The sequence below is a fragment of the Njordella aestuarii genome (assembly GCF_056494165.1).
This window is the reverse complement of record NZ_CM151397.1, coordinates 1,095,757-1,153,427: the sequence shown is the minus strand read 5'-3', so window position 1 is coordinate 1,153,427 and position 57,671 is coordinate 1,095,757. Positions and strand designations below refer to the sequence as shown.

The following is a 57,671-nucleotide window of genomic DNA, read 5'->3' as shown; positions in this document are numbered from 1 at the left end:
TTCAACTGTGCACTAGTGCGTTCTTAGGATTGGTTCTCGCAGCAACCTCAAGTGAGGCCGGCTCAACTTCAAACCAACCTATACTTGCACTCCCAACTCTGGAGCACTCTTAGGTTATCTTCACCAAGTTCGGTTTTCTGCCAAGCTAATCCGCTTGGAGATATTGCCATTTCTTGCAGGACATCATTGCGAATTGCAGACTTTCTGTAGCAAACCATGTCAGTTTATCGATCCTGTAACAAAAGAAAGTCACCTCTTTACTCGTTTCGATAGAATCGTAATCGGGCCGAACGCTCGGATACCAAAGCTTCCAGTATTCTTGAGACGAGCGTCGAACGTCTTCGCGAAACGCTGTTTCTCCTGGTTTCAAATTTAGAGGAATCTGGTAAAGATCAAGTTTTCGGCTAAGCACTCGTAGTGAGTTGACAGCGTATATGTTGGTTAAGCCTTCGGGACCGCCTAATGCGTAGATCAAGCTAGGCACCATGTCAAAGTAACCTTTACGAAAAATCCGCCGTCACGCCGGATAATTCCTCCAAGCGATAGCTGCAACCCTTTAAGAAACACAACTCAACTGTGAACGATGAACCTGAGGAGAAGAGTCGCAATCTTTGGCATTCACTACGGAATGGCTTCGAATGGCTGAGTGCAGCAAAGATCATTTCTAAATATGGTCTCGGCGTAATACTAGGTGCAGTCGGTGGTCTCTATTTGGTCCTGACAACATCCGGAAAATTTCGAATCATCGGCGTCGGATTGCTTTGTTACTCGGCATTGATCGTGCTGATGATCGCATTTCTTACAGGGTACATTGGTCAGGGAATCTATAAGAAGGGAGGGCAGCTGAAATGGGCGTTTGTTTGCTTCTTAATGCCTATTCCGATCGCCTTATACATGGAGTTAACCATGCTTAGCAGACAGGAACCGAAGATCGCTGGGTTTCTGTTCACTGCCATACCGTGCTGGTTGCTTGGGTTGTATCTCGTCGCGTGGTGGGCTCTCGAAAAGCCGAGCGATGACTGATTCTTTAAGCTCGCTGGATCTCCGTTCACTGCAGGGAAACTCGAATGCTACGGGATGTAGTGTTTCAACATTGTGATTCGAACTGGTGCGTGCAGAACGATCAAGGTTGGTTAGGAAGTCACGCTAGTTTTGATCTTTCAGGCTGACAGATGCCGTTTGTATGGAATGTGGAGATTGTAACGTTTGGCACTCGCAGCGGTCTTCCGAGTAATGTTACAAAAACCTGAACGGTTACGTCCTTTGAAGCAGTTTCGAGTGCTATGCTTGTCCAGTTTCGGCCGTTGAAAGTCTGCAAAATCTGGAAGTCAGGCCGAAGATCCCCCGTCACATGTAATCCTACAAAGCAAAAGGTTGAGAATTCCTCAAGAATTCTGTCTCAACTACTTAAGCTGCGATGACAAAAGACGAATCAAAAACTATGAAGTCGGGCGCATGTGAGCTTGAGTATCACAAATCGGCGACGATCGCGCGTGAAGCCATTCAGCATCTCGAGCGGCAAGAGATTCCGCTGACTCCGGAGAACTTTGCGGTTTGGTACCGCTTCGTAGAAAATCAAATTCCACAGTTGCGATGTGATATCGCTCATTCGCTCCTCAAAAACGGAAAAATCAGCACGCTGGAAATGAACCAGTATCAACAGATGCTGAAAGAAACGGATGACGCAAACGAAGAGAATAAGCTTACGAGTTCGCTGAAAGCAGAAATGGAAAATCTGCAAAAGACTGTGAGTCAGCAGTTGAGTGCTAATAGCGAATTTGGAGCATCGATCGAGGGCGCCAAAGCCAATTTGGCTAAGAACGTGACGGCCGAAACGATAGCGGCGACGATTGCGTCGCTGGTAAGCAGCAATGAAGCGATCACTCGGCAGTTAAAGGAAACGCGACGGCAACTAAATGCATCGCACAACCAAGTCGATGGTCTTCGTTCCAGCCTTGTTAAAGCTCAGCGCGTATCGATGACCGATTCGCTGACTTCCGTTGGCAATCGCCGCTTTTGCGATTACATGATCAACAAAGCGATCGAGAACATGGACTTCCAGCCCAACCAGTATCTGATCCTGATCGATCTCGATGACTTCAAAACGATCAACGACACTTACGGTCACAATGTTGGTGATAAGGCATTGATGTTCCTGGCGACTCAGCTTAAGAATCTGGCCAAAGATGCTAACGTTGCACGATACGGTGGCGATGAATTTGCACTAGTCCACTACGATACCGAAGAGTGTGCTTTGCTTGATCTTACCAAACAGATTCAGCAATTCTTTCAGGATCATGTCGTTGTTTTGGGTAACACCGGCAAGGAACTCTCGCTCTCGATTTCAATCGGCGGCTCGTACCTGAACAGCAGCGACAACACCACCAGTTGGTTTGAAAGAACGGATCGATCGCTCTATCGAGCAAAATCGGATGGGAAAAATTGCGTGCGAGTTGCCGACGGCGGAATCAACGTTTAGCACATAGCAAGCAACCTTGAGACCACTTCGAGGCCAGATTAGTCAAAGCTTCGAGGTCGTGTGTTGAGCCAGTAGTATCGCCCAGTCGCCTCCAATGCTCTTTTTCCATCCAGCATGGTCGAAGATCGCTGGCCATCTAGTCGTGCTGCAGCCCCAAGCACTGTGACGCGAATCTCGTACTCTTCTAAGTATTCGGCAAGCGATCTTGCAACGCCCGTTTGAAAACGAGCTTGCGGATAGATCGGTGTGGACAACGTATCAAGCGACCACGCATCTAACGCAACACTATGCCACAAAGTATTTGTGCCAGGCGTTGCTCGCGAGCGTAATTCTTCGGGCAATTTCTTAAGTGCTGGCGTTGCAACCTCTACACGAACACGACTGCTGTGCGGGGCGTAGAGAGCCCAGCTAGGCCAGTGATCATACAAGCCAAAACGTTCGGATATTGGCAATAACATCGCAACCGAAAAGACACAGACCGCGGCGGCAGAAGTCAGGCGTTGTATTTTCGAGGCGGTTCCAGGATCTCCCACATTAGAGACTGGTTTGTAAACGAATAGCAACCAGACCTGCCCGGCAATCTGCAAATTCCAGAGCAAGACACCGAGCTTATGTCCTAAACCCAGGGGGCCAAGAATCACGATTAGCGTCAAATGTAGTGCCACGGCAAGTACTCCTGCCAAACGTCGAGTTCTGTTCCAGCACAACCCAAGGCCGATGAACAACTCTGTGAGAGGAAACAGCAGAACGATTGCGTTCCGAGTCGACGGACTGAATAGTTTCTCATCTAGGAATGCGAGCTTCATTACAGTAGTCAACATCTGCTGACCGACTGTATGAACGAACTGGAAATCGAGCTTTCCTAGGGCGGAATAGATGTAAAGACTAATGAGCAACCACTTGATGAGCTGTAATGCCAAGTTCTTACCACAACACGCAAACGCCAACGTGACAAGAGCCAGTTCATATGCCCAGGGTTGCAGTCGGTGCTGATTCAACACGACGAGGCCTACGATCAAGCAGGTGAGCGAGAAATAGATTGAGGCCGGTATTGATTGGCGGATAGCCATGACGACTAACGCCCCCAAGACTGCAGCGAACAAGACCCAGTCGATCCAGCCAGGCGTGTTTACGAGACCTTCGAAAAAAGGTACCTGAGGAAAGACCTCCTGTGGAGTCCACAGCCGCCACGTGGCGATGAAAAGTGCCAAAGCTGACACTGCCGTCCAACGCCGAAAGTACTCCGACTGGAAATGCTGCAGATCTGCTTTTTCGACTGCTTCAGGCATCAATGAATCCATCTCGGACTTCCGGAACAACGGGATGTTTTGGATTCTACCGAACAGGCTAGTTTGGCATAGCGGCTATCGAACTCAGCGAATCCGCAAAATTTGAAGTAGGCTTCTGGTCAAAAACGAGCCTTCGGCATTTTGTGGTCGCTTGGGGCGACGACAGAAGCGACGATACGAACTAAACTGAGACATTCGATTCCCACCTTTATTCAATGCAAACCCGCGTTGATGTCTTCCACACTTTAATTCTCTGGAGAAACAATGAAGAAACCAATCGTATCATCGCTACTCGTACTAAGCCTGATCTGCAGTTCAGCCTTTGCCGATCAAACCGCACCGCCTGAAGAATCGGGATTAAAGCCAATTTTCAATGGTGAGACGCTGGAAGGTTGGAGTGGTGACGATCGTTTGTGGTCAGTCCGCGACGGAGTCATTCACGGCGAAACTACGAAAGAAAACGCGGCCAATGGAAACACTTTTCTAATTTGGCAAGGAGGTGAGACGAAAGACTTCGAGGTGCGTTTGTCATTCCGCTGCAACGCTGACAATAATTCGGGGATTCAGTATCGTTCCAAGCATATTACAGACAATTCGGCTCCGAACAAATGGGTTGTTCGTGGCTACCAGCATGAGTTGCGTAACGAGTTAGCGTTTCCAAACGTAAGTGGCTTCATTTACGATGAAGGCGGCAAGCGCGGACGAATCTGTATGGTCGGCGAGAAAGCGATCTGGGAAGGGGATGCCAACAAAATCCAAGAGACGTTCATGGATGAAGCTCAGTTCCAATCACTGTTCAAAATCAACGAATGGAACGACGTTGTGATAATCGTCAAAGGCAAACGAATTCAACATTTCATGAATGGGAAACTGATTCTCGACTTCACCGATGATGATCAGCATGCTTTATTAGACGGTGTATTGGCACTACAGTTACATGCTGGTGCGCCGATGTGGGCTGAATTCAAGGACATCCGCTTTAAAAGCCTTGACTAAAACTCTGGTGTCGAGCGTTTGCTAAGCGTTATTGCCCGAATGGCTTGAGCGAATTCTATTCAAGACCACGTATCGTCATATGTGGTTTATCACCCGAAAGGTCCAGCAGGATTGCTTTCGCCTCCGGTGTAATCTTGCAATCGCTCAAGTCCAGTAACATGATTCCAGGGATCTGGCTCAAGCGTTCTGCGTCTTGCTGGTCAATCTTTCGCCCTCGAAGCGAAAGTGTTTCAAAATGCATGTGCGATGGAAACACGGGAAGATCAGCCTCTGGATCTACATTGTCGACGTATAAACTGCTTATCGAAAATCCGTTTTGATTTAAGCTGTCTATCGATGATCCGTCGAGAAAATCTCCTAGGTTCGTGATGTCTAGGTCTGAGTTTGAAAAGTTTATACCCCAGGTTAGCTTTTTCAACCTGGCTAAATCGTCGGCTGAAATCGAAGCTCCTTCTAAGTTGGCGAAATCGATTTGCCAAGCAAAATTTTCTTGCGGTATGGCACCATCAAAGTCGATCTGGAGCAATCGAGACAGTCGGGGGGGAGGGGAAAGTGCTTGGTTTCGTGCAAGCGGAAGCAATCGTGCGCTGACTATGAAAGTTGGAGCTAGCCAGCTCCTTAGGTCGAAATATTGTGTGCTGGCTTTGTCGACAACGCATAGTAGGTTAAGTGACACAAACTTCGAAATATCGAAAGAGGGTATGTTCACGGCATTGAAGACCTTCAGACTTCGAATGCGATTGGTTGGCAGAGTCAGTTTGGTGAGCAGTTCGCCGCTGAGTGAGAGCGATTGTAGTTTGCTCGACTGAGTAACCAAGCGATCAAACTGAGTTTGTGTGAAGGGTGCTCCGCCGCATGCGAGTGTCTCGATGGACAGATTACGCGACAAGGCTTCTAAGGCATCAGGCTCGAATTCGCAGTCGCTGAAAGACAAAGCGACCGGAGTTAGCTTGAGGATGTCGGTCATTAAATTCTTATCCACGTCGCAGTCAACGAATTCTAGTCTCCTTTCCGTCGCTTTGTTGGCAAGGTTCCGCGAAACCGATTCCGGCAATGACTGCAGCCTCAGTGCATTGTATCCGTGAAAGGTTACGTCCGCGCTTGCAAGGTAGCTCCTGTCCAACTGCATTGAAATGCAATCGGTTAGGTCTGCCGTCAGGTCGATGTCACGGGGCGAAGAAGTGACGCTAAGATTTTCGATTTTGGCCTGAATGACTCCCAGCACCGGCGTCTTGTCAAATGTGAGCGCATGAAGCGTTTGTTCCAGATCGGAGGAGAATTTGTAGAGCTTCGGCGCGTTGCTGGCTTTGAGAACTACTTTCGGAGTTTTGTTTAGTTTGGAATTGGGGCGAACATGGATCGTTTTCAGATCAGGCATGTTTCGAAGGCTAATCGTCAGTTCGCTGTCGGAATCCAAGACGAGTGTCAGATTCTCAAGCTCTCGAGCGTTTTCATATGTCATGCTATCGTTAATCGTGATTTCTAGATCTTTGGCGTTCGAAGCCAAAAGCAAATCGAGTTCACGTTGATCTTTACAAGTAGCAGATAGCGATAACGTTTGGAGATTCGGAATGTCAGTTAAAACTGAGAGCGATGCTAGATTGTCGAAAGTGCATTGCTCCAAAGTGAGTCGTTGCAAGTCTGATTGGGATTTGAGAGCGCTGAATGCGTCTTGACCGATCTCGCACTGGATAAACGTGGCTTCGGTCGGATTGATAGCCTGCAAGAATTCCGTGACAGACGCGTCTGACATCCCTTCCACTCGCCACTCAATCGCAAAACGATCGGCTGTACTACTTCGGGGTTTCAGAACGATTTTTCGCAGCCAATCCATCGAGTTTTTGGTAACTGATTTTGTACGGCGCGTGGACACGTTAGCCAATTTTTCATAATCGTCTTGCAGCGTTATTGATCGTTCAGCTTGCTGCTCCTCGTATTTGACAGCTATGGAAAAAACGACAAGTATCAAAGCGCATCCAAGTGCTAAGCGACGCGCTGAAGCAAGTGGACGGATCAGGAACAGCAATGACACGAGTGCAAGAAAGACGCCGATGTTGATCAACAGTGCATTTGCGTGCCAGTGAAGACCGTCAACACTTTCGATGGCAAAGGTCATTGGCCAACCGAAATCATAATGATCCCAGTTGGGCCTTGGGAATATCGCTGTCGTTTCATACGAGTAACCTGGGCCAAAGACGAACGCTCCGATGACGAGCAAAAGTGCAAATCTCCAAAACAGGCGTTGCGCAAAAAGAAATGTGCGACAGACCCATTTGGAACTCCGGCTTCGTTGTCGAATTGGTTTAATGGTAAAGCTACGCAAGCGAAGATTATTGAAGATGAACCATGCTGTCATCGCACTTGTTGAAAGGATCGATACAAAAAAACCAAACTCAAACTCGCTTGACAAGGCATGCTCAAGAATCCAATTCAACGCATTGTTAAGGTCCGTCATTGAAGAAACGGCAAAAATTGCTAGGCCCGAAAGCGGGACGGCTAACAGAAAGCTCAGCAGGCAAAGTGACAAGGTTGCCATGGCGCGACTCCGCGGGTGAACTTTGGACGCGTTTGCGAAAACAAAGATTGCTATGAGAGTTGTAATCGTCGCGCCCGAGACTGCGTTGGCCGTTTGAAGAATCAAATGACTTAGCATGTAACCTCGAATGCCTTCAACGAAGGTCGACATGAGAGCAGCGGCGGCGAAACAGATTCCGAGGTGAAAGAGTCCGATGGAGGCTGATCGCTCGTGGAGATGTCGCGAAGTTCGTAGTCGTTTGCCCAAGCAGATTGAGTAGAGAAAAGCGATCACCAGAGAAGTCAGCAGTTGCGCTAGCCACACTCCGGCCGCCGCCATGTTCCATTGACGTTCAAACGCAAGGTTGAGAGCCAACGTGCCAAGGGCGATGGCTAAAAACGCTGCCACCGACGCACGCGTTTTCTGGGCGCGTAGTCCTAACCACAAACCCAGGAAAGTGGTGGGGACGGATAACAAAAGATTCTTATGAAGGACGAGTGGTTCGCCGTACACAAGCTTGGGGTCAATCGGTTGAAATACCAGAAACGGAAGGGTTGAGGCCACAAGGCAACCGGCGAGTGCAGCAATGTCCGAACGCAGATTGTGAGAGCTTGCCGAACGGTGAGTTGACAAAGTGTCCATGTCAGCCGAAGTCTGTTTAGGAAGAGATTTGTTCTGTTTGGATCGACGAACCCCTTCAGTTTAGCAGGGTTTTTTGCTCGTGCAGACTGTGGGACTGTCAATTTGCCCGCAAGTGCTTGACCAGTAAATGGTTTACGTGTAAAGTATTTAAATGAGAAACGATATGAGTAAACTGCAAGCGGAATTGAAAAAGCGAAACAACTTTGAATCGGTCGAACAGGAAGCGATTCTAAACATCCTGCGAACAAGCGATCAGATTCAAAATTATATCGGGAGGCTCTTGCGCGAGTTTGAGTTAACCAGTTCGCAATATAACGTGCTGCGAATTCTACGAGGCGAAGGTAAACCAATGCCGTGCCTCGAGGTCGCTCAGCGGATGATTCAAGTCGTTCCGGCGATTACGGGTTTGATTGATCGTTTGGAAGCTGCCGGAATGGTTGCGAGACGGCGTTGCGAAAATGATCGACGAGTAGTCTTTATCGAAATAACAGCGGCCGCACAGGAGCTGCTCAGCAAGATCGACGCTCCGTTGGCAGCCTTACACAAAGATCTACTTAAGAAACTGACTAAGGCAGAACTGCAAGATGTCGTTCGTTTGATGGAGAAAGCTCGAGAGGGTTTCCAGTAGCGTCGGTCATTTGGTTTGTGATCAGTTTTCAGTGCACATACATTTTCTGGAGAAGAATCATGGGTTTTAAAGTACAGGGTAAAGTTGCGTTGGTGACTGGATGCAACCGAGGCATCGGGAAATCTATCGTTGAGAAATTATTGGCAAGCGGCGTTTCCAAAGTTTATGCTGCTGTGCGAGACGTCAAGTCGGTTGAGGGCTTGGTAAAAAGTTCGAACGGCAAAGTAGTTGCGATTGAGTTGGATTTGAGCAAGCCGGACACGATAGTAGCCGCAGCGGCCGCTGCCACCGACGTTGAGCTTGTTATCAACAACGCGGGTGTTTTAAAAGAAGCCTCACCTCTTTCTGAATCGGCGGTAGAAGCGCTAGAGTTTGAGCTGCAAGTGAACTTGTTCGGGCTTTTGCATATGGCGCAGCAGTTTGCGCCGATACTTGCGAAGAACGGTGGAGGTGCTTTCGTGCAATTGAACTCGGTCGTATCCGTGAAAAGCTTTGGGAATGTTGCGACCTACTGCGCCTCGAAGGCCGCGTCCTATTCGCTAACGCAGTCACTGCGAGAGGTACTCGGCGAACAAGGAACGCAAGTGCTTAGCGTTCACCCAGGGCCAATTGCAACTGATATGGCGACTGCTGCGGGATTTATTGACATTGCAGAACCGCCATCCTTGGTGGCGGACGGTATCGTGTCTAGTCTGGAAAGCGGTGAATTTCATCTGTTTCCAGATTCGATGGCCAAGAGCATTTGGGCAGGGTACGAAAGCTTTGCCAAGAGTGTTGTCGAAGCGGATATGTCAGAGTCATGACTGACGCGTGCACACAATATAATTGACTTAATGGTGCCAAGGGAGCAATAGAATGATTACGTTAAGAAAAGCCGAGGACCGAGGGCACGGAGACCACGGCTGGTTAAATACCCACTACACATTTTCTTTTTCCGATTACCAAGATCCAGACCACATGGGGTTTCGATCGTTGCGGGTGATGAACGAAGATGTCGTCGCGCCGGGGCAAGGCTTTGGTACGCACCCGCATCGTGATATGGAGATTGTGACTTACGTGCTCGATGGTGCGCTAGAGCATAAAGACTCCATGGGCAACGGCGAAGTGCTGCGGCCAGGTGAATTCCAGCGAATGACAGCCGGAACAGGAATTACTCATAGTGAGTTCAATCCCTCTGCGACAGAACCAGTCCATCTTTACCAAATTTGGCTATTTCCATCGCACAAAGGTTTGGAGCCGAGCTATGAACAGAAACGTTTTGACGTCAGTGAGCGTACGGACCGGTTGCGCTTGGTTGCAAGTCCGGAAGGCGAGGATGGATCGTTGCGGATTCACCAAGATGCCAGAATATACCTCGGTAGCCTGAGTCCAGGAAAAACGGTCGATTACGATCTTGCACCAGGACGTGGCGCATGGCTGCAAGTCTTGCGCGGCTCCGTATTCGCAAACGAAGCAGTGCTCGATCAATCCGATGGAGCGGCCTTTACTGATGTTTCGGCGATCCAGATTACCGCCAGCGGCGAGGCTGAGGTCATGTTGTTCGATTTAGCTTAGACATGACGATCCCTTATAATGCAATTGCCGATCAAGTTACCTTTGCTTGATCGGTTTTTTAAATGATACTGATCAAAGGCACTGCGGGAGGGTGTTATGCGTCAATGGCAGCTTGGAAATGAACCTGGTTGGAAGAACTTTCGCTGCGAGACGGTACCGGATCCAGTGCCGCAAGGGCGTCAGGTGCTGGTTCGCATGCGGGCTGCGAGCCTAAATTATCGCGACACGATTGTGGCAACCAGCAAAGATCGCTTCAGTCCTGGTTTAGTTCCCCTGTCGGACGGGGCAGGCGAAGTGGTAGGAGTCGGGCCTGAAGTGAAGGAATGGAAAGTCGGCGATCACGTTATCGGCACATTCTTCCAGCACTGGCAATCAGGACGCTTTGACATGAAGTACCACCAAGCCGCAATGGGCGGCGCAGTCGACGGTGTCCTGCAAGAGCTAATGACCTTTCCTGAAGAGTCCTTGGTCCAAGCTCCGCAGTCTTACAGTTTCGAAGAGTCCTCAACACTGCCTTGCGCGGGACTAACCGCCTGGAGCTCATTGATGGACCGCGGGCGTTTCGTGCCAGGCGATACGGTGTTAGTTTTAGGAACCGGGGGAGTATCGATATGGGCGTTGCAGATCGCCGTCGCTTCAGGCGGCAAAGTGATCGTGACATCGTCGAGCGATCGGAAGCTTGAGAAAGCAAGAGACTTGGGAGCCTGGGAAACGATCAACTATCAAAGCGACTCCGATTGGGAAAAGACGGTCTACGAGTTAACGGCCGGTCAGGGAGTTGATCATGTTGTAGAAGTCGGTGGCCCAGGGACTCTGGGGAAATCGCTGGCAAGCGTAGCGGCGGGCGGCAGCATTGCATTGATCGGAGTTTTGACCGGATTTTCACCGCCAGATGCTAGTCTATTTCCGCTGCTGAGTAAGAACGTCAATCTGAACGGTATTTACGTCGGCAACCGAGAATCGCTGAAGCAATTCGTACGATTCTTGGATACAACTCAGGTAAAGCCGGTAATCGATACGGTATTTCGATTCGAAGATGCAATTGAAGCTTATGAAAAGATGAAATCGGGACAACATCTAGGCAAGCTTGTTATTGCGATCAATTGACACTTCGTAGCGGCTCGAAATTCGAGCGCACTGGCATCGTGTCACTTGCGGGTAATGACGGCTCTAGAGAACCGTCCTACGGGTGAAGAAAATGTTGCATCGTCGTAAATTGCTCAGGTCAACTGAAATGCTGTGTTAAATTCAGCACGTCATTGATGATAACGAAGACCATGAGCGATAGCAGCGCGAGTACGCCACCTAGCGTCAATTGCATTTGAAGGTTCTCGTCGACGGGGCGACCGCGGATGGCTTCGACGGTTAAGAACATCATATGTCCGCCATCCAGTGCTGGGATCGGCAAGAAGTTGATAATCGCCAAGTTAGCGCTGAGCATGGTTAGGAACAGAAGCAATCGCGATGGACCTGCGGAAGCTTCCATTGATGCGGCATAAAAAATCACGCCAGGCCCGCCCATCATTCGCATTTCCATTTTGCGAGTGACCAACATCCGCAAGAAGTCGACTACGCCGACCATTCGTCGCCAAACTTCGCTAACCCCCAGGCCCAGGGCTGTACCAAACTGAGGCTCTTTGTAAATTGCACTCATTGGAGTAAACATAACACCGCGTTGAACTGCCATCCAATTCGGGTCGTGTTGAATAACCAAATCATTGTTTTTGATTTGTCCACCGCGGTTGATGGAAAGGCGAAGTTTCGTGCCGACAGGCAGGGTTTGGATTACTTCATCCAAATGAATTGCATTGTGGAATCCGTCCAGTGTGCGTGGTTCGTAGAAGCTAGCCTTGACCATTTGCGAGAACAGCGTTTTTAGCTCGCCTTCTTGCTCAACGACTTCGATCTGCTGGATCATGTCGCCAGCTTGCAAGCCAGCGGTGTCAGCAGCAGAGCCAGCTTGAATTTGGCTGATCTCTCTTAAGACGTGAACGACCAATCCCGAACCAGGAAGTTCGTAGCCTGGAACTGCGAGTTGCGCTCCAGCGACATCGGTAAGGTTGAATTCTTCTGGCACTTGCCACTTGAAATCGTAAAGCTCTTCTTCTTCGCTATTGTTGCTCATACGTTTCAACGTCAGCGTTGCTTCCTGACCGGCAAGCTTGGCAACAGCTAAACGCAGTGTTGCGCCATTTTCAATTGGTTCACCATTTAGACTTACGGGGCGATCACCTAAGCCAACATTCGCTGCTTTTGCAGGTGAGTCTTCCGCGATCGCTTTGATGGGACCGACGGCCAGCGAAAAGCCCAGAGTATGGCGTGGTACCGGCTTCCATTCGACCGTTCGCGTCTGGGAGATTTCGCCCTCTTTTGCTGCGGATTTGACGGTCAGAGAGACCGATTGGTCGAACTTTGGATCGAGATACTTTTCCAGTTCGAACAGGGCAGGCGCATTTTGACCAGGGAATTCCGGCAGTTCGACGCCGTCAATGGCGACAATCGTATCGCCCAGGTGCAGGTCTGGAAGGACTGTTTTGCTGTTCGGTTGAGCCGCTTCGAAGGCGGTGAAGGGGTTGAAAGCCTTGTTCGAAGCAACCTTGGTTGTATTGGCCGAAACGACGCCCAGCGAGATGATCTTTCCTTTTTCATCGTGCGCCAAAGTTCCCGAAAATGATTTCTCAATTCGTTCGCCGTTTCGAGAAATGACAATGGGAAACGTCTTGTTAGGGTCGTCGATGCCTTGAATACGAACAGCTTCGGTCATGTCGTTGAACCGCAGCTCTTCTGTTTCAGGGCGATCGTTTGAAACTTGCAAGATACGATCGCCTGGCTGCAGTCCGTTTACCCAGGCTGGATCGCCAGGCGTTGTGTCACCGATAACCGTAGGTGTGTAAGGAACTCCGTACATGAACGCGACGGCGGCGAAGAGTACGCCGAAAATCAGATTCATAATCACGCCGGCGGAAATGATGACCATCCGAGCGTAAACGGGTTTCGCTGGATAAGAGCGAGGGTCGAGGCCGTTGGTGGCGCTGTCTGGATCACCGCCTTCGCTGCGAATGCGCTTCATCTCTTCTTCGGCTTTGCGTGGGTCGTCATCTTGACCTAGCATCTTGACGTAGCCGCCCAGTGGAATTGCACCGACGCCATACTCGGTCTCGCCCCATTTGAAATGCACAAGCTTGGCAGGAAGCTTGATCGGTCCCAATCGGATAGGAACGTCAAAGCCGATGTAGAACTTCTCGCATTTGACACCAAAAAATTTGGCTGCCAGGAAGTGCCCGAGCTCGTGGACGAAGATCACAAAGCCTAAGCCCACGGCGACCAAGCCAATATTATAGAGCCATGATCCCCACTGGGAGAGTTGCGATGGTTCAGGCAACGATGTAACCGCAAGCAGCGATGTCAGTGATTGCAAGTTGTCTTGAAGAGCGATTAACGAATTCATGCACACGAGCCTTCTGTAAGCTGACTCCACCGCAACACTTCGCGGCGAGCCCAGCTGTCAAGTTCCAGGAGTTGGGGTAAGGAAGGAGATTGATCCAAAGTATGGTTATGTAGTACGTCGGCCACTGCGGACGTGATTTGTGTAAATTTTAGCTTGCCATCCAAGAACAACGCTACGGCAGCTTCGTTCGCGGCGTTCAAAACAGCGCCGCTGGTACCGCCGCTCGCCGCCACTTCGAAGCCAAGGCTGAGTGCCGGATAGCGATCCAGGTCTGCCGGAGCCCACTCCAGGTTCATGGTTTGCGACCAGTCGGTTCTACGTGCTGGCCCGGCCTGTCGTTCAGGATAGGTTAACGCGTATTGTATGGGCAATCGCATATCTGGGGGAGACATTTGAGCGATGACCGATCCGTCGACAAATTCCACCATTGAATGGATGATCGATTGAGGATGGATTACGACCGAGATGCGGTCGGCGTCGATACCGAACAACCAGCGAGCTTCGACGATTTCGAGCGCTTTGTTCATCATGGTAGCCGAATCTATTGTGATTTTCGCGCCCATTTTCCAGGTGGGATGGTTCAGGGCATCTTCGACAGTTGCTTCGGACAGCCGATCTTTGGGCCATTCCCGCAGCGAACCACCCGATGCGGTCAAAATGATTCGATCGATTTCGCTCGACCGCTTCGATGACAAGGCTGACTGGAAGATCGCACTGTGCTCACTATCGATGGGGAGCAGTTCTGCACCGCTTTGCTGGCATTTTTTGGTTAAAATTGGGCCAGCGACGACTAAAGCTTCTTTGTTCGCGAGAGCCAACCGCTTTCCGGAATCTGCGGCGGCAAGGCAACTTTCCAAGCCAGCAGAACCGACGATTGCGGCCACCACGATGTCAACCTCTGGGTTGCACGCCAATTCGACCAAAGCGTCGGGGCCAGTCAGTCGCTTGCACGGTTGCACCGAATTAATGGCTGGCGGCCAGCAAGCTTTCGTGGCCGTATCGCCGTCAGTAAGGACTGCGAATTGGGGATTGTTGTCGCAGATGGCCGTTTCGAGCTCAGAATGATTGCGGTGAGCTGAGAGGGCGATCGCGCAGTAGGGCGAACCGAGATGTCGTATTACATCCAGCGTCGCGCGACCAATGCTACCGGTACAGCCGAGAACTGCTACGTTGCGTCGCAATGGGCTCACCGAAATCTTAGTCCTTAAAATCTGAGTTAACTCAACAGCAGACGCAAAAATCGTTTGCCGTAACGCAATCCTAGCTGACTGGCTGATGCAGCACCGCAAAAATGTGAAGCACTCGCCAAAACTTGCGGATTCTAGGGTTATCTCGCGGTTGACTCAACCTCATACGCGTCAGAACGCCGCTTTGTGCACCATAAGTTCCGAAAAAAGCACTTCCGCTCCCTCGAAGGAGCGAAAATGATGCAAGCAGGTCGCCGTTGCAACTCTAAACGGAAAAACTGGTAGAACTGGATCTGGGCTTCTGCAATGTAGCATTACATTCACCGCATGGCTTTGGGGGGCAGTTGAACCGTAACTACGCTGTGGAAGTAGGGTAGATGGCTCTCATGGCCACCAAAACTCCGTGAGTTTAAGCGGGTGTTGGTGACAAATGCTGTCGACCATTCGCCATTCTAAAGCTCAAATAGATGGCCTAATTAATGCACTTGAGATACCTTTGACCGAACAATAATTTGTCTATGTCACCTTCAAAAGACAGTGGTAAAAGTAGGGAAATGTCAGACAAGAACGTAAAACGCTCGAGTGAAAAGAAATCAAACGACAGCAAGAACACAAATTGGGTTGGTTACGCCGCGCTCGTTGCTGTGCTGGTACTGATTGTCGGCACTTTCTTTATGGATCGAACTTATTCGATTTCCTATCCAAACCTGATCGAATTGATTGAGAATACTCGCTACGAAGGACGCGGAACGAGCGAACTGGTCGATGACTTTGAAGGTAAAGTCGTCGTTATCCCGGAAGGACGCCCGCAGCAACGTGAAGTTTTTAGCGAGCTGAGGGAGGTTCAGGTTGGCCGAGAATCGATCAGCGGCAGAGTCAAATATGAGCTTCGCGACGCAGACGGGCAAGTTGTCAACGGCTACAGCAATAAGGTCGTCGACTTCAGGACAACGAACGACGGTAACGATCTAGCCAACGACCGTCTGAAAAAGATGCTTACCGAGGCCAACATCGATTGGAAGATAACCGATCCGCCTAGTGCACTGATTGAGTACTTGCCATTCCTCTTGCCATTTATATTGTTAGTTACCGTTGTTGTGTTCATGATGCGCAAGATGAATGGTATCGGTTCGCCCATGCAATTCGGACGATCGCGCGGCAAGCTTTACGCCGACGATGACATTGGGATAACTTTCAACGATGTAGCAGGAATCGACGAAGCGGTCGAGGAAGTCCGTGAAATCGTCGACTTCCTTCAGCACGCTGAAAAGTATCAGAAGTTAGGCGGTCGTATTCCCAAAGGCGTTCTGTTAGTGGGACCTCCGGGAACAGGCAAGACATTGTTGGCGAAGGCAATTGCGGGTGAAGCGGGCGTCCCGTTCTACTCACTCTCAGGCAGTGATTTTGTTGAGATGTTTGTCGGCGTCGGCGCGGCGCGAGTTCGCGATATGTTTCAACAAGCACAAGCGAAAGCACCTTGCATAATCTTTATCGATGAACTGGATGCACTCGGTAAGAGCCGTGCGGGTAACATGCCTGGCTCCCATGATGAACGAGAGCAGACTTTGAACGCATTGCTGGTCGAAATGGACGGCTTTGATGCGAATACCAATGTAATCGTGGTTGCTGCGACCAATCGTCCTGAAACGCTAGACCCTGCTCTGCTGCGTCCTGGTCGATTCGATCGCAATGTCTTAGTGGACCGTCCAGACAAGCAGGGGCGTCAAGAGATATTGAAGGTCCACGTCAAGAATGTAAAGCTCGGGCCCAACGTAGAACTCAAGCATATCGCTTCGATAACTCCCGGTTTCGTCGGAGCAGATTTGGCGAACTTGGTCAATGAAGCGGCGCTTCTCGCGGCTCGCAAAGGAAAAAGTAACGTCGGGCAAGAGGAGTTTAACGACGGGGTCGAACGCGTGACAGCGGGTCTTGAAAAGAAGAAACGTGTCATGAACGAGGCTGAGAAACGCCGCGTGGCTTATCACGAAGCCGGCCATGCCCTCGTTGCCTATTCTTTACCAGACACAGACCCGGTTCATAAAGTTTCGATCATCCCTCGCGGAGTTGCGGCGCTTGGTTATACGATGCAGCGTCCCGAAGGCGATCGTTACCTGATGACGCAACCTGAACTGGAAGCTCAAATGCAGGTTCTGTTGGCGGGCACTATCACTGAAGAGATTGTCTTTCGCGATATCAGCACCGGTGCGTCGAACGATCTGGAACGAGCAACTTCGATTGCGCGTGCCATGGTTCAGGAGTATGGAATGAGTCGTCTGGGACGCATTAACTACCGGGAATCGAACCGATCGCCGTTTTTGACGGGAGCAAGCGAGAGTTATGGTCGCGATTACTCCGAACAAACTGCGCGGGAAATCGATCAAGAAGTGAAACGATTGATTGACGAAGCGGTCGGTCGAACTCGCGCAATCTTGACAGAGCGCAGGCCTGCTCTTGAGGCATTGTCGCAGCGATTGATCGATGTCGAAGTGGTGGATTCTGAAGACTTGCAGAGAATCATAGACGCTACTTTGCCTGGACCTCGCGTCGTTCCTGGAACTAATAATGGCAAAAGCCCAGAAGCTACTTCGTCGAAAACAGGTCAAGTTATAGAACCGACTCCACACGGCGACGTTACCAACGTACGCACCAGCAGTTGAGGCGTGGCCGGAAATTAGTACGTTTTGGTGGGGAAGATGCGTCTAGCGAATCGAAAAGACGCCGCTGTACATGGCGTCGAAGAAGTCTGGCATGCTGCCCAGGACGTCCAAGCCACCCAGCAATTCCGACTCGGTCAACCAGTGGACTTCCGCCACTTCGGCCGGGTTGGCGACCGGGCAATCGCTAGGATTTCGCTGGATTTGCATCCACTCTAGCTTTGTGCCCCAGCGGGTTATGGAGCTCCAGAGATGCCGATTGACGACGATCGGTAACGCTAACTCTTCCATCATTTCGCGAACAATGGCTTGCTCAAAACTCTCATTGGCTTCAATATGACCACCGGGAAAACAGAGCAAACCTGGCGCACGGACTAACTGGGAACGGCGAATTACGAGATACCGATCGCTTTCAAAGCAGACTCCAACCACGCCGTGCCGCACGCCTTGCGTTTTCGAGTCCCGTGGGGGACGATTTTTCTCCGACGTGCTCACGACTATTTGACTATCTGAAAACGCAATTTAGAAATGAATTCTGATTCAAGCTGGGACGATCTTAACCAATCTCTCGCCATCGAAGTGGTGCGTCGGCTACAAGAGAATGGTTTTGTCGCTTATTTTGCCGGTGGTTGTGTACGCGACCAATTGCTAGCTTTGATCCCATCGGACTACGATGTTGCTACGAATGCCTCGCCCGAGCAGATCATACAGATTTTCGGTCGCCAGAATACCCTCATGATCGGCGCTGCATTCGGAGTCGCTTGCGTTCATCGAAAAATTAATAATCAAATTTTCAACGTCGAGGTTGCGACTTTTCGAAGCGATGGTGAATATCTGGACGGCCGTCGTCCGAGTTCAGTGCGTTTCGCTACACCGCGCGACGATGCGCAACGGCGAGATTTCACCATCAATGGCATCTTCTACGATCCGATCGCCGATCAACTGCATGACTTTGTTGGGGGCGAAGTAGATCTGCGCAACAAAATTGTTCGAGCGATCGGTGACGCCGGAAGTCGTATCGCCGAAGACAAACTGCGAATGATTCGAGCGATACGATTTGCTGCCAAGTATGGTTTTCGTATCGATCCAGCCACGCGACAGGCAGTTTGCGACAATGCAACACAACTTCATGTCGTTTCGGCTGAACGGATTGCAGATGAACTTTCCAAGATCTGTTTGCTAGCGGATGCGAAATGGGCATTAGAGCAACTTTATGAGACGCGGTTGTTAAATTCGGTCTGGCCGCGTCTGGATCGATTTTGGCAAGAAGATCAGGCTGCGATGTCGGCTTGTCTGGACTTGATCGATGCGTCAGCTGAACGCACATTCTCGCTGGCTCTGGCCAGTTGCACACTGCGGATGGCAGAAAGGTCGTCGACTTCGGTCGCTGAAATTGTGCAAGAGCTGGTGATTCATTTAAAGCTGAGCAACGAGATCGCGAAAGAAGTCACCTTTGCTGCAAGTCATGCACGCGATGTCCTCGCAGCCGACAAATTGCTGTGGTCTCAAGTCCAGCCGCTTGCAATCGACCGCAACATTCAGTCTGCAATTGCACTAGCCCGCACGCTTGCAAACGCCGAAAAACTACCAACCGACGGAGTCGAGTATCTTGAACAGAAACGACAACTTTCGAAGGATCAGCTAGATCCCGCATCGCTTATCGACGGCCGTACCCTTCAGGAACTAGGTTATGCTCCCGGGCCTATCTTCAAAACCATCCTCGAGGAAGTCCGCACCATGCAACTGGACGGGATGTTGCGAACGACAAGTGAAGCTCAACTTTGGCTCCAGCAGCATCATTCCATTAAGAATCTGAATCAATAAACGGATGTATGTTTGAAGCCGCGGGTCACAAAGTTTGCTTCCGCTGGTCTTTTGTCAGTATCGTGGATCGTCGCACGATTGAGAATCATCCGGTACAATTCTACGACTTACACATCCTCCGCTTTTGACGATACGCGATGGCGAACAACGAGATTATAAAAGAGATTGAGCGACTACGAAACGAGATTCGTGCGCACGACTATCGCTACTACACTTTAGCGGAACCAACAATCAGTGATACTCAGTATGATGGTTTGATGTCGCAACTGGTAGCGCTGGAGCAAGAGTATCCCGACTTTGCAGATCTCAATAGCCCGTCGCAACGAGTTGGTGAATCGCCCGTACCTCATCTGCAACAAGTTGAACATCGATTGCCGATGCTTTCGATCGAGAATACTTATAGCGAACAAGAACTGCGGAGTTTTGCCAAACGCACAATTGAATTGCTTGAAGGCCAGCCAATCACGTGGGTCGTTGAGTGGAAGATTGACGGTGTCGCCGCATCGATAATCTATGAGGATGGGAAAATGACTCGAGCCGTTACTCGCGGAAACGGAGTTCTGGGCGACGACATTACGCACAACATTAGAACGATTCGATCGCTGCCAACAGTTCTAGAAGCGAGCGCTGTGCCGGCGTATCTCGAGTTTCGCGGCGAGGTTTACATGAACAACGAAGACCTTGTAACGCTTAATCAGAAGCGTGCCGCGACTGGAGAGGCTGCTTTCAAAAATACGCGTAACGTAACCGCGGGTACAGTTCGGCTGCTCGATCCCAAAACTGCGGCTGAACGTAAGCTGCGATTTTTCGCACATGGCATCGGCTTCTGCAGTGAGCTTCCGGCTGCAACGCATCTCGACTTCTTGAAAAAGATTGCTGCCTGGGGAGTTCCTACTACGCCTGAGCCGGTGGAGTTTAACGATCTCGATGACTTGGTCTTGCACTGTGCCGAGCGCATTGAACGCATTCATGAACTCGATTTTGAAGTCGATGGGCTTGTGATCAAAGTCAACAGTTTCGCGCAGCGCGAGGAACTCGGGCAGCGTTCGAAAAGCCCGCGATGGGTGATCGCTTATAAAGTCGAGAAGTACGAAGCGGAAACGCAAGTGGACGACATCACTGTGCAAGTCGGCAAGACGGGTGCGATCACACCGGTCGCTTCGCTTACCCCGGTGCAGTTAGCTGGTACGACAGTTTCACGATGTTCGTTGCATAACTTTGACGAGATTGAACGCAAGGACATTCGTATCGGCGATTGGGTGACGGTCGAAAAAGCGGGCAAAATTATTCCGCATATCGTGCGCGTAGAAAAGCACCGTCGCACGGCCGATCTTCCGTCGTTTCCCAGACCTACAAATTGCCCTTCGTGCGACACGCCTCTGGTGCGGGACGAAGGTGGTGTCTACGTCCGCTGTCCCGCAGTCGATTGTCCCGAGCAGTGGCGTCAACGCTTGCGCTACTTTGCAACGCGAGACTGCATGGATATTGAGGGCTTGGGCGACAAGCTGATCGAACTGCTGGTTAGCAATCGGTTGGTGCTGAGCTTTCAAGATCTGTACGCACTACAACCCGAGACGATCGCTGCCTTGCCAAGGCAAGGTAAAACGTCGGCGAACAACCTAGTAAATCAGATATCGGCCAGCCGCAATCGTCAACTTTCGCAAGTGCTGAATGCGATTTCCATTCGTCATGTTGGCAAACGAACCGCGGAAACACTCGCTAAAAAATTCGGTACCATGGATCGATTGGTCGAAGCGTCCGTTGAAGAATTATCGGCGACGGAAGAAGTTGGCGAGATTATTGCCAACAGCATCTACGACTATTTGCACAGCGACCATGGCCGCAATATCATTGACCAGTTACGACAAAGCGGCTTGACCATGGTTCAAGAAATCGTCGAAAACGAAGTAGCGTTAAACGAAAAGATCCAAGGCCTCACCTTTGTTTTAACGGGCACTCTTTCCAAACCAAGACGCGACGTGCAGCAAGCAATCGAAGCGGTCGGCGGTAAAGTGAGTGGCAGCGTTTCCAAGAATACTGATTTCGTGGTAGCTGGCGAAGATGCTGGCAGTAAACTACAACAAGCTAATAAGCTTAACGTGAAAGTGCTCACTGAGGCGGAACTGGACGAGATGCTTTTATGATCGAACTGACTGGATTCGGAAAAGACTACGGCGAGTTCACGGCCGTCGACTGTATCGATTTAAAGATTGCAGAAGGTGAATTCTTTGGATTCATCGGGCCGAACGGCGCGGGTAAAAGCACGTCGATCCGCTTTCTCGCAACCTTGCTGCGAGCATCTCGCGGCGACGGCAAAATCAACGGCCACAGCGTGACTCGCGATCCCTTGGCAGTGCGACGCAGCATTGGGTATATGCCCGACGATTTCGGCGTTTACGATGGAATGAAGGTCTGGGAATTCTTAGATTTCTTTGCGGTAGCTTACAAAATTCCTCGTTCGCAGCGCAAAAAAATCATTTTGGATGTGCTCGAACTTTTGGATTTAGGCCACAAGCGCGACGACTATGTGAACGGTCTGTCCCGCGGTATGAAACAGCGTTTATGTTTAGCAAAAACATTGGTTCATGATCCTCCAGTGCTGATCTTAGATGAACCTACCAGTGGATTGGATCCGAGAGCTCGTGTAGAAGTCAAGTCGCTGTTGCTTGAGCTTAAGAAAATGGGCAAAACGATCTTGATTAGTAGCCACATTCTCGCAGAGCTTGCAGACACGTGCTCATCGATCGGGATTATCGAACGCGGCAAGCTGCTGGCACATGGTCCGATCGATACCGTTTACAAGCAGATCAAACGCAATCGTATGGTCGATATTCGACTGAACGAGGCGCCGGAGCGCGCTGTAAGTCTGCTTCGTTCCAATCCTGCCCTCCGGTCCTTGACCAATATCGCAGATGGAATCCGTGTTGAATTGGAGACCGATGAAGCTGGTGTGGCCGGTATCCTGCGAAGTCTAGTCGTTGCCAACATCGACGTACGATCTTACCACGATAAGGATCCAACCTTGGAAGACGTCTTCATGATGGTGACCAAGGGGTTGGTGAACTGAAAAAAGGTGGTTGCGAGTCGATTCACCACATGCCTAGCTCACGACCACTCAGCGTTCTTGGTCTATGATGACTGAAGTTATTCGTTGTTTGGCATTGATGATTGAAGGATTGAAAGAAGTTGGATACTTCACCGGAACGGGTTGGAGCTGTAGCGATTCGTCGACGCAATAAGCAAGGCATGTGGCTGCTGGTCGGTTCGCTCGGGATCTTCTTTTTTGCCAGCATGCTTCTGTATGTTATCTACATTGCACTCAGGCTTGGAAGATCACCCAGCCCCGACGAATATTTCTACCTACCACGCACTTTCTGGATCAGCACAGCCTTGCTGTTCGCCATCTCAGGACTGCTTCACTATTCCGTGATTGCAGCTCGCAGGGATCATTTTGTCGATGTGATCATCAGGACTGCTCTCGCGCTGGTAGCCGCTATTGCATTTTTAATCATTCAAACGGAAGCGATGGCGACACTGATTGTTGAAACCAAGTCGATGCGGAATACCAGTATTAGCCCCTATCCGTTTACGCTAATCCTAGCGCTTCTGCATGCTTTGCATGTGTTGGCCGGTTTGGGTGGACTCGTCACGATTTTAATCAAATCGCTGATGTATCGTTACGATCATGAACAATACACGGGGTTGGAAGTGTGTGCCATCTACTGGCATTTCTTGGATGTCGTTTGGATTGTGATGCTCGGGTCGTTTTACTTGGCCAGCGGCATCTACAATCGCGTCTAGCCTTCTGCGGCCACCGACTCCAGTTTCCAATATTTGCGGAACGGCGCAAGCCGTCCGGTGTCGCATTTAGCGGAACGGCTTACGCCGCTGGAGTTGCTGCGTTCGCGCGTTGCGGTGGATCCTTCTTCCGAAGTATCCGACACTGGCGTACGGCTTGGGACGCGACTAGATCGTCTAAGTTTGGTCGGAAGACAGTCAGCAATACCAGTGGCAAGAACCACGCCATCAAAAGACCGCCGCCGTATGCATAACTGAACTGAGCGGCCACCATAATAGCGGCGGAACAGTTGAGCAGCGTTGCCAGACTTTTTTGTGCTGGCCAAAAGGCAAACGAGAATGCCAGGGCGACGAAAGCGACTACGACCGGTATCCGAACATAAGGATGTAATCCCAGCCCCCAGATTCCGTCGAGATCCTGAAGCTTGAACTCAATGGTGCCAAACATCTGACGCAATTGAAGCAAGAAATCTTGGTTCGACGCGCAAGCCAACGCGATAACCAAACCACCTAAGGCAAACAGCACACCAGCGACAAACCGACGCTGGCCTCGTTGCCAGTAGAAACTCAACCAGAGAGGTAGCAAGAACAACGGGTAAAACACTAGCCCGCCTGCCAAACCAAGTATCGCACCCGAGAAAAAGGGACGGCGATACAGTAGCACAGCTAGAACCAATAGAGCTCCAGGAATCGCGTGTTCTACACGTCCTACCATCTGCGATGCATAAGGAAGCAGCAAATAGAGCAGGGCCGCCCCTACGCCTGCTTTGAGATCAGAAAAGTGCCACAAGCCTATCGCCACCATGCCCAGTATCAAAACCGTATTGGAAATGATTAAGAACACTCGCGAAACAGTCAGCAAACGAGCCTGCTTCATGCCACCAGCCGATAATTGCGCGTCGCCTGAATTGTTCGTTTCCAACCGTGCTGCCTGTCGCTGCGCCGCAGTCGTTGCAATATCGGGTAGTGCTTTTAATGGATCAAACCCTGGTCCACGGTTTAACTGTGAGGTTTTGAGTGGGGCGGGTGGACCATTGAATACATTGGCCATCAGAAATGTAAACAGACTGATCCCAATGAAGATCAGCCCCCCCCTGGACAAATTCGCTTCTAAGAATGGTCGACGAAAGAAAGTTGTGTCGAGTAGCATTCTGACAAGCCATAGCAAACAAACGGAAAGGAGCCAGATGTAACCGAAGAGGCGAACTTTTCGTGGCGTCCAGCTCGACTGACTTGGTGCGGGCTGCGTCTGATTAGCAACTACCGCTTCTGCGTTTTCGTCCAGCGTATTAGCGTCAACGACATTTGCAGGAGCCGTATTGTCAAACTGCTGTGGTTGAGTCAGTTGCTGCACAAGGCGTGGTAAGGTCTCGCGATTTATGACCGCTGTCGCACCTTCGATCGGTCCGGCTGTTTGTTCGCGAACCTGTTCAAGCCGATACGATTCGTGGATTAGCATCAGACCTGGTGTTAGTAATAACAAAAGGATGATGTCGAGATTCCGTATGCTCCATAATCGGTGGAACATAAAGAAGATGCCAATGATCAAAAACGACGACATGTAGACCCATGTCGCCGGTTCTGGACGTTGGTAATAAAAGAGAAACTGGCCCATTTTGTTGATCCGAGGTGCGTTGCAGACTGCGAGCAACCACGCTAAACAAATGGGTAGAATATGCGAATGGTGACGTTCTGACCAGTCGCATTAAGCCTAGGAATTCCAACCACCGACGCAAAAAAGCTGCGTAATTGCCCTTTCTGCGGGTTTCAACGATTAAGTCGATGGGCTAACCGTACGGTTAGTGGACTGTTTGGGGAGCTTCAACTTGTAATTCTACTAGTTGGAAGTTGCGGAATTGCACAACCATGGCGGGACCAGTGTGAACTTGTAAAGCGAGTACACCGGCAGCTTTGCCGTTGGTGCTGACGTCAATGACTTCGCTCATAAGGACGCCGTTAATGAAGTGACGCATCTGATTTCCAACTGCGACGATGCGATAAGTGTTCCATTCTTCGGACTTGACATTCTTTTGCAAATCAACTGCATCCCCACAGTTTCCCAATACCAATGGGTCTGAATCGGCCTTCAGCATCGTAATCTGGCCACGGTCAGCGATAATGCCTCGCCCTTTCTCTTCGTAGTTGATGCCCGAATAGCGTGTTTGCGAATCGATGTCCGCTTGATAGCCGCCGACGATAAACTTCTCTTCGTTAAGAACTGTACTGCGGTATTGGACGCCGGAATTTCCGTACTCAATGCGATACTCAAACGTCAAGTCAAAATCGGAGACTTCATGTTCGCTGATCAGGAATGTGTTCTCCTGGATCGAGTTTTCTTTAGTTGTCCGTCCAGTAATGGCGCCGTCTTCAACGCTCCAAAGATCTGTTCGGCCTTTCCAACCTGTGAGGTCCTTGCCATTGAAAAGCTGGACGGCCTCCTCGGCTGCGGATTTTTGTGCAGTCGTCGAGTTGACCGACATGGCAAACGATTGCAAGGCTACGAGGGAACCTAAAACTAGGAAACGAGTAAAACGCATCTTGATATTACCTAAAGGGTAGGAAGTTGGTTGTTGGAAGGAAGGTTATTGTTGGCTGCAAGTTGTCCGCACGCCGCAGCGATATTCTGACCGCCGGAATGACGAATCGTGGTAAAGTAACCGGCAGCCCGCAACTGCTGGGCGATATCCCAAATTCGTGCCTGCTCACTGCGTTGGAGCGTGTCTCCCGACTCTGGTTCGCTCGCAAGCCATGCTTGATTATACGGGATCAAGTTAATCTCGACTTTGAGGCCTTCGCAGAATTTTAGCAGAGCGTCGATGTCTTGTGGGCGGTCGGTAACTCCAGAAAGCATCACGATCTCTAACCAGATTTTGCGGTCTGGATATTCAAAGTTAAGCTCGACAATCGTCTGGCGAATCGCTTCCAAAGAGCCAACGCCTCGCGGAACAATGGTTCGGCGAACTTCTGGATCGCAAGAATGGAGGCTGATCGCTAGCCGAATGCCCGTGAATTTTCTAGCACAGTCGCGCAAGTTTCCTAGCACCCCTGCGGTCGACACGCACAGATGAGCCGGCGAAATGTAAAAGCCATCGTCACGCAGCATCCAGTGGATCGCTTCCTGAACGTTGGTCCAGTTATGCAGCGGTTCTCCCATCCCCATGAAAACGACGTTGCGAAGTTGATATTTCTGAAGCAACGCTTCCTGCCTTGCGATCAGCAATTGTTCCAGTATTTCCGGCGCGTTCAAGTTTCGTAACATGCCCAAACGCCCGGTTGCGCAAAACGAACAACTGACTCCACAACCGACTTGGCTAGACACGCAAGCCGTTGCACGATTCGAGCGCCCCGCCGGAATTAGCACGGTCTCGATCGAATGGCCATCGTGAGTCTTCAGTCGCCATTTAATTGTTCCGTCATTAGGGTCTCGATAGCTCTCCTCGGTTGACAATAGACGCGTCGGAGATTCTGGCAGTTCTGCAGGCGCATTATCGCGTTTGTCCATCAGCCAGAGCGTTCGCATGTCTGACCAATGATGTTCGACAGGTTCCCCGCGTTGTAAAACTTTCCATCGCAAGCGCGAGAGTGCTTTTCGTCGCGGCGTTATCAACAACCAGTCCCACATGGACGAAGTAAACCGGTCACTCGTTTCGCTGGATACTGTGGGGCGGGTCAAACTCACGATCAACGGCTATGGGCTTAATGTGGAAAGGGATTCGACTAGAGTTGGAAGCGACGGATTTAGTTGAGCAAGCGTCTTTCAGAACGCCTGACTTACTGGGAACGTAAGGCTTCTAGTAGTGGCAATTTTACAGCACGGCGAACGGCCAGCATGCCGGCCAAAACGCCGACGGCTAACACGAGCAGCAGCATCAAAAGGGGCCAACCAAGCTCTCCAAGAGTTTGACCACTGAAGGCGGCGAATGCAACCGATAATAATGCTGAAATGGCACCGATTATCGTTCCACCAAGCAACAAGGTGAGGTGTTCTGCAAAAAGAGTTCGAGCAATGCGAGACGACGAAAATCCAATCGCTCGCATCAGTCCGAACTCGCTGCGGCGTTCGACGACCGACCGAATTTGAATGACGGCCAAGCCCAAAGTGCCGAGGATCAAACCGAGAGTGCCAAGCGATTGAAAAGCGCTCAGATAAGTGTTCTGCACGGCCAGCAAATCACGGAGCACGACCGTGGTTGCCCTCGCATCCAAGCCTTCGTTCGCCCAGCCTTTCTCAAGTGCTTGAGCAACGCTGTCGGTTTTATCTTGTGCCGAAGCTACCAAAAAGACGCGTTGACCGGAAATCTCGGGGAACGCTCGTAAAAAGTTAGTGTCACCGATAATCAGATAGCCTTGCAACACCGTGTTTTGTAACAAACCAATCGTCTTGAAGTGAATCTCGCGGTCATCGTACGTGTAACTAAATTCTTCGCCGATCGATGATTTCAAGTGAAGTCCCCACATCGCGGTGTTTTGATCGATCACAACAGGAATTGGGTCGGCCGATGTTCCGGCGGCCCGTGTTTCAAGTAAGCTCCAAATGGATTCATTTACCGGATGTTCTGCCGCCCCTGCCCAAGCAAAACGGGATTCAACTGCGGACTGATCTGGGCGGCGGTCAACGGAAGCGATCCTGGGGTGAATGCCAAGCACCTGGGGCTGGTTGGCTTGGTAGAGATTGCTGCAGCCTGCATCGTCGCCACCACGAAGTCTCATTCCAACGATCTGCACGTCTGTAAGTATGGCCGCCGACTGCCCCAAGGCAGCAGACTGTACGTCCGGATTAGTTAGATCACGAGAAATAGGCATATCCGATTGCGCTATTAAACTGAAGCCGCCGGTGCCTGCCTCGTCGGGTTCGACATGAAATAAGCTCACGGATAACAAAAGAAAGCACGCAACTGCAATCAGGCTTACGGCGAGTACGCTGCGAAGCGAATTGCGTTGCATCGAACTGACCGCGAGCTTGTGAATCGAGAACGAAGGCTTGGACGATTGGTCTGTCGATTTTTTATTTGACTTGACGGTTTGCGGCAGAATAACAAAGTCGTAGAACGCTAACAGCAGAACGATCATGACCAACATTCCAGCCCCCAAGAACGCGCCTGCCTTGGCTGGACCTTGCAAGCCGCCAGCGATATTCGGCAAGACAATCGACCCGATCAGTGCAGCGTACATAACGATACGTCTGAGCCATGCGTATCGTGATTGTCCGACAGCCGACGATGAACTACGATTGCCGCGGAGCAAGTCTACGCTACTCACGCGCGAAAGGTACAGCAACGAAAACCAAATTGTCGCAAGAGCTGAAAACCCACCGACGAAAGTTCCAATCGCAAGCGATAACCAAGTCCAATGAAACTCCAAGAAAGGAACTCCGACTGCCCCTACCCACTGGCTGCGCAAAAGCGCGAGAACTGCCATGCAAAATGCGATGCCTAAAAATAGACCAAGGATGCAGCCGAGTGCGATGACCAATATTGATTCGGTTGTGATCAAGCGACGAATGCCACGCGTGTCCCAGCCTGCAGCTTTCAAGATGCCCCATTGGTTGGCGCGGCTCTCCACCGCCAGACGCATCAGCAGAAAAATCAGCAGCAACGATGAAGCTATGACGAAAAAGCTGAGCGACAAGAACAAAGCATCAAACGGCGTCGAACCACTGGACGCTTTCAGCTGATCTGCTCGCAAAGGCAGCACTCGCCATCCGAGTTCAGGAGCAACGCTTTGCAAACTCTTGGAAAGCTGCAGTTCTAACTCGTCGACGCTGGCAGCCACATCAGGGGCAATTCGCAGGCTAGTAACGCTTCCAAAACGGGAGCCAAACAACTCTTGCGCTCGCTCCAAGGGCAAATATAGTTTGGGAGTCAATCGATAGTCTTGCCAGTATTCGTCGTCTTCGTCACGAACATTTCGATCTAATGGAAACGGCGTGTCCCATTCGGAAATCGAGTCTTGATCTGTAATCCCCGCGACAGTCGGTGTCATCGCTGGATCATTGAAGGGCGTGGGAGCAGCGTCAAATACGGCGTCGCGGTTTCGTCGATACGGGCTTGATGGCTTTGTGACCGGGACTATGCCCACTACTTTAGCGGTAAAAGATAGTTCGACTTCCCGACCGTCTACGTTTTCACTTTGATAGTAATCGATCTTTACGTCGTCACCAACAGCGATGCCCCCGCTCTCGGCCAACCAACTGTTAATCAGGCATTCGTCGGCTTCCAGCGGGAGCGGCAACTCTAGATCCGTCGTTCGCAGTTTCCATGTTTCGACGTCGGGGCCGATAAAATCAGCTGTGACGCCGGAAATAGTGCTGTACGGAACGGAAATCGGTTCTTCGGATCCGTCCGACACAAGTTTGGTGATACCATTTGCCAGGTAAGTGAGTAACGGTTCTGATTTCTCTGCGGGAAGAGAGGACTGGACTTTTGTGACGACCTCATCGGAAAGTAACAAACGCTCGGAACTGAGCTGGTAGTAGTGAAAGACAACCTGTTCCGGCTCCTCTGGCACTATGGCCTTGTGCTCAGAAAGTGTTAGACCAAGGTCTTTTAGCGTAAACGGCAAGGCCTGCAAAAACTCGTCCGATTCGTATTGGGCAGCTTCCCACGTCGGGTCTGATTTGGCGTCAGTGGTTCTCGGGAAGATCACTGCGTTATACTGATTGGGACGCGCCAGGGCTTTTTGAACCGTGCTTGCGTCAACAAAGGCGTTCAGCGAAGTGCGTTGATTGCTTTGGATATCGAATCGAGCAATGCTTTCGTTTGGAAGGATTTCTACGAGTTCCAAATTCGCCAACGCAACTGTTTCGTTGTCGCGTTTTCCCAATGGATTGTCAGAGGAGACTGCCGAGGGCGCGGGGACTTGTAAGGTAATTCGGTCACCCACTGAAGCGCCAAGCTCATCGGCAGCGGCTTGATTGATCGCGATTTGGTCTTCTGCCAAAGCTTGCGGCTTTACACCGGTTCCCATTGTCCAAAAACGATCATTGATACCCAGGGCAAGCACTCCACTGGCGCGTTGAATCGTGTCAGCGGTATTCGTCTCCAGACTTGTAGCTGGAAAAAGAATCGTAGGGATTGGGGATTCTTTTTGTTGAGCAGACGCATCGAGGGTCATGTTGCGATCCAACAGGGAGCCGTCAAAGAAATTTGGAGCAAGCAGCAAATATTCAATACGGCCAATACGGTCCATCGCTAAAAAACGCAGAGACCCACGCAAGCTGTCTCCTACTAAAAGTGCACCAACAATCGTCGCCGTCGCAGCGGCTATACCCAAGGCGATCGGCCATAGCAATCGGGGGTAATGTCGGAGCGATGCGACCGCGAGCTCCAGGATCGACAAAGTGTTTGAACGGTTCATTTGCACAGACTGAAAAGACGAAAACAGCGCAGTCCGTCTATCTTACCAATTTTCTGTTGCTTCGTTCAGGTAATAAGAAGTAGCTAAGGTGTGGATGTGCGATCAAAAATCAATCTTGATTTGAAACAGCAAACATGCTATTCCCCAACGTATTGCGAAAAACTGAACCGCTATGCATCGCTTTGCATGCTGCGGATATTTGAAGTTGAGATGCTTGTGAGTTTATCGTCGTGATAACGCATCGAGTCGTCGGAACCATGGAGGCTCGCTAGAAATGATCCACAAAACTTTGAAGTCGATGGTCGCGCTCGGAATGCTTGCCATCTGCTGTTCGTCCGCCCAGGCTGAAGGCTGGTCTTGGAATCCGATGGTTGGTCTAAAATCATTGACACAACCCAATTGGTTCACGCGATCAGTTTCAAAAACAGGTACTGCTGTTAAGACCACCACAACGAATACTTGGAAGAGTGTGTCGTCGACAACCGCCTCGGCGTGGAACAAGACGACCGATCTACTGGATCCCTTCCCAGACAAAAAGGCGCCAAGCAAGAATACGACGGCCAAGAGTTCTTGGTGGTCGTCCGAAAGCTCGGCAGAATCCCGGCCTGAAACGATCAACGAATACTTAAACCAAGAACGACCGGAATTCTAAGTTCAGGTTGTGGGGTTTAGGCTTAAACTGTCAGCGTTACGATTTTTTGCTCGGCAAGCGCTGCCCGTTGGGCGTGCGGTTAAACGAGATCGACTAATGCAATGCTTACGCGTCGATCATATCGAGCGCGTCGAGGACCGCGGCAGTCGCTTGGGACTTGTTGAGCACGTAAAAGTGCACGCCGGGAATGCCTGCATCTAGCAACTCGCGAACTTGATTTCTTGCGAATTCGACTCCAACATTGAACTGCCAGTCGGTGTCGTCATTTTCGGAAAGCTTGCCGACAAAGGAGTCTGGTAGAGCCGCTTTGCACAGCGAAGTGATACGCTTGATCTGCGCCAAATTCGTCACCGGCATGATGCCTGGAACGATCGGAATGTTAATTCCTGCCGCGCGACAATCGTCGCAAAAACGGAAGTAATCGACGTTCTTGTAGAAAAGTTGCGTAACGATAATCTGAGCGCCCGCGTCGACTTTGCGCTTCAGATTGTCAAGATCTGTCTTTGCATCGACCGCTTCTTGATGGACTTCGGGGTAGCCGGCGACTGCGATGTCCAACTCCTTGAACTCATCGCGAATCAGCGCGACCAATTCATTGGCGTACCGAAGCCCGCCAGCGGTCATTTTGAATTCTGTTTCGCCCTTTGGCGGATCGCCTCTTAACGCCACGATGTATTCGACGCCTGCGTCCATCGCACGTCGAATGTACGCTCGCAAATCATCGACAGTCGAACCAACACAAGTCAAATGCGAAGCAACCGGACGTCCGGTTCGTTGCCTAACCAAGCTAGCTACCTGCAATGTTCGGTCTTGTGTCGAGCCACCCGCACCGTAAGTACAGGTGAAGAAATCGGGACTGTATCGCATCAATTCGTCGACGGCACCCAACATATTGGTGACGCCATCATCGGTCTTAGGAGGAAACAATTCAAAAGACAGACCGCGACGACTACCGTCAAAAAACTTGCTTAAGCTCATATTATTGCACCGAAAAGTACTAAATTTCCTTCGCCCAGTTTAATCGACGACTCGCAACTATTGAACAGCAAACTCTCGGTAAAACACCGCGAATCTGCCTAGCTAGGTTGCACAATGCTTACTCTGGGGATTTTGGGAGATGGTAAATACGCTATGATGACCGCCCCGCCCGAATGACCGCAGCTATCATCAAAATCCCACCAGAAAATTAGCGATGCGACCGATTGTCCAAATCTCGTTAGACCTCACCAACATTGTGGAAGCAATCGAAACGGCTCGTATGGCGATGCGAGCTGGCGTCGATTGGCTGGAAGCAGGCACGCCGTTGATTCTGGCTGAAGGCCTGCATGGTATCCGAGCCTTACGGGCTGAATTTCCGAACGTCCCGATTATCGCCGACCTAAAGACAATGGATGGCGGATATCTCGAAGCAGAGATGATGGCCGGTGCAGGAGCAACGCACGTTGTGGTGATGGCTCGAGCTCATGCAGAAACCATCAAGTGCGTCGTCAAAGCTGGCCGAGATTACGGAGTCCAAGTCATGGGTGACAACATGGTTTGCGAATCGATGGTCGACGGAGCCAGATTCTTGGAAGACTTGGGCTGCGACTTTATCATTCACCATATCGGATATGACGAGCGGCGTGGTATTGCTGCCGACGGCCATCGAATGCCCAGCCCGCTTGATCAGCTGCGTGAAGTTGTGAATGCTGTGGGTGTGCCTGTGCAAGCCGTCGGCGGCCTGTCTCTTGAGCAAGCAATTGCATGTCCAGCTTACGGCGCACCACTAGTGGTGCTTGGCGCACCTTTGACGATCGACGCCGATGCCTTCAAAACGGCGGACGGAGACCTTGAGAGCTCGTTGCGGCTGATCTGTGAAAAAATCCACGCGTATGATGATGTGCCAGTAAACCCAAAACAAGCATAAACTCCTGAGTAATCCAAGATGAAATCGGCTGCTGTCGTAAATTTTGCCCCTGAGAAGGGTTCTGTTGAGATCCGCGAGATTGATCGCCCTGAAATAGGGGACGACGACGTCTTGCTGGAAGTTGCCAATGTCGGTGTCTGCGGAAGCGATCTACACCAATGGACCGCCGACCACAGTTGGCCAGTTAACTATCCGGTGGTCCTAGGCCATGAGTTTGGTGGGCATATTGTCGAACTTGGCAAGAATGTCCAAGGCTGGCGAGAAGGTGACCGAGTTGTTAGTGAAACTGCTGCCATCATCAACCAGCAAAACCCCATGTCACGGCGGGGACTTTATAATCTTGACCCGACACGCAAAGGATTCGGCTATGGCGTAAATGGCGCGATGACGAAATTCGTCCGTGTGCCAGCTCGGATCCTACATCATGTACCCGATCAGCTTCCGTTGGAGCAAGCTTGCCTGACCGAGCCATGTTGTGTGGCTTATAACGCCGTTGTAAAGAACGCTCGGATTGAGCCCGGCGATCGTATTGTAGTTTTAGGGCCAGGAACCATTGGCATCCTGTGTGCCGCGATGGCCAGATTGTGTGGTGCTGAAGTCGCATTGGTTGGGCTGGAGGCAGATCGCCATCGATTACAGATCGCAGAACAATACGGCTGCGAATCGATCATTGGAGACGCTAAGGCGTGGTCGTTGGAGCGAGACGGCCTGGGAGCTGACGGAGTGATCGATGCTGCAGGCGCAAGCGTTACACTCAAAATTGCCCTCGATCTTGTTAGGCCAGCAGGCTGGATCAGTAAAGTTGGCTGGGGACCGCAACCGCTGGGCTTTAATATCGACCCTCTTGTTCAAAAAAATGTTACTTTGCAAGGGAGTTTTTCTCACAACTGGCCAATCTGGGAACGCGTCATCGCGTTGCTCGCTAGCGGCCAACTGGATGTAAGGCCGATTATCGGTGGCGTCTGGCCGATTACTCAATGGCACGAAGCGTTTGAGCAGATGCATAGCGGTGCTGTCGTTAAAAGTGTTCTAACCCCGGTTTAAAGTTATGCCACAACTTTCTGCGTTCCCCAAAGCGTATATGGATGCTCTCTGCAAAGATGGGAGTATGAAGCTGTCCGAGTGGTTTGAAATTGCAAGTCGCCTGGGCGTCGATGGGATTGAGTTCTACGCGGGCTTCATCGAAATGGCAGATCAAACGAAGTGGGCTGGGTTTCGGCAGCAGGTCGAAGACTTGGGCCTTCAAATTCCGATGTTGTGCTGTTCGCCCGACTTTACGCACCCGGATAAGGCATTCCGGCAACGTGAAATTGAAAAGCAAAAGCTGCGTATCGATATGGCCAAAACGTTAGGCTGTAGCTACTGCCGCGTGTTGAGCGGCCAACGTCGGCCCGAATTGACGTCGGCCGAGGGAGTAAAGCTGGCCGCAGAATCGATTTACGAATGCCTGCCGTATGCGCAGGAGCGAGGCATTACACTGAACCTAGAGAATCATTACAAGGATGACTTTTGGGAGTATCCCGAGTTCGCCCAGCGAATTGACGATTTTTGTGCCTTGGTCGACGCGATCGAACATCCAGCTTTTGGCGTGAATTATGATCCCAGCAACGCTTATATCGCTGGGGATGACCCGTTGGAATTGCTTAAGCGAGTTTCGCATCGCGTGGTAACGATGCACGCAAGCGACCGGTATCTAACCGAAGGTACGCTTGAGGACCTGCGCCGCGAAGAAGGCGGATCTGCTGGTTATGCAAAACGGCTGCGGCATGGCGAAATTGGGCAAGGCTTGAATGACTACGATGCGATTTTCACCGAGTTGCGTCGCGTCGGCTTCGATGGCTGGATAAGCATTGAAGACGGCGTCGACGGCTTCGAGCAACTCCAGCGTAGCGTGAATTTCCTACGCAAAAAGATCTCGCAACACTGGTAACAATCCGGTCGTTCACTCAAGTCAACCGTGGGCGACCGGCACGCGCGAAACAACGAGTCCTGACACCTTTTCCGAGTTTACTCAATCCAAAGCAGCACTCCTTTGCCCGGTCCTTTTGGCATCGCCCACGAATTTGGACTGGTAGGTAAATAGAATACTCGTCTATCTATGATCAATGGCTCGTCCACTGGGAATTGTTGACTAGTCTTGTGACTAAGTCCTGCACCAAACGCATTGATGTCAGCCCAATCTTTTGGGCGAATCACGCTCATGATTTTTTCTTGGTTCGCCATAACAGTGATCTGGATTTCATTGGCTGCTCTTTCAATCAACAGCTCAATGGCATAGGTCCCCGCTTGAAAAGGTGCTTTCAACTCGGGATCTGATATCCCCTCGGACTCAATATTTTCCAATGCTAAACAAAGTTGATAGGATCGGCCTTCTGGAAGATACACTTCGGTCTTTTCAGCGCGGTCAAATACACTTTTCTTGTGCACGATCGCATACATGCTAGGATCGCTCACATCCAACTCGCGTGCGATATCGACCAGCCCAGCATACTCTCGTTCGATTAACGATTGCTCTTCTTTCAACTGGAAGTACTTAATCCAGATAGCTACCAACGCGATAAGTAGAAACAGCGATACTAAACTAATGCGCGGACGCCATAACATTTTATTAGACTGATTACCTGTCACCGTTTTGCTGCTTTAATAGCCTCTTCTGCAGCGAATTTTGCTGCACTCCCTAGCCTCAAAGTGTACAAGGGATCGGCTCGAACTTCGTCTATCGGTATCCCAAATGCGATGGCGGCTTCGGATGCGAGCTCGTCCGGTATCCTACATTCAAGCAGCGTTAAAATTTCGTTTGTCGCTGAACTAAACTGCGTGTCGTTAGCAAGAATTTTGAATTCAAGCTGACCCCAGTGCTTCCTAAGAAAATTCGCCGACACTGCTTCTTTCTTCGATACAGCACTGGAGGTTTGAGACTTCGAGCAAGTTGTAATGTTATCCAGCTCCAAGTCAAATTCGACGGAATGTGTAGTTTCTTGACCACTCATAAATCCAGATGACGAGCTTGAATGTCGAAGGTTGCTGCATATAGTCCAGTCTTGCCCGTCAGGCAGGTAAGCTCGCCAAGCAAATTGCGTTGGAGCATCGCAATGCAATTTAACGATTTGAACTTGAGAAGTATCGGAAAGATCCAGTCGGCCATATTTCGAAACGAGGCGTTCGTAGTCGTAGCGAAGCGCCGAGTTCTCAATCGCTTGTTTAAGTAAAACTCCGGCGCTTGCAATTACTACGATCAACAATAAAAGGTTGAGACTCAATTTCAGCTTCATACAATCGCACTATCCACAGTCGCGTTTGCTACAAAGAACCTTTTAGCCAGCTGATCGCAACTTACCGTCGTCGCCTTCGAAGGCGGTGCGGCCTAGGATAACATCGAAGTTTGCGGCAAGCTCGCCAATTTTCGAACCTTCAAATGGCTTGAAATCTACCAACACCGATTTGCGCGAAGCCGGGTCCTTGACTGCTCGGAAAACGCCATCGCCTTCGTTCATCGAATGGCCATTGATTAACATCTGAGTGGTCAAGAGACGGTGGCCGTTCTGATTGATTGCAAAGTGAATGTGCGGCGTACGTCCTGGATACGGAACCGGCTTGATCGTGCGGAAATAGTATTGGCCCTTGGAATCTGTCGTAAAGCGACCAAAGCCCTGAAAGTTAGAATCCTTCTTATCGGCGTTGCCCGTTCCCGAATGAAGGTACGCGCCGTTGTTATCGCACTGCCAGATCTCCACCACCGCGTTGCGGATCGGGCTGCCCGATTTATCAAGAATGCGACCAGTCAGATGCGTTATCTCACCCACCGCCGAGCTGATTGAATCGTTGATGAGCAGGAGATCGTTGTCCGTATCCAGCGGAAGTTTGTCGGGATAGAACGGTCCTTCCGTTAAAGCGACCGTCGTTGTCAACTCTTCAGCAAATGCGCCGCGTACAGTAAGCGCCGTGGCACCAAACGCCATCGCTTGAATCATGTTTCGACGACTGAAAGATGAATAGTACTTCGACATAAGAAAACTCCACGTGAAATGTCCGCCAATTGAATAAGTCAACCGACTAACATTCTAACACAAATCATCCACGCGGTTTTCTAAGCGCATCACGCTTAGTTTGCAGGCTTTTTATTCTTTTCGAGATAGCCTGGCAGGCGGATCCCTAACCGCGAAAGACAAACGAACAGCAGTCCGCTGAAGAATACTTCATCGAGATTGCCGATGAACGGAAGATTGTCAGGAACCTCGATGATCCCTAAAGTCAGATTGGCAAGGAACGCCACGGAAACAATTACGCCCAGGAACGCTAGGCCCACATTACGAGGCGGCTTGTTTGGAGAATACGGCGGATTAATGCCAGCGGGTTTGTATTGCTGCGAAGCCGCGTTTTGCGAATCATTCATTTTAGTGCACCTGGGACTGTAGAACAACAAACAGAGGCGGTGACTGATAGGCCAGTCACCGCCTCAATTGCTTGTCGTTAACTCATAAGCATTTTCGGTGCCTACGATGCAGCCGCCAATTTGACACGAGCTTCTCGCAAGCCTCGACTGAGGATGTCTCGCAATAAAGGCGAGTAATCTTCGTATCGATGCGCATCGGCTGGTCCATCTGCATATTGAAAAATTGCATCGCGAGGCTTAGCCCCCAGCGCAATCAACGTGCTAGATACCGTTCCGTAGTCAGTTCCACGCATTACCATGGAAGGACGACCCGGTGACGATGGCGAACGAGCAAATACACGGCTCGCGACAGCTAGAAACTTAACAGCTGAATCGAGAGTTTGAAGAGTCAGAAGACGCCGAGCCATTTGGACTCGTTCATCTCGAAAATCATTTAAATTTTTGCTCCCGATTATATTCAGGCCAGGTTCCATCTCCACGACCTCATCAGCCGTATCATGATGAATAACCCAACCATTCTCGCGATCAGCAATTACAAGGTTGAACGCCTCGTACGCTGACTTTGTAAGTTCATCGAGAACTCTATCTAACGCCTTGCGAGCTGTTGTAGCACGCAAAGCTTCCCGGCATAAAATTGCTCTGGAAGAGTCTCCGCCCAGCGGTTGAATGCTGTGACGTTGGCAAATTCCTACGAACATTCCATGCTGATTCGCTCCTATCCAAGTGCCTCCCGAACGTTGATCACCAGGACATAAAATTCTTGGCTTCCCGGATTGTATGGAAGGTGGGGTTGAGCGTCTGGTAAAAAACTCCTCTCTATTAGCGGCGACTAGGATGGGACTTTCCGGAACCAATCGATACTGAATGGCCAGCAAGCACATCTTGATGCTCTGCACTTTCTAGTTAAACAGGTCCGCTGCTCGGGCTGGGAGGTAGCTGACTATCCGCCATACCAAGTGCGGTTAGCAGGCCCAAGCATCTCGAAGGACAATTAAACTAGCAATATTGGCGAAAGTCACCCCCTTGACTCGCAAGAAAGTCAGGAAAAGTTCAGTTAAACGCGGAATCTGGGAAAACTTCTCCGAATGTCCCAGTCAAAAACCGAAAATTGCTGGCTAAAATCGCCGAAAAAAGGCCTTTCGGCAAGAATGGCACCAATAAACCCAGATTTAGCGGTTTAAGCTGCCGATCGCATGGTTTCGGCAAAGTGTAAGCGTTGCCCAGTATCTTCCGTCACAAAACGGCGGATCAACTCCATTACCGACCGGCGATTTTGGCAACTCAGCGGGTCGTGAAGTCCCTCGGGCAGAGTCACCAGCGATGCTCCAGGTGACTGGCTCGCGAACTGAGCACTAGCTTCGATTGAAGCCAGTCGATCGCGATCCCCATGAATAAGCAGCGTCGGAAGATCCAATTGCGAGGCTCGCTCAAGCGACTCACGCCCAGCAACTAACAATTCGATGCCCAAGCGAATACTCATCGTTCGATGCAGCAGCGCATCCTCGCGGTAAGCTCGCTGAGCCGCTGGATCATCCGTTAGCCAGTCGACGCGACTCTTCAGACGCATTGGCCAGTCAGGGATCCATTGCGAAAGCCGCCGTCCCACGGCAAGGAAGTCTTCACGTATCGGCTTGCCTTCAGGTACAAGCATCGGGGCAATCAGTACAAACCGATGCGCTCGGGGTCGGATGATTGGAATAAGTTCGCCTTCTTCGGGCTCGCTCAATGTTTGTCCTAACGCAAATCCAACCGCCAAGTTACCACCCATGCTCTGACCGATCAAGCATATCTGAGCATGCTGCCAAACCTGCTGCGCAGCATGGACGGTCGTGCTAATCTCGTCCATCAGCGCGGTGTACGATTCGATGCGCCCACGCTTGCCAGGCGATTTTCCATGGCCGATCAAGTCGACTACCTGAAGTGCGATTCCATGATCTGACAAATACTCGCCTAATGCGGCATACCGGCCGCCGTGATCGCCCAGTCCATGGATCAAGACACATACGTGCTCAACCTTGCGTTTTGCAATGCACGGTATCCATCGATGGCAGAATCGTGACTGCCCGTTGGGCAATTCAATCCAGTCAGCAAGATAAGTACTTCTTTGCGAACTGAAGTCGTACGAGGGGAGAGGCATGGATAAGTGATCAGAGTTTCAATGTTACGGCAACGGTTGAGTCAGCCAGGCTTTCCATGTCCAGCCAGGTGGCTTTGTAAATGGAATGGCAGTCCACCACGGCAGTTTGTCAATATCGACAGCCTCGGCTTCAGGGACTTCGCTCGTCTCGGGTGCTAGTACGGGATCTGGTTCCAGCCAACCGCCTTCGCGGGGCGGAAGCCCAAAGCTTTGATGATAGGCCTTTTGCTGGGCGTCTATCCATTGCTCTGTTTCTTTGACCTTCTTGTTCGGCAGCCAACCTTTCGCACGACTGAGCCGGAGTCTTGCGAGTTCGAAATCTTCTTGGGCCACCGCGGAGACGGCCATGTTATGCCAAGCTGCCTTGTTTTTAGGATGAGTCGATACGACGTTCTGCCAATGGAAGTCAGCCTGCTGCCAGAGCCCGTTGCTCGCCACCGTGTTGCCCTGACGCACTTCCTTAGACCCCCAAGACCAGTATGGGTTTTGCAACGTGACCTCAGTCTCTTCCAAAGTCGGCGCGAATTGAGACCACGTCTGTCGCGACACGCCAGTCAGCAATCGATCGACCGGATCCGCTACAAAAGCCAACTCAGGATATTGCTCTTCGGCCTGCGTGCGATTCAAAGATACAGTTGCCGCGTTGACAAACTTGCCAGAAGGCACTTCGTAAGCTTCCCATGTAACAATCATGTGTTCGGGACGTTCGTTGACTGGTTTATTGCTGTATTGCTGTAGGACAGCCATCGCTGCTCCGGGTGAATTCGGATTCGCAGGCCGCTTGGCTTCCTCTTTTTCCAGTTCAAAATCTGCCATAGTGATGTGGCCTTGAATCATAAGTTCGGCCCCCGACGCCTTGACTGTCTCCAAAGTCGACATTGGGTTTGGCTTCTTTTGATGACTAGCCAATTGTATTGGGCTTGCCGAACCAAGTGGTGGAGATGAGAGAGACTGCGGCGACAACATCGCGATGTGCGTCGACCCCGCCGGCTTTGTGTTTGCGAGAGCCTGCTCCAATCGCGAGCTCAACGCTTCAGGACCAGTAATGGTTACAAAAGCGACCCGTTTCGGCTGTTTTGTGTTGATGATCGAATTCGCTTGCAACTTGGAGGGTTGCCAAGTCGTAATGGGCGCGGTCGTGCTACAGCCGGTGGAATGGATAATCAAGCCACTCAGGAGCACCGGGAGAACGATTCTTGGGAACACGGGGTCTATTGGAACATGTCGTTTAGGCAAGTCTCTATACCTCCTCAGGCTGCGGAGCTTTCGTAGGCGTGGTTGTAGTCGGCGAGCGACACGATACAAATGCCGAGTCGATTGGCGGTTTCAAGCGTTTCTTCTCGGTCGATCAAGATCGTTTTGCCTTGTTCAATCGCAATTGCTCGACCACCAGCGTCCCATACCTTTTGAACGGTAAGTGGCCCAATCGTCGGCAAATCAAATCGATCATCCTGTTGCGGCTTGGCAACCTTGATCAAGGTAAAACCTTTCTGCTGGCACAGCCCCGTCGTTCGAGCGATGCACGCGTCGGTCCCCTCGATCGCTTCTACCGCAAGGACGTTTTGGTTGTAAACAGTAATGCTCTGGCCAATATCCAGTCCGCCCATGCGTTTGGCTATCGACCATCCAAATTCGATATCTTTGCGAACAGCGAAGTTCGGTTGGACTGTCGTCAAAACGCCCTCTTCGGCAAGTAAGTGTTTTGCGTAGTCCGTGCCAGGAACGACTTGCATACCAACCGCTTCATAAGACCGCGCGATTGTGTGCAGCAAAGAGTCATCACGCTGATCTCGCTGGCGGTAAATAAAATGCGGTATAAAGGTAGCAATGCACTTCAGATCAGGCATTGCGCCCATCCAGCTCAGTCGCGTGAAGAGGATACGATCCTTGAAGATTTTGCCGGCCAGGATGACTTTGGTAACACCATGCTTCTTGAAATAGCGTTGATGCCCACCCAGTTTCCCTACTCCGAAATACTGAAAATGATCGGAAAGATCGGATAGTTCATGTGGCGCGTGGTGACGAATTCCCACGGTGACAACCTTCGCCCCCATGGCTCGCAATCGTTTTGCAACTTCGATCGGATAGTTCCCCCAGCCAGCAACAATGCCAAAAGTTTGACCACTCAATGAGTTTTCGGACGCAGTCATAGCCGGTGCAGAAGACGATTCTTGATGTTCTTGCATAGATGCTGTGGCGAACATGGTTGTCATATTAATCGTCAGGAATGAAAGCGAGCAACTAACTGAGACGGACTGTGCTTCGCAGTGTTAAGCTGCTTTGGAGTCTGTAATGCCAGGCAAAGGAATCGTTGCATCTTCGCTGGACTGCGACTTTAGGAGTCGGTCCATTTCTGACTGTAGTTTTCGAAGCTGCTTTCGCATTTCTGGTAGCCTTTGGATCGCCAGGAGCGACTGCAGGGACTCTTTATGAGGAGCAGCGGGGGAGCCTACAAAAATTCCGTCGCCTGGCAATTCGGTCGCGACACCAGACTGAGCTCCAACTTGAGTTCTCTCGCCAATATGAATATGATCCCTAACACCAACTTGCCCTGCAAGCACCACGTGGCTACCTGTACTGGCGGACCCAGCAATGCCGACTTGGCTGCAGATCAAGTTGTGAGGACCGATATCGACATTATGTCCAATCTGGACGAGGTTATCGAGCTTGGTACCAACTCCAATTTTCGTTGCACCATAGCTGCCGCGGTCGATCGTTGTGTTGGCACCAATTTCGACGTCGGATGCGACATGCACCCAACCCAATTGAGCTGTCCGATTGTGACGCCCTTCCGATTGGCGGTAGCCAAACCCATACGCGCCAATTACTGCGCCGGAGTGGACTGTGACGCGATCTTCGAGAGTGGTCCTCGGATAAAGTACTGCGTTGGGAAAAACTTCGCAGTCGCGGCCAATATTGCATTCGGACATCACTCGTGTGCCGCTATGTAAGATGGTACGATCGCCGATCGAGCAATTAGCGCCGATGGTGACAAAGGGGCCAATCGTCACATCGCGTCCAATGTAAACGTTTTCGCCAATTGCTGCGCGAGCGTCGATGCCCGTTGTCAGTTTATTGTTGGTTGGTCGCACCAGTTCAATCGTGCGCTCGAATGCGTCGTGAGGATTCGCAACTGCCAGCAGTATTAGTGGAACATCTTTGCAAGTGTTAAGAATCGCATCGACATGCGCTTCGTTTACAATCACCGCTGCGGCTTGAGAACTTTTGAGCACTGCGGCGTTGGCTACTTTGTCGACCAGAGTTATCGAGCCAGCTATCGCTTGGTTGAGTGGCAACGCATTGGAAATGATCAGCTTTTCCGCCACATTCCGTGAGACGCCGATCAGCGTGCCGTCGACGAGGGTCGAGATTTCGAGCAAACTATTCATGGTCACGCGACTCCTTCCAAGACCGATGCTATCCGTTAACATCGCAGTTTTGATGCCTTAAATACACCTCTCGCGACTTTTAACAGGTTCGCAGTTGACGAGCAAGACAGAATCCAAACCGAACTTCGCCCGCTCAAACTTTAGCGTCTGCGAATTGGATCGATTGAGCTGTCTGATGGGATGCAGTTGGGGATGGACCACCAGAGCTAAATGACTACGACATTCGACTTCATTATCGTTGGCGGTGGAACGGCCGCCTGCGTGCTAGCAAACCAACTGCTCCGTAACTCTAAAGCCACGATCGCTGTTATCGAAGCCGGCAGCTTTCCAACGGGGCGAATCTGCAATACGCCCGCCATGTACCCGCTTTCCTGGAATTCGAGCAAAGACTGGTCGTTGGAGACTGTCCCGCAGAAGGCAATGCGCAATCGCAAAATCAACTGGCCGCGGGGCCGCATGTTAGGCGGCAGTTCGAGTATGAATGCTTCCATTTATTCGCACGGGCATGCGGATGACTCGGCGGCCTATCCGCCCGCTTGGAACTGGCGTGAAATCCGCGAGAGTTGGAAAGCTACCGCGCCGGCCTGTTGGTACGAAACTTTGAATGTTCAAGAATCGTCCGAATGCTTTCTAAACGCGTGTGACTCGCTGGGCATCTTCCGCTCGCACGACGGAAATGCCGACTGTGAAGCTGGTAGTGGCGTTTTTTTGCGGACCGCAAAGAATGGTCGACGGCATTCCGCGTATCATGCGTTCTTGAAACCAATGCTCGATCATCCGCGGCTGACCGTCATTCGCAACGCAACTTGCAAGCGAATTCTATTTCGCGATCAACGCGCAAACGGCGTCGAAATAACAGACCTTAACAATCCCAATGGCCTATTACTTGGTGCCAATAAAGCGGTTTGCGTTTGCTGTGGCAGCATCGCCAGTCCGCAGCTACTGATGCAGAGCGGTATTGGGCCGCGCCGTGTCTTAGAGAATCTTCAAGTTCCTGTTGTTGCCGCAATCGACCAAGTTGGGCAGAATTTGAAAGACCATCTGGTGTTTCCGTTGGTTATGCAAGTCGACTCGCGGCATTCGCTAGAGCGTGTGGCTGATCGTGCCGTCCGTTTCGAATACGCTCGGCAAAAAACTGGAACGCTTGCTTCGAACATCGCAGAGGCAGGCGCTTTTCTAAAGGTCGACTCTTCCGAAAAGAATCACGACGGAAACCTTGGCCGACCAAACATACAGTTGCACTTTACGCCAACGCATTACTTGCAATACCCATTAGCAAGAGAGCATGTGCCTGCAATCTCTATCGGCGTAACTCCATTGCATCCTCGATCGTCTGGCTCGATTGATTTCGATCCAGAGCTTAACAAGTGGACGATCGATCCGAACTACCTGGGTGATCAAAACGATATGGAGTTGTTCGTCCGCAGCGTTAAAGTGGCTGGACAGTTGTTTGAGCAAGACGCACTCGCGAAGATCGTCGCAGCGAAACTGGTTCCCAAGTGCAACTTCGATGATGATCGGCGGATTGAGTCGGCCATCAGAGCTTTTTCGCTCTCGATCTATCATCCGACGGGAACTTGCCGAATCGGAAGTGACGAGGGCTCAGTTGTCGACGAAAAGTGTCGCGTGCGATCTCTTGAGCAACTTTATGTCGTCGATGCATCGGTAATTCCGGAGCCAACCACTGGCAATCCGCAAGGTACGCTGATGGCACTGGCAGCACACATCGGACGTACGCTTGTTACCGACTAGCCGTTTTCCTAGTTATTATTATTGCTAAACAGGATGGCTGGGGCCACGCCGTAGATGCCATCGGTGAATACCAGTTTCACCCAGTCATCGAAGACTTTGATGGGTTGTGGCGGAACGATAATCAAATCGCTATCCCGGAGCCAGATTTCGTCGGCAGGGTTTGGCCGTTTGCCAAGCAGTTCTCCTCGCAGGTCGAGCATCGTGGCCATCAGACGCCAGTCTTCAGCGCGGCGAAAGATCACGACTTGACGCCGATTGCCTCCGACCTTGATTCCTTCAGCCATCGCTAGCGCTTGAGTGACCGTCGTCGGACCGTTGAGCTCGAAACGACCTGGACGTGTAACTTCGCCGGTGATAAAGACAAAGTGCGGCGCTTGCTGCACAAGCCGCGGTTCAACTTCAATGCCCCAGTAATCGCGGTTCCGATAGTGGAGGTTGACTTCACGCTTGATCTCTTCCAAAGTCATCCCGATTACTCGCAGGTTTCCGATTACGGGCAATTGAATGCGACCATCGGGGTTCACTACGGCGTTGATATTCTGTCCGCCCGAAGCCAGGAAATTGCTGACCGCCAGATTGAGATCCTGCAGCTTTGTGTTCGTTTTAACTGGAATCACATCAATGGCCGGGTTTTTCAGGTAAGGCGAATATCTCTTCTCAAGTTCTTTTCGCAGTTCTGAAATGGTCATGCCCGTAGCATGCACTCCCTCGACCAAGTAGGGAAGGTGTAGCTTGCCATCAGGTTGAATGATGACACCTCGATTGATGTCGCCCAGCTTCAAACTATCGTCAGTCACCGATTGGATTGCTATTTCATCGCCAACTTCCAAGCGGTAAGGGTCCGCACTTTCTTGATGGATGTTTACAAAGACGAATTGAAGTTCGTCGCCCGTGCGTACGCGATATTGCAGCATGGAAGGTAAACGAACTGGGCCAATCCATTCCCCATGGCGAAGTGGTTGAAAGTTAATAGTCCTTGCATCAGACCAACGTTGCTCATGTCCGCCGCTGTCCGCACAGTCAATCCCGCGAATACAATTCTCGCAGTAACAGCCACGTAGTCCAACTGCTTGTTGAGATGGCGGCACCATTACAGCCGGTGGATTCGGATCAATACATGTGCTACAGCTTGCGCAGGAGGCATTCGGTATGGTTTGGCAGTCGCTGCAGCTTGCCGGAGTCACTTGCCCGCTGGTCGACACATAAAAGTTTTCTATGGTTGCCCCGGAGCTCAAGTGAGGGCTCTGTGCAAGTAAATCGCTACCAGCATTGAACAGTGAGCCACAAAGCGTTATGCAGACGACAAGCTGCGTCTTGAGTCTGGCGAGTGGCAATTGCGTAGTGGCATGCATGGAGTTGGACATTCTTGATACCGAAGATTCGTCAGACTTGATGGGTTTACGCATTTCAGTGATCAACGGAAAATTCGCTGGAAGAACGAAGGCTTCGCTGCAGTTGCAGCAGACGAGACCACATTGCCTGACTGGTCGCTTCCAGAAGCTTGCAATACCTCAGCCGGTCTTGCTGGCGTGTAGTTCGATGCGGTTTGTGTCATTGGCCTTGTCAAATTTGGGCTAAACTGCGCAAACTGCTCGGGAGTGAGCTGCAGCACGTCGGGTGTGGCTTTGCTTGGGGCGGGAGTAGGCGACTGCGACTCGAGTGCGATGGCTTGTTGAGTCGCTTGGCTGGATCTTGCTTGATCACCGCGACGTCGGTACAGTTCGGCGAGATTCTTGTACATATCAGGTTTTGGTGATCGAGAAACAGCGGCGATCAGAACTTGCTCTGCTTCCTGCGTTCGATCGAGTTTGATCAGCGAATAGCCGAGTTGATTCGCAGCATCGCCGTGGTTACCCTGAATATCTAAGGCCGCTTGGTAACAACAGACCGCTTGTTCTCGCAACATAGCCGAAGTCGGCAAACCCTGTTCGGCTTCAGCGTCATATGTCTTACCAAGGGCGTAAAACAATTCCGCTGCCCAAGGATGGCCCTGCGAGGCTGCAACCAGTTGGCTCCGGGCATAAGCGCGGTAATGCTGGGCGGCGATTACAGGTGAAATGTTGCGAAGGTCCGCGCCATGCAGTACCGGCGTTTGATGGCCTGCAATTGGAGAGGATTCCGATCGCGTGGTGCTGGAACGAACGACGTGGAAGTCCTTCTCTTCCACAAATGCCAACATCGCTCGGTTAAACGCTGGTTCGCTGTACCAATCTCCGCTATGGGTATCTAGCGAGCGGAGCAACGCACGAGCCCCAACCAAGGCTTCTTCTCGAGCACTTTGAACTGCTCCACGTCTCAGCAGTTGATCGCACTCTTCGAGGTTTCGCAACAGTTGCTCACGGACGGCTGACCAACCGAGCGGCGTTTCGATCGCTTGAGGGACAACTGCTTGCTGTTTCTTCGGCTCGTACATCAAGTCGCGGCTAATCTTCTTCGCTAACAAAACACGCGAATCGGAAGCTGCCGCAGTCCCGGCCAACTTGGTTGGAACCGCAGAACCGACTTGCGAAGCCAGGCTGATATTCGTTGGCTCAGCGCTGCTGCGAGGCGCTTGCGATGCCTGTTGGCTTGGCGGCGTTTGCTGGAGCGATGGGCTAGTAGACGTTTCATCGCGAGATACTTCCGGTGTCGCAACGGGAACTCCGGTAGCTCGCAGTTGGTCCCAAGCTGGTTGTTCTGCGTTGTTGGCTCGCATCGAAGCGCTTGTCAGGGTCGCTTGCACCTGAAAGCCAGTCGATGAATTTGCAACGTCTGGTTGCTGAATGAAACTTCGGGGAACATTTGCCGGCGCCGTATTCGCTCGATTAGTAGGCGGCGTGCTTGGCTGATCAAAGCTCGGTGATTCTGTTCGCGGCGGTTGCGGCGTTACGTTACGATTCTCTTTCCAAGGCGAACTAGGCAGTGGATCGGAGGGGAACGCGGCTGTATTCAGCGCTTGCGGCACGCCGAAATCGATGACGGGTTCAACTGCCAACTCGAAAGATTCAGCCCCAGTGGCGTTGGAAGTCCATTGGGAAGGAACGACGGTATTTTGCTGTCTGGCCTGCGTTTGTGGCAAACCAATGGTGCGCGACTGAGTTGTCGAACCGCGAGCAGTGTTAGGCTGAACCTGACCACTACCCTGTGGTGACGAGCTTTGCCAGACATGATTCTGTGCGTGGCTCGTGGCGCAAGGAGTGATTGCGAGGCAAGTTAATCCGACGATAACTCGGAATGACTGTCGCTTGGTTTGGTTGATCATTGTACGATTCATTTCCGACTGTTTCACACGCGCTTTGCGGTTGAGACGTGCCTACTATCGACACATCTCTCACAATCGGAACGTGCAGCCGCTGTTGAACACTTCGGCGGCCCAAAAATGGGCACCAAAATCGTTAGCGGTGGAGCATCCGGAAGAATCGGTATATTTTTACAAGGGCGACCACATAGAAGCGATCGCCGCAATTGCTAGCAGAACATGGCCTGTGCGACCATTAGTGTGCAAGCATTTACTTCAGAGAAGGCTTGGTGCGTGGTCGAGCGCGTTCGGGTCTTTGGTAACCGAGTTTTTCCAATGCCTGGTAGACTTCTTCGAGTGTTTTCTCGCCGAAGTTAGAAATCGTGAGTAGGATTTCAGGACGGCTGTTCAAAAGATCGCGAACAGTGAAAATCCCTTTTTCTTCAAGACAGTTCGTCGTGCGAACCTGCAGTCCAATTTCCGCAGTGCTCAAGTCGAGTTGTTCTCGCATCAGTCGAGCTTGTTCGTCGGCTTTGCTAATTGGGATTCGGGTCATCGAAATGCTTCCTTGACATTGCGTTGAGATGTGGCCAAAGACGCGGGAGTTTGTGAAGTCGACCGCATCGTGGGGTTGAAATATAGCAATTCAGTTGTTGCCGAAAAGAGTTTGTGAAGCTCCTTTGAAATTTTCCTGAAGAAATCTAAAGTGAATGCTAGCAATAATGCAGTTGCCGGGAAAAGCGATGTTTAACAAGGAGTTGCACACAAAGCTGGCGAGATTGCAGCGACATGTTCCCATCGGATTGGGGACAATGGAGATTGCTGGAAGAACGTGGCCTTGGTTTCATGTCGCCGATACAGACGTAGCGATCGACCAAGCGATCCGGACTGAGCAAGAGACTGGCAAGCGTCCTGCAAATGCCGCGAAGAGCACGGGGGATCCCTTTTGGGCGAGCAATTGGGAGTCGGGGATTGCACTTGAGCAGGATCTAGAACGCTATCTCAACAGCTTGTCAGTTCCGCAGCAAAAATGCGGTCGCGTTCTTGAGCTTGGATGTGGGAGCGGCTTTTTAAGTCTAGGTTGTTCCATCCGAGGGGTCCGAGTTCTGGCGACTGACGTGGCCGCGGATGCCCTCTTGCTTGCCAAATGTAATAGCCTGTTAAACGACGTACCGCTTAATATTCGTCGTGTCGATTGGCACAGCCGAGAACGACTAGCTGAGACTTTCCCGTTGATACTTGCGGCCGATGTGGTCTACGACACGAAGAACTTTGTCGCTTTGGAAAGCCTTTTACGCCGCCACTTATTGCCGACTGGAATGGCTGTGTTTGCAGAACCCAACCGTAACAGCGGACATCAATTCGTCGATTGGATGCTGACGCGAGGATGGCGAGTCAACATCAGGAACTATCAAAGCAAACCGGCCAGTCGCAGCCAGAATAGAATCCGATTTATCGAGATTTCTGCAAACTGGTAATTAGCAGCCGAGCCTTTTTGCGGCGAAAGACTTGTCATTGCAGTGACACTCGCTTCGGCTAAACTTGGCAGTCGACCGGCCGGGTGGGGAACATGCGGCCAAAGTACTAACGTTTTCTTGATACGAACTGACTGCTGACGATTTATGGGTGTGCTGCTTCAAATTCTAGGCGCCGAAAAAAGTTTTGGCGACCAGATGCTGCTGGATGATGCGACCGCCACGATTACCGACGACGTCAAGGTTGGCTTTGTCGGACGCAATGGAGCTGGGAAATCAACGCTGCTAAAGATTCTGCTGGGCGAAGAAGAGCTTGAAAAGGGTGAAGTTGTTCGCAGCACGAACCTGCAAGTTGGTTACCTGCGGCAGCACGATCCCTTCTTGCCAGGCGAGTCTGCGTTAGAGTTCTTGATGCGGGACAGCGGTCAACCTGACTGGAAATGCGGGGAAGTGAGCGGCCAGTTCGAGTTGAAGGGCGACTATCTGACTGGTCCAGTGTCAGCGCTTTCTGGGGGCTGGCAGACGCGTGTTAAGCTTGCCTCGCTGCTGCTGCACGAACCAAATTTATTGTTGTTGGATGAGCCGACGAACTTCTTGGACGTCCGCACGCAGATTCTCCTTGAGCATTTTCTGCGGGGCTTCAACAAAGCGGCCTTAATTGTTTCGCACGACCGGTCATTTCTGCAGGCGACATGCGATCACACGCTCGATCTTTCGCGCGGCAAGCTGACGATGTATCCGGGCAAAATCGAAGAGTTCCTGGTGTTCCAGGCCGAACGTCGGGAGCATGACGAAAAAGTAAATGCCTCTGTCCAAGCCAAGCAAAAACACTTGCAAAAGTTCATCGACAAAAACCGAGCCCGCGCGAGCACTGCTAGCCAAGCCCGCTCTAAAGGCAAGCAATTGGAACGTTTGCAGACGCTGGAAATTGCGGAAGATCTTCCGATCCCGTCGATCCGCGCGCCCATCGTTTCGCCCCGCAAAGGCCCTGCGGTTCGCGTTATTGATGGAGCCATCGGTTACCCTAACCACACCGTTGCGCGGGGAATCAATATTGAGATCGAACACGGCCAACGCGCGGCGATTGTCGGGGATAACGGCCAAGGCAAGACGACACTGCTACGTACTTTGGTCGATTCGCTTGAACCGATCGAAGGGACTGTGCGGTGGGGACATCACTGCGAAATTGGCGTATATGCTCAGCACGTGTATGGTGCGTTAGAACCGAAGCAAACAGTGCTCGATTATCTAGAATATAAAGCGATCGCTGGGACCACCAACCAGCAAATCTTGGCGGTTGCCGGTTCGCTGCTGTTCCGTGACGAGCATGTCCGTAAAAAGGTGCAGGTGTTGTCTGGAGGCGAACGGGCTCGGCTGTGTATGGCCGGTCTCTTGTTAGGCCCGTACAACATTTTGGTCCTTGACGAACCTGGGAACCATCTGGACGTCGAAACAGTTGAATCTCTTGTCGATGCGTTGTTGGAATACAAAGGCACGGTGATTTTCACGAGCCACGATCGTCACTTTATGCGACGTCTGGCGACCAACATTATCGAGGTACGCGACGGCACGGCGAGGAACTACGAAGGTGACTATGAAGCGTACCTTTACTACATCAACAAGGAAATTGACGAGGGTGAACGAACGCGAGCTCCTGCACGCAGCAAGACTGATAAGGCGAAAGGCGCAGCTAAGCCTTCGGCAAGTGAAGTTGCGGATGCGCGGAAAGTCGAGAAGGAGCTAAAGAACTTGGAGAAGTCAATTCGTAGTCTGGATGCGGAGCGCACCAAGCTAAACGAAGAACTTATGCAGACAACCGATGCTGCGCTGTCACTCAAGTTGCACAACGAAATTAAGGCGCTCGAGATGGAGCTTGGAGCAGCAGAAGAGAGATGGTTAGAGCTGAGTGCATCCTAGAATGCCGACTAGTGGAGCGTCAACGTTAAAAGTTAGGGTTAGTAGTTTTGGTGCACGGGCGTCTCGCCTTTTTACAACCCCACATCTTTTTTGACCCCCACGAACTTGTTTCGTGGGTGAATAAGTTTGGCAAGCTAGAAACCGAAGCTCTCTCAATCCAGCGCGTTTAACATGTGCTCGCCGCTTCAAGCGGCGAGCACATGTTAAACGCGGAAGGTTGCGCAATTTCATCTAGCTTGCCAAACTCGGCTTCCTGCCAGTCGAGCTGGCAGGGGAGCAATACTTGATTACTTGTGGGGTTAAAAAAGCGTCCCACTCGCATTTTCGGAGCTTTGTGAGCGAGACGATCGAGGACCGACCCTAAGATTAAGCTTTGACGCAGCACTAGCCGCCGCCGACAAACGTTACCACTTCAACACTGTCGCCTTGAGAAAGAAAGACGCTGTTGAACTGCGTCTTGGGGACAATGGATTCGTTTAGTTCGACCGCACAAAACTGCTGAGTTACGCCGCTGTCGCGGAGCAGATCGGCAACACTGAGGCCCTCTTCCACTGAGCGAGCCTCGCCATTGTACGTAATGTCGAACATTTAGCGTTTCGAGAACTGAACACCGCGGCGAGCACCACGAAGACCGTATTTCTTACGTTCTTTCATGCGCGAATCGCGGGTTAGAAAACCGTCGTCACGAAGAGGTGGGAAGTTCTCTTCGCTCAGCGAGCAAAGTGCTCGGGCGATGCCCATGCGTGCTGCACCAGCTTGGCCGATGGTTCCGCCGCCGGAGCAAAGGATGGTGACGTCGATCGTTTCACGTTGTCCAACGCGGTCAAGAGTTTCTAGTACCAAGCGTTGTTCTGCATCGTTGCAGAAGTATTCTTTGAATTCACGGTTGTTTACGACGATCTTGCCTGAGCCAGCCTTGAGTCGAACACGAGCAACGCTAGATTTACGACGACCGGTTCCCAGCGACTCGCCGCTGATTCTGTCTTTTTTCGGACTGACCATAATTGTGGGATCGTTGACTAAAAACTAATAATACTGCGAAAAAAGCTTGGCTGGAGCGTTCGTTGGACGCGTGAGCCAAGGCGAAATTTACTTGCCCAAGTTGAGAACTTCAGGTTGTTGAGCACCATGTGGGTGTTCGTCGCCAGCATAGACTTTCAGTTTATCTAGCATGTGCCGACCAAGGGCGTTCTTTGGAAGCATGCGTTTTACAGCGAACTTGACCAAGTCCGTTGGCTTGCGTTCTAGACGCTCCGCGTAGCTTTCCATTTTTTGACGGGTGTAACCGTTGTACCACGCATAGTGGCGGACCTGCAATTTATTGCCGGTCATGACAATCTTCTCGGCATTGGTCACAACAACGAAATCGCCGGTGTCCACATGCGGAGTGTACGTTGGGCGGTGTTTGCCCATCAAAATTGTGGCAATGTCCGAGGCCAAACGACCAAGCACACAATCGGTTGCATCTACAACGAACCAATTTTTCTCAATTTCGCCGGTCTTAGCCGTATAGCTCTTTTGTGTCGCAACCATTGTTTTGCGAGATTTGTCTTATAAAAAGGAATAGAGACAACGCGACCTCAGAAATTTGGCCGAGCATCGAAGGGCAAGAGTTTACGAATCCCCTCAAGGCTTGGCAAGCCGAAATTCACCTTTTCAGGACGCATTTTGGCCCGAATCTCGCCCAAGAAGCCGTCGTTTTCTGCAATCGTGACCGTCGAACAGCTTTTCCAAGACTGCCTGGTCTTTTTATACCCCACATTTTTTTGACCCACACGAGCTCGTCTGGTGTGGGAATAAGTTTGGCAGGCTAGACACCGAAGCTCTCCATATCCACCGAGTTTAACTTGTGCTCGCCGCTTGAAGCGGCGAGCACAAGTTAAACTCGGAAGGTTACACAAATTCCGGTTTGTATCTAGCTTGCCAACCTCGGCTTCCTGCCAGTTGAACTGGCAGGGGAGCAATACTTGATGATTAGTGGGGTTACAAAAAGGCCTGGAGCACCGTCCTACGCTTTTCGATGAGTGCCGCAATTGACGTGTGGTCCCCACGTTTTAATTGCAACACAATACGTTACCGTAGTCGATACCAGCCGGAGCATGTCAGCATCGGTGATTTGCGTCCGGCCATTTCGAAGGAGAACTTGCGTTCATGTCCGCTTACTTAAGACACTGGATGATTCTGATCTCTTTGGGATTCCTGAACACCGATATTCACTGCATTGCCGAATCTCCTGAGCTTCTGTTTGCTGAGATCGCAGAACCATCGCCAGACGCTTCACAAAGTCTTCAAACCGCTAGTGATGATTGGTACAAAGACGCTGTGGTGTACCACCTTTGGGTGGCGTCTTTTCGCGATTCCGACGGCAACGGCACGGGTGACGTGCGGGGGATTATCGAAAGTCTTGATACGTTACAACAACTGGGCGTCAATACAATTTGGCTGTCCCCGTTCTTTGAAAGCGCAAGTTCAAATCGTAATCTTCATGGCTATGACGTTATTGATCACTACCAAGTCGACGCGCGACTGGGAACAAACGCCGACATCGAAGAATTGATCCGAGAAGCGCATACAAAGAACATGCGATTGATCTTTGACTTTGTGCCGAATCATTTGTCTAGCCGCCATCCCTGGTTTATTGAATCCAAAGATCCAGCATCGCCCAAGCGTGATTGGTTTATGTGGCGAGGCGATCGACCAGAGTCCGGTTGGACGGGCTTTGACCAACAAAGCGATTGGCATGAGTCGGATGGAGACTATTATTATGGGATCTTTTGGGGCGGGATGCCTGACGTCAATCACCAAAATGCCGAAGTGCGCCTCGAGATGGCGAGGGCTGCTCGCTATTGGTTGGATAAAGGCTTTGATGGAATGCGAATCGACGCCATCCGCTACCTTTACGAAAACACCGACGGGACCGGAGCGAAAGCGGACCAAGAGGACCAACCGGAAACAATCGAGTGGTTCAAGGCATGGCGGGACCAAATCATCGATCCATATACACAAGCCGGATATGCGAAGTTGATCGTCGCCGAAAACTGGACTACAGAACGTGAGTCGTTAGAGTCGTACCTGATTCACGAAGGCGAGCCAATCTTCCATATGACTTTGAATTTTGCGTTGTTGCCAGCACTCACGAAGCTTGACGCCAGCCAAGCCAAGGACATATGGCAGTGGAGTTCGACGCTCCCGCGCAGCGTTGGGTTGGGAAACTTTGTCAGCAACCATGATTTAGCCGCGGACCGCCCAGGTTCGCTATTCGCTGGGGAGCCAGAAAAGTTGCGGGCACAAGCGGCTTGGTTGCTGCTGGGGCCTGGAACGCCGTTTGTCTATTACGGCAACGAAATCGGTCAAGCTCAAGGACAACAACGCGGCGACACAAAACATCGTCAGAAGTTAAAATGGGAAGAGCTGAACGACCAGATGACGGATGCAGATTCAGTCTGGAGTTGGCATCAAAGGCTTATTACCCTTCGTCATGCGCACGCGAGTCTGCGTCGCGGCACCGTCACCTTTTTGGAAGTGATTCCGACGTCGGCCGACGTCGTTGCGATTTGGCGCGAAGTGGAAGAAGATGCGACGTTAACGCTGTTCAATGGTTCTTCTCAGCCTATCTCGGATTTGAAAGTTGTGTTACCGAAGACGCTCAATGGACGTGAGCTGCGATCGCTGTTACGTGATGAATCTATAACAGTTGATGCCGATGGAAGTGTGCGGATCGGGTCGCTCGGCCCCTTTGAAACGAAGCTCTACCATCAAAATGCGTCACAGTAATTTTAGGATTAAACTGGTGTCAATTGGACGTCTAGTTACAATCTAGGCCAAAGTTCTACCACGACAACAGTATTGCGGGATCGACGAAGCGGAGCGTCAACCTACCGCCGTATGCAAAGCGGGCATGATGGGCGACACAGCTTCGTTCCGAAAAATTAAAGTTGGCTTCGCGTTCCTCGCTTTGACTGTCGTTCTGGCCGTTGCTGGCTACAAACTAGCCGGTTGGTCACTGATCGATTCGATCTACATGGTGATCATTACGGTTTTCGGCGTGGGATACGGGGAAGTGCACCCGATCACGTCCGACGGGCTCAAGCTCTTTACGACTTTGTTTGTCGTCGCCGGTTGTTCTGCTGGCATCTATGTCGTCGGCGGATTTATTCAAATGATTGCGGAAGGTGAAATTCATCAAGCGTTAGGGGTACGAAGAATGAGTCGTGGAATTCAGCAGGCGTCCAACCACGTCATTGTCTGTGGTTTTGGCCGTGTAGGACAGATTTTGGCAAGCGAGCTTGAACAGGCAGAGATACCCTTTGTTTGTGTAGATTCCGACAAAGAGCGGATCTTGCTCGCCGAGGAAAAAGGCTATCTGGTTGTTCTGGGAAATGCGGGTGAAGAAGCGACCTTGAGGCAAGCGGGCATTGAGCGAGCGCGAGTTGTTGCCACAGTACTTCCTGACGATGCAGCCAACGTGTTTATTACTCTGACGGTACGCGACATTCGAGAGGATGTTGAGATCATCGCACGCGGAGAATCGGTCGCGACGCAACGAAAGCTACTTCGTAGTGGTGCAAATCACGTCGTCTTGCCCGCAGCCATCGGCGCTTCGAAAATTGCCAACATGATCGCGTGTCCTTCAGCTGAATCCTTGTTGGCAGATCCCTCGCAAAGAGAAAGGCTAAACCAAGACTTGGCCACGGTGGGCCTTGGCGTAGTCGAAGTACGAATCGATGCGAAATCGATCTCAGCAAACAGCAAAGTCGAAGATATCAGCGTGCTGAATGGACTTGGAACGTTGCTCGTGGCCATTCAACGGGCAGATGGCACAGTGCAGCGAAACCCAACACCATCCGATGTGATTCTCGCGGGCGACCTTTTGTTTTTCATCACAAGCCAGAGCGCTCTGCAGACGACAATTAAAACAGTTTCTGCAAAACGCCAGGAGATTTCGTACCGCGGAAGCAAGTCTACGTAGCATGATTTGTCAGTCGGCGAGCAGCATTTCCAACTTTTCTTCGACAATGGCTGACTGCTGATCGGATCGTTCTTGCTCTTCTTTCTCTAGTTGCGAAAGTCTAGCTCGCAGGCCTGAAAGTTCCGCCGAACGAACGGCACGTTTCGCTTCGAATTCAAGTGTCAGTGCGGTGCGAAGTTCCGCTATCGCTGCCTCTTTTTGCGCGTCATCGGCAGACTGTTTAATACGCACGATAATCGGCACCATGGAGTTGAGGATTGCCTGCGCTTCGTAATTCTTGCTGAAAGCCATTTGTTCGCTGCTAGAGCTTGCCGCTGGGCGATTCTCCTCTTTTGGAAAGAGTTCTGGGGCCGCGGAGGCGGAATTAGTGGTAGCGGTCTTAGGCGGTTGATTGAATTGCCCACCTCCGTCGCCTAAACCTTTTTGCAGCTTTCGCGCTTCTAAAAATGCTTTAAGGATATCACTACGAGTCATAGGCTCCCCGTTGCAGACATACGATTCCAAGCCTGATTCGCTAGCGGAGAACAAACCATCGACATTGGGTGAAGAACTCTTCGTCAATGGCACTGGGAATGCGCTTTCTATCACATTGAAGTAGCCGGAAGACACAACTCCTGGCTTGTTGCTTCGCACTAAATCGACTTGCTTTAGTCCCAATTGAGTCGAGGCTACACCTGGAGCTGTAACAAAAACAAATCCAGAAGCAACGGTATAAGGTTGATGCGCAATGTAGATTTCCGGGAGCGGCAGTTCCGAGCCGCTGCCAAACGGGTCGTCGTGATATTGAGAGGATCTCAAACGTTCAAGGCGGAAGACACTCGACGCTTCTTTTGGAATTTCAACTCGCGATTTTCTATCGCCACCTGACATGATGCTTTCACATGTCGCGATCGCAAAAGGTTTCGTTGAGATTATCAGACCAGCCATACTCTTCGACTTCAAGACAACGCCGTCCACGCTAACCTCGTACGTGACACGGAGGATGCCGTCGAAATTGATGCGTTGCGGTCCGAACGGGTCCGCACCTCCTGCGCCAAAGGGCGAGCCACCCGTAGGACTCCCGCCAAAGGGATCCACAGTTGAATTTTCGAGGCCAGAACTACCACTACCTTCTGCCGTTGGTGGCTCCTGAGCAATCGTTGGAGTAGTGAAACCAAACAAGGCAATTGTCAACAACGTTGCGTTAATATAATTGTTGATGCGCATTAGACTTTTCCTAAATGAAGTAGTTCTCGATCAAGTTATTCTTTTAATTCAGCAGAGCTGACGTCTCTTTTCAGTTTCCGCAATTGCATCGCCGCGGGTTCATCTTGCATTTGAAGTTGCTCAAGTCTCAGCCGCGCTTGTAGAGCGTATTCTTTATCCGTTCGCTGGTCAGCAATTGAAGTTGGCTGAGACGAATCCCCGCTTTGGATGGTTCCCGGTTCCATCGCTGCGTTGAGCATTTCGTCGGAAGCGTTTTCTGTTTCCTTAAGCCAGGAAAATACGACGATC

The 57,671-nt window shown here is 51.1% G+C and carries 49 protein-coding genes (1 of these 49 running past the window's edge); 21 read left to right on the top strand and 28 right to left on the bottom strand.

Annotation, left to right across the window (positions count from 1 at the left end):
• Window positions 1–145 precede the first annotated feature (145 nt).
• Window positions 146–487 carry a hypothetical protein gene (locus SH451x_RS04500; RefSeq protein WP_479361240.1) on the bottom strand — a complete coding sequence of 114 codons (342 nt, stop codon included), beginning with the start codon at window positions 485–487 and terminating at the stop codon, window positions 146–148.
• A gap of 89 nt (window positions 488–576) precedes the next feature.
• Between SH451x_RS04500 and SH451x_RS04495 the strand changes: the two genes are divergently transcribed.
• Together SH451x_RS04495 and SH451x_RS04490 are read left to right on the top strand one after the other, a co-directional pair.
• Window positions 577–1,023, top strand: a complete 447-nt coding sequence (locus SH451x_RS04495; protein WP_479361239.1) for a hypothetical protein — start codon at window positions 577–579, stop codon at window positions 1,021–1,023.
• A 394-nt stretch (window positions 1,024–1,417) separates the two neighbouring features.
• Window positions 1,418–2,479 carry a GGDEF domain-containing protein gene (locus SH451x_RS04490; protein ID WP_479361238.1) on the top strand — a complete coding sequence of 354 codons (1,062 nt, stop codon included), beginning with the start codon at window positions 1,418–1,420 and terminating at the stop codon, window positions 2,477–2,479.
• Between the two features lie 38 nt (window positions 2,480–2,517).
• Here SH451x_RS04490 and SH451x_RS04485 read toward each other — a convergent pair whose 3' ends face one another.
• On the bottom strand, window positions 2,518–3,768 hold the full coding sequence (locus SH451x_RS04485) for a hypothetical protein (protein ID WP_479361237.1): 1,251 nt from the start codon (window positions 3,766–3,768) through the stop codon (window positions 2,518–2,520).
• A gap of 264 nt (window positions 3,769–4,032) precedes the next feature.
• Here SH451x_RS04485 and SH451x_RS04480 point away from each other — a divergent pair, with 264 nt between their 5' ends.
• On the top strand, window positions 4,033–4,764 hold the full coding sequence (locus tag SH451x_RS04480; protein ID WP_479361236.1) for a 3-keto-disaccharide hydrolase: 732 nt from the start codon (window positions 4,033–4,035) through the stop codon (window positions 4,762–4,764).
• 55 nt (window positions 4,765–4,819) lie between these two features.
• Here SH451x_RS04480 and SH451x_RS04475 read toward each other — a convergent pair whose 3' ends face one another.
• Window positions 4,820–7,921 (bottom strand): hypothetical protein, encoded by a 3,102-nt coding sequence (locus SH451x_RS04475; protein WP_479361235.1) that lies wholly within the window; start codon window positions 7,919–7,921, stop codon window positions 4,820–4,822.
• A 163-nt stretch (window positions 7,922–8,084) separates the two neighbouring features.
• Here SH451x_RS04475 and SH451x_RS04470 point away from each other — a divergent pair, with 163 nt between their 5' ends.
• The 4 genes from SH451x_RS04470 (at window position 8,085) to SH451x_RS04455 (ending at window position 11,210) form a co-directional block, all read left to right on the top strand.
• Window positions 8,085–8,549, top strand: coding sequence for a MarR family winged helix-turn-helix transcriptional regulator (locus tag SH451x_RS04470; protein WP_479361234.1), 465 nt, complete (start codon window positions 8,085–8,087; stop codon window positions 8,547–8,549).
• 59 nt (window positions 8,550–8,608) lie between these two features.
• Window positions 8,609–9,352: an SDR family oxidoreductase gene (locus SH451x_RS04465; RefSeq protein ID WP_479361233.1), complete on the top strand. Its 744-nt coding sequence runs from the start codon at window positions 8,609–8,611 to the stop codon at window positions 9,350–9,352.
• Between the two features lie 52 nt (window positions 9,353–9,404).
• Window positions 9,405–10,103, top strand: a complete 699-nt coding sequence (locus SH451x_RS04460) for a pirin family protein (protein ID WP_479361232.1) — start codon at window positions 9,405–9,407, stop codon at window positions 10,101–10,103.
• 96 nt (window positions 10,104–10,199) lie between these two features.
• The gene (locus SH451x_RS04455) at window positions 10,200–11,210 is read left to right on the top strand and encodes a zinc-dependent alcohol dehydrogenase family protein (RefSeq protein WP_479361231.1); all 1,011 of its coding nucleotides are present in this window, start codon (window positions 10,200–10,202) and stop codon (window positions 11,208–11,210) included.
• Between the two features lie 118 nt (window positions 11,211–11,328).
• Here the strand turns inward: SH451x_RS04455 and SH451x_RS04450 are convergent, their stop codons facing one another.
• The gene (locus SH451x_RS04450) at window positions 11,329–13,551 is read right to left on the bottom strand and encodes a site-2 protease family protein (protein WP_479361230.1); all 2,223 of its coding nucleotides are present in this window, start codon (window positions 13,549–13,551) and stop codon (window positions 11,329–11,331) included.
• Window positions 13,548–14,741: a 1-deoxy-D-xylulose-5-phosphate reductoisomerase gene (gene dxr, locus SH451x_RS04445; RefSeq protein WP_479361229.1), complete on the bottom strand. Its 1,194-nt coding sequence runs from the start codon at window positions 14,739–14,741 to the stop codon at window positions 13,548–13,550. The genes SH451x_RS04450 and dxr overlap by 4 nt, the downstream gene beginning before the upstream one ends.
• Window positions 14,742–15,292: 551 nt before the next feature.
• Here dxr and ftsH point away from each other — a divergent pair.
• Window positions 15,293–17,395, top strand: coding sequence for an ATP-dependent zinc metalloprotease FtsH (gene ftsH / locus SH451x_RS04440; RefSeq protein WP_479361228.1), 2,103 nt, complete (start codon window positions 15,293–15,295; stop codon window positions 17,393–17,395).
• A 42-nt stretch (window positions 17,396–17,437) separates the two neighbouring features.
• Here the strand turns inward: ftsH and SH451x_RS04435 are convergent, their stop codons facing one another.
• Complete coding sequence (locus SH451x_RS04435; RefSeq protein WP_479361227.1) at window positions 17,438–17,887, bottom strand: NUDIX hydrolase; 450 nt, start codon at window positions 17,885–17,887, stop codon at window positions 17,438–17,440.
• Window positions 17,888–17,920: 33 nt separating this feature from the next.
• Between SH451x_RS04435 and SH451x_RS04430 the strand changes: the two genes are divergently transcribed.
• From SH451x_RS04430 to SH451x_RS04415, 4 genes are all read left to right on the top strand, one after another.
• On the top strand, window positions 17,921–19,216 hold the full coding sequence (locus SH451x_RS04430; RefSeq protein WP_479361226.1) for a CCA tRNA nucleotidyltransferase: 1,296 nt from the start codon (window positions 17,921–17,923) through the stop codon (window positions 19,214–19,216).
• 137 nt (window positions 19,217–19,353) lie between these two features.
• On the top strand, window positions 19,354–21,360 hold the full coding sequence (gene ligA, locus SH451x_RS04425; protein WP_479361224.1) for an NAD-dependent DNA ligase LigA: 2,007 nt from the start codon (window positions 19,354–19,356) through the stop codon (window positions 21,358–21,360).
• Window positions 21,357–22,283, top strand: coding sequence for an ABC transporter ATP-binding protein (locus tag SH451x_RS04420; RefSeq protein WP_479361223.1), 927 nt, complete (start codon window positions 21,357–21,359; stop codon window positions 22,281–22,283). The genes ligA and SH451x_RS04420 overlap by 4 nt, the downstream gene beginning before the upstream one ends.
• Window positions 22,284–22,402: 119 nt before the next feature.
• Window positions 22,403–23,017, top strand: a complete 615-nt coding sequence (locus SH451x_RS04415) for a cytochrome c oxidase subunit 3 (protein ID WP_479361222.1) — start codon at window positions 22,403–22,405, stop codon at window positions 23,015–23,017.
• Window positions 23,018–23,096: 79 nt separating this feature from the next.
• Here the strand turns inward: SH451x_RS04415 and SH451x_RS04410 are convergent, their stop codons facing one another.
• From SH451x_RS04410 to SH451x_RS04395, 4 genes are all read right to left on the bottom strand, one after another.
• Window positions 23,097–24,629: a hypothetical protein gene (locus SH451x_RS04410; RefSeq protein WP_479361220.1), complete on the bottom strand. Its 1,533-nt coding sequence runs from the start codon at window positions 24,627–24,629 to the stop codon at window positions 23,097–23,099.
• 184 nt (window positions 24,630–24,813) lie between these two features.
• The gene (locus tag SH451x_RS04405) at window positions 24,814–25,551 is read right to left on the bottom strand and encodes a 3-keto-disaccharide hydrolase (protein WP_479361219.1); all 738 of its coding nucleotides are present in this window, start codon (window positions 25,549–25,551) and stop codon (window positions 24,814–24,816) included.
• Between the two features lie 11 nt (window positions 25,552–25,562).
• The gene (gene rlmN, locus SH451x_RS04400; RefSeq protein WP_479361218.1) at window positions 25,563–26,693 is read right to left on the bottom strand and encodes a 23S rRNA (adenine(2503)-C(2))-methyltransferase RlmN; all 1,131 of its coding nucleotides are present in this window, start codon (window positions 26,691–26,693) and stop codon (window positions 25,563–25,565) included.
• A gap of 92 nt (window positions 26,694–26,785) precedes the next feature.
• Complete coding sequence (locus SH451x_RS04395; protein WP_479361217.1) at window positions 26,786–30,370, bottom strand: ABC transporter permease; 3,585 nt, start codon at window positions 30,368–30,370, stop codon at window positions 26,786–26,788.
• A gap of 274 nt (window positions 30,371–30,644) precedes the next feature.
• Here SH451x_RS04395 and SH451x_RS04390 point away from each other — a divergent pair, with 274 nt between their 5' ends.
• Window positions 30,645–31,022: a hypothetical protein gene (locus tag SH451x_RS04390; RefSeq protein WP_479361216.1), complete on the top strand. Its 378-nt coding sequence runs from the start codon at window positions 30,645–30,647 to the stop codon at window positions 31,020–31,022.
• 105 nt (window positions 31,023–31,127) lie between these two features.
• Here SH451x_RS04390 and metF read toward each other — a convergent pair whose 3' ends face one another.
• Window positions 31,128–32,000 carry a methylenetetrahydrofolate reductase [NAD(P)H] gene (gene metF / locus SH451x_RS04385; protein WP_479361215.1) on the bottom strand — a complete coding sequence of 291 codons (873 nt, stop codon included), beginning with the start codon at window positions 31,998–32,000 and terminating at the stop codon, window positions 31,128–31,130.
• 214 nt (window positions 32,001–32,214) lie between these two features.
• Between metF and SH451x_RS04380 the strand changes: the two genes are divergently transcribed.
• From SH451x_RS04380 to SH451x_RS04370, 3 genes are read left to right on the top strand one after another with little or no spacing between them, the layout of a single operon-like run.
• A complete protein-coding gene (locus SH451x_RS04380) occupies window positions 32,215–32,928 on the top strand; it encodes an orotidine 5'-phosphate decarboxylase / HUMPS family protein (protein ID WP_479361214.1) in 714 nt (237 codons plus the stop codon).
• A gap of 18 nt (window positions 32,929–32,946) precedes the next feature.
• Window positions 32,947–33,972: a zinc-binding dehydrogenase gene (locus SH451x_RS04375; protein WP_479361213.1), complete on the top strand. Its 1,026-nt coding sequence runs from the start codon at window positions 32,947–32,949 to the stop codon at window positions 33,970–33,972.
• Window positions 33,973–33,976: 4 nt separating this feature from the next.
• Complete coding sequence (locus SH451x_RS04370) at window positions 33,977–34,858, top strand: sugar phosphate isomerase/epimerase family protein (RefSeq protein ID WP_479361212.1); 882 nt, start codon at window positions 33,977–33,979, stop codon at window positions 34,856–34,858.
• Window positions 34,859–34,935: 77 nt separating this feature from the next.
• Here the strand turns inward: SH451x_RS04370 and SH451x_RS04365 are convergent, their stop codons facing one another.
• From SH451x_RS04365 to lpxD, 9 genes are all read right to left on the bottom strand, one after another.
• Window positions 34,936–35,532 carry a hypothetical protein gene (locus SH451x_RS04365; protein WP_479361211.1) on the bottom strand — a complete coding sequence of 199 codons (597 nt, stop codon included), beginning with the start codon at window positions 35,530–35,532 and terminating at the stop codon, window positions 34,936–34,938.
• Between the two features lie 20 nt (window positions 35,533–35,552).
• A complete protein-coding gene (locus SH451x_RS04360; protein ID WP_479361210.1) occupies window positions 35,553–36,200 on the bottom strand; it encodes a hypothetical protein in 648 nt (215 codons plus the stop codon).
• Window positions 36,201–36,242: 42 nt separating this feature from the next.
• Window positions 36,243–36,935, bottom strand: a complete 693-nt coding sequence (locus SH451x_RS04355; RefSeq protein WP_479361209.1) for a dioxygenase family protein — start codon at window positions 36,933–36,935, stop codon at window positions 36,243–36,245.
• 95 nt (window positions 36,936–37,030) lie between these two features.
• A complete protein-coding gene (locus SH451x_RS04350; RefSeq protein ID WP_479361208.1) occupies window positions 37,031–37,321 on the bottom strand; it encodes a hypothetical protein in 291 nt (96 codons plus the stop codon).
• Window positions 37,322–37,422: 101 nt separating this feature from the next.
• The gene (locus tag SH451x_RS04345) at window positions 37,423–38,202 is read right to left on the bottom strand and encodes an NRDE family protein (protein WP_479362878.1); all 780 of its coding nucleotides are present in this window, start codon (window positions 38,200–38,202) and stop codon (window positions 37,423–37,425) included.
• A 296-nt stretch (window positions 38,203–38,498) separates the two neighbouring features.
• Entirely contained in the window at window positions 38,499–39,458 is a 960-nt protein-coding gene (locus SH451x_RS04340) for an alpha/beta hydrolase (protein ID WP_479361207.1), read from the bottom strand.
• 24 nt (window positions 39,459–39,482) lie between these two features.
• Entirely contained in the window at window positions 39,483–40,694 is a 1,212-nt protein-coding gene (locus SH451x_RS04335; protein ID WP_479361205.1) for a hypothetical protein, read from the bottom strand.
• Between the two features lie 14 nt (window positions 40,695–40,708).
• On the bottom strand, window positions 40,709–41,671 hold the full coding sequence (locus SH451x_RS04330) for an LpxI family protein (protein WP_479361203.1): 963 nt from the start codon (window positions 41,669–41,671) through the stop codon (window positions 40,709–40,711).
• Window positions 41,672–41,728: 57 nt separating this feature from the next.
• Window positions 41,729–42,847, bottom strand: coding sequence for a UDP-3-O-(3-hydroxymyristoyl)glucosamine N-acyltransferase (lpxD, locus tag SH451x_RS04325; protein WP_479361202.1), 1,119 nt, complete (start codon window positions 42,845–42,847; stop codon window positions 41,729–41,731).
• Window positions 42,848–43,057: 210 nt separating this feature from the next.
• Here lpxD and SH451x_RS04320 point away from each other — a divergent pair, with 210 nt between their 5' ends.
• A complete protein-coding gene (locus SH451x_RS04320; RefSeq protein WP_479361200.1) occupies window positions 43,058–44,599 on the top strand; it encodes a GMC family oxidoreductase in 1,542 nt (513 codons plus the stop codon).
• Between the two features lie 8 nt (window positions 44,600–44,607).
• Here the strand turns inward: SH451x_RS04320 and SH451x_RS04315 are convergent, their stop codons facing one another.
• The 3 genes from SH451x_RS04315 to SH451x_RS04305 form a co-directional block, all read right to left on the bottom strand.
• Window positions 44,608–46,005: a polysaccharide biosynthesis/export family protein gene (locus tag SH451x_RS04315; RefSeq protein WP_479361199.1), complete on the bottom strand. Its 1,398-nt coding sequence runs from the start codon at window positions 46,003–46,005 to the stop codon at window positions 44,608–44,610.
• 8 nt (window positions 46,006–46,013) lie between these two features.
• Window positions 46,014–47,852 carry a tetratricopeptide repeat protein gene (locus SH451x_RS04310; RefSeq protein ID WP_479361198.1) on the bottom strand — a complete coding sequence of 613 codons (1,839 nt, stop codon included), beginning with the start codon at window positions 47,850–47,852 and terminating at the stop codon, window positions 46,014–46,016.
• 235 nt (window positions 47,853–48,087) lie between these two features.
• Entirely contained in the window at window positions 48,088–48,372 is a 285-nt protein-coding gene (locus SH451x_RS04305; protein ID WP_479361196.1) for a DNA-directed RNA polymerase subunit alpha C-terminal domain-containing protein, read from the bottom strand.
• 154 nt (window positions 48,373–48,526) lie between these two features.
• Between SH451x_RS04305 and SH451x_RS04300 the strand changes: the two genes are divergently transcribed.
• Window positions 48,527–49,294, top strand: a complete 768-nt coding sequence (locus tag SH451x_RS04300; protein WP_479361195.1) for a class I SAM-dependent methyltransferase — start codon at window positions 48,527–48,529, stop codon at window positions 49,292–49,294.
• Window positions 49,295–49,438: 144 nt separating this feature from the next.
• The gene (locus SH451x_RS04295; protein WP_479361193.1) at window positions 49,439–51,208 is read left to right on the top strand and encodes an ABC-F family ATP-binding cassette domain-containing protein; all 1,770 of its coding nucleotides are present in this window, start codon (window positions 49,439–49,441) and stop codon (window positions 51,206–51,208) included.
• A 384-nt stretch (window positions 51,209–51,592) separates the two neighbouring features.
• Here the strand turns inward: SH451x_RS04295 and thiS are convergent, their stop codons facing one another.
• From thiS to rplM, 3 genes are all read right to left on the bottom strand, one after another.
• On the bottom strand, window positions 51,593–51,796 hold the full coding sequence (gene thiS / locus SH451x_RS04290; RefSeq protein WP_479361192.1) for a sulfur carrier protein ThiS: 204 nt from the start codon (window positions 51,794–51,796) through the stop codon (window positions 51,593–51,595).
• Window positions 51,797–52,210 (bottom strand): 30S ribosomal protein S9, encoded by a 414-nt coding sequence (gene rpsI, locus SH451x_RS04285; protein ID WP_479361190.1) that lies wholly within the window; start codon window positions 52,208–52,210, stop codon window positions 51,797–51,799.
• An 87-nt stretch (window positions 52,211–52,297) separates the two neighbouring features.
• Entirely contained in the window at window positions 52,298–52,741 is a 444-nt protein-coding gene (rplM, locus tag SH451x_RS04280; protein ID WP_479361189.1) for a 50S ribosomal protein L13, read from the bottom strand.
• A 618-nt stretch (window positions 52,742–53,359) separates the two neighbouring features.
• Between rplM and SH451x_RS04275 the strand changes: the two genes are divergently transcribed.
• Both SH451x_RS04275 and SH451x_RS04270 read left to right on the top strand, forming a co-directional pair.
• Window positions 53,360–54,982: an alpha-amylase family glycosyl hydrolase gene (locus SH451x_RS04275; protein ID WP_479361188.1), complete on the top strand. Its 1,623-nt coding sequence runs from the start codon at window positions 53,360–53,362 to the stop codon at window positions 54,980–54,982.
• Window positions 54,983–55,106: 124 nt separating this feature from the next.
• Window positions 55,107–56,177, top strand: a complete 1,071-nt coding sequence (locus SH451x_RS04270; protein ID WP_479361187.1) for a potassium channel family protein — start codon at window positions 55,107–55,109, stop codon at window positions 56,175–56,177.
• A gap of 9 nt (window positions 56,178–56,186) precedes the next feature.
• Here SH451x_RS04270 and SH451x_RS04265 read toward each other — a convergent pair whose 3' ends face one another.
• A complete protein-coding gene (locus SH451x_RS04265; RefSeq protein WP_479361186.1) occupies window positions 56,187–57,383 on the bottom strand; it encodes a tropomyosin in 1,197 nt (398 codons plus the stop codon).
• A 35-nt stretch (window positions 57,384–57,418) separates the two neighbouring features.
• Window positions 57,419–57,671: the 3' end of a serine/threonine-protein kinase gene (locus SH451x_RS04260; protein WP_479361185.1), read on the bottom strand. Its footprint extends 1,202 nt past the window's final position; only the last 253 of its 1,455 coding nucleotides appear in the window; its start codon lies beyond the right edge, outside the window; the stop codon is at window positions 57,419–57,421.

What these genes read in the sequence shown, in the direction of transcription:
- SH451x_RS04350 (WP_479361208.1), bottom strand. Translation starts at nt 37,321, where the DNA reads ATGAATGATTCGCAAAACGCGGCTTCGCAGCAATACAAACCCGCTGGC.
- SH451x_RS04315 (WP_479361199.1), bottom strand. Translation starts at nt 46,005, where the DNA reads ATGCGTAAACCCATCAAGTCTGACGAATCTTCGGTATCAAGAATGTCC.
- SH451x_RS04500 (WP_479361240.1), bottom strand. Translation starts at nt 487, where the DNA reads ATGGTGCCTAGCTTGATCTACGCATTAGGCGGTCCCGAAGGCTTAACC.
- SH451x_RS04480 (WP_479361236.1), top strand. Translation starts at nt 4,033, where the DNA reads ATGAAGAAACCAATCGTATCATCGCTACTCGTACTAAGCCTGATCTGC.
- rpsI (WP_479361190.1), bottom strand. Translation starts at nt 52,210, where the DNA reads ATGGTCAGTCCGAAAAAAGACAGAATCAGCGGCGAGTCGCTGGGAACC.
- ftsH (WP_479361228.1), top strand. Translation starts at nt 15,293, where the DNA reads ATGTCAGACAAGAACGTAAAACGCTCGAGTGAAAAGAAATCAAACGAC.
- SH451x_RS04265 (WP_479361186.1), bottom strand. Translation starts at nt 57,383, where the DNA reads ATGCGCATCAACAATTATATTAACGCAACGTTGTTGACAATTGCCTTG.
- thiS (WP_479361192.1), bottom strand. Translation starts at nt 51,796, where the DNA reads ATGTTCGACATTACGTACAATGGCGAGGCTCGCTCAGTGGAAGAGGGC.
- SH451x_RS04355 (WP_479361209.1), bottom strand. Translation starts at nt 36,935, where the DNA reads ATGTCGAAGTACTATTCATCTTTCAGTCGTCGAAACATGATTCAAGCG.
- SH451x_RS04375 (WP_479361213.1), top strand. Translation starts at nt 32,947, where the DNA reads ATGAAATCGGCTGCTGTCGTAAATTTTGCCCCTGAGAAGGGTTCTGTT.
- SH451x_RS04460 (WP_479361232.1), top strand. Translation starts at nt 9,405, where the DNA reads ATGATTACGTTAAGAAAAGCCGAGGACCGAGGGCACGGAGACCACGGC.
- SH451x_RS04470 (WP_479361234.1), top strand. Translation starts at nt 8,085, where the DNA reads ATGAGTAAACTGCAAGCGGAATTGAAAAAGCGAAACAACTTTGAATCG.
- SH451x_RS04270 (WP_479361187.1), top strand. Translation starts at nt 55,107, where the DNA reads ATGATGGGCGACACAGCTTCGTTCCGAAAAATTAAAGTTGGCTTCGCG.
- SH451x_RS04455 (WP_479361231.1), top strand. Translation starts at nt 10,200, where the DNA reads ATGCGTCAATGGCAGCTTGGAAATGAACCTGGTTGGAAGAACTTTCGC.
- SH451x_RS04395 (WP_479361217.1), bottom strand. Translation starts at nt 30,370, where the DNA reads ATGAACCGTTCAAACACTTTGTCGATCCTGGAGCTCGCGGTCGCATCG.
- SH451x_RS04370 (WP_479361212.1), top strand. Translation starts at nt 33,977, where the DNA reads ATGCCACAACTTTCTGCGTTCCCCAAAGCGTATATGGATGCTCTCTGC.
- SH451x_RS04405 (WP_479361219.1), bottom strand. Translation starts at nt 25,551, where the DNA reads ATGCGTTTTACTCGTTTCCTAGTTTTAGGTTCCCTCGTAGCCTTGCAA.
- SH451x_RS04320 (WP_479361200.1), top strand. Translation starts at nt 43,058, where the DNA reads ATGACTACGACATTCGACTTCATTATCGTTGGCGGTGGAACGGCCGCC.
- SH451x_RS04275 (WP_479361188.1), top strand. Translation starts at nt 53,360, where the DNA reads ATGTCCGCTTACTTAAGACACTGGATGATTCTGATCTCTTTGGGATTC.
- SH451x_RS04360 (WP_479361210.1), bottom strand. Translation starts at nt 36,200, where the DNA reads ATGAAGCTGAAATTGAGTCTCAACCTTTTATTGTTGATCGTAGTAATT.
- SH451x_RS04295 (WP_479361193.1), top strand. Translation starts at nt 49,439, where the DNA reads ATGGGTGTGCTGCTTCAAATTCTAGGCGCCGAAAAAAGTTTTGGCGAC.
- SH451x_RS04475 (WP_479361235.1), bottom strand. Translation starts at nt 7,921, where the DNA reads ATGGACACTTTGTCAACTCACCGTTCGGCAAGCTCTCACAATCTGCGT.
- SH451x_RS04390 (WP_479361216.1), top strand. Translation starts at nt 30,645, where the DNA reads ATGATCCACAAAACTTTGAAGTCGATGGTCGCGCTCGGAATGCTTGCC.
- ligA (WP_479361224.1), top strand. Translation starts at nt 19,354, where the DNA reads ATGGCGAACAACGAGATTATAAAAGAGATTGAGCGACTACGAAACGAG.
- SH451x_RS04380 (WP_479361214.1), top strand. Translation starts at nt 32,215, where the DNA reads ATGCGACCGATTGTCCAAATCTCGTTAGACCTCACCAACATTGTGGAA.
- SH451x_RS04310 (WP_479361198.1), bottom strand. Translation starts at nt 47,852, where the DNA reads ATGAATCGTACAATGATCAACCAAACCAAGCGACAGTCATTCCGAGTT.
- SH451x_RS04365 (WP_479361211.1), bottom strand. Translation starts at nt 35,532, where the DNA reads ATGTTATGGCGTCCGCGCATTAGTTTAGTATCGCTGTTTCTACTTATC.
- SH451x_RS04345 (WP_479362878.1), bottom strand. Translation starts at nt 38,202, where the DNA reads ATGTGCTTGCTGGCCATTCAGTATCGATTGGTTCCGGAAAGTCCCATC.
- SH451x_RS04430 (WP_479361226.1), top strand. Translation starts at nt 17,921, where the DNA reads ATGAATTCTGATTCAAGCTGGGACGATCTTAACCAATCTCTCGCCATC.
- SH451x_RS04485 (WP_479361237.1), bottom strand. Translation starts at nt 3,768, where the DNA reads ATGCCTGAAGCAGTCGAAAAAGCAGATCTGCAGCATTTCCAGTCGGAG.
- lpxD (WP_479361202.1), bottom strand. Translation starts at nt 42,847, where the DNA reads ATGAATAGTTTGCTCGAAATCTCGACCCTCGTCGACGGCACGCTGATC.
- SH451x_RS04340 (WP_479361207.1), bottom strand. Translation starts at nt 39,458, where the DNA reads ATGCCTCTCCCCTCGTACGACTTCAGTTCGCAAAGAAGTACTTATCTT.
- SH451x_RS04300 (WP_479361195.1), top strand. Translation starts at nt 48,527, where the DNA reads ATGCTAGCAATAATGCAGTTGCCGGGAAAAGCGATGTTTAACAAGGAG.
- SH451x_RS04450 (WP_479361230.1), bottom strand. Translation starts at nt 13,551, where the DNA reads ATGAATTCGTTAATCGCTCTTCAAGACAACTTGCAATCACTGACATCG.
- SH451x_RS04410 (WP_479361220.1), bottom strand. Translation starts at nt 24,629, where the DNA reads ATGGGCCAGTTTCTCTTTTATTACCAACGTCCAGAACCGGCGACATGG.
- SH451x_RS04420 (WP_479361223.1), top strand. Translation starts at nt 21,357, where the DNA reads ATGATCGAACTGACTGGATTCGGAAAAGACTACGGCGAGTTCACGGCC.
- SH451x_RS04490 (WP_479361238.1), top strand. Translation starts at nt 1,418, where the DNA reads ATGACAAAAGACGAATCAAAAACTATGAAGTCGGGCGCATGTGAGCTT.
- SH451x_RS04465 (WP_479361233.1), top strand. Translation starts at nt 8,609, where the DNA reads ATGGGTTTTAAAGTACAGGGTAAAGTTGCGTTGGTGACTGGATGCAAC.
- rplM (WP_479361189.1), bottom strand. Translation starts at nt 52,741, where the DNA reads ATGGTTGCGACACAAAAGAGCTATACGGCTAAGACCGGCGAAATTGAG.
- metF (WP_479361215.1), bottom strand. Translation starts at nt 32,000, where the DNA reads ATGAGCTTAAGCAAGTTTTTTGACGGTAGTCGTCGCGGTCTGTCTTTT.
- SH451x_RS04305 (WP_479361196.1), bottom strand. Translation starts at nt 48,372, where the DNA reads ATGACCCGAATCCCAATTAGCAAAGCCGACGAACAAGCTCGACTGATG.
- SH451x_RS04330 (WP_479361203.1), bottom strand. Translation starts at nt 41,671, where the DNA reads ATGACAACCATGTTCGCCACAGCATCTATGCAAGAACATCAAGAATCG.